The 57671-nt window shown below is 61.5% G+C and carries 49 protein-coding genes and 2 riboswitches; of the genes, 27 read left to right on the top strand and 22 right to left on the bottom strand.

Annotation, left to right across the window (positions count from 1 at the left end; genetic code table 11):
- The 6 genes from ACU688_RS24420 to cobW form a co-directional block, all read right to left on the bottom strand.
- A partial coding sequence (locus ACU688_RS24420) for a T6SS phospholipase effector Tle1-like catalytic domain-containing protein (protein WP_448186694.1) occupies positions 1-1593 on the bottom strand: 1593 nt, incomplete at its 3' end.
- Positions 1581-2042: a Tli1a family immunity protein gene (tli1a, locus tag ACU688_RS24425; RefSeq protein ID WP_448186797.1), complete on the bottom strand. Its 462-nt coding sequence runs from the start codon at positions 2040-2042 to the stop codon at positions 1581-1583. The genes ACU688_RS24420 and tli1a, both read right to left, overlap by 13 nt.
- Positions 2043-2336: 294 nt before the next feature.
- Complete coding sequence (locus ACU688_RS24430) at positions 2337-2939, bottom strand: vWA domain-containing protein (RefSeq protein ID WP_448186695.1); 603 nt, start codon at positions 2937-2939, stop codon at positions 2337-2339.
- 53 nt (positions 2940-2992) lie between these two features.
- On the bottom strand, positions 2993-3991 hold the full coding sequence (locus tag ACU688_RS24435) for a magnesium chelatase ATPase subunit I (RefSeq protein ID WP_448186696.1): 999 nt from the start codon (positions 3989-3991) through the stop codon (positions 2993-2995).
- A gap of 125 nt (positions 3992-4116) precedes the next feature.
- Positions 4117-7878 carry a cobaltochelatase subunit CobN gene (gene cobN, locus ACU688_RS24440; RefSeq protein WP_448186697.1) on the bottom strand — a complete coding sequence of 1254 codons (3762 nt, stop codon included), beginning with the start codon at positions 7876-7878 and terminating at the stop codon, positions 4117-4119.
- A gap of 3 nt (positions 7879-7881) precedes the next feature.
- Positions 7882-8943 (bottom strand): cobalamin biosynthesis protein CobW, encoded by a 1062-nt coding sequence (cobW, locus tag ACU688_RS24445; RefSeq protein ID WP_448186698.1) that lies wholly within the window; start codon positions 8941-8943, stop codon positions 7882-7884.
- Positions 8944-9036: 93 nt separating this feature from the next.
- Positions 9037-9236, bottom strand: a riboswitch (cobalamin riboswitch).
- 769 nt (positions 9237-10005) lie between these two features.
- A riboswitch (cobalamin riboswitch) is annotated at positions 10006-10208 on the top strand.
- Between the two features lie 97 nt (positions 10209-10305).
- On the opposite strand from cobW, the gene ACU688_RS24450 reads away from it, so the two are divergent.
- From ACU688_RS24450 to cobM, 4 genes are all read left to right on the top strand, one after another.
- Positions 10306-10494: a CbtB domain-containing protein gene (locus ACU688_RS24450; RefSeq protein ID WP_012723860.1), complete on the top strand. Its 189-nt coding sequence runs from the start codon at positions 10306-10308 to the stop codon at positions 10492-10494.
- Between the two features lie 11 nt (positions 10495-10505).
- Entirely contained in the window at positions 10506-11210 is a 705-nt protein-coding gene (locus tag ACU688_RS24455) for a CbtA family protein (protein ID WP_448186699.1), read from the top strand.
- Positions 11207-11599 carry a cobalamin biosynthesis protein gene (locus ACU688_RS24460; protein WP_448186700.1) on the top strand — a complete coding sequence of 131 codons (393 nt, stop codon included), beginning with the start codon at positions 11207-11209 and terminating at the stop codon, positions 11597-11599. The genes ACU688_RS24455 and ACU688_RS24460 overlap by 4 nt, the downstream gene beginning before the upstream one ends.
- 70 nt (positions 11600-11669) lie before the next feature.
- The gene (gene cobM / locus ACU688_RS24465) at positions 11670-12416 is read left to right on the top strand and encodes a precorrin-4 C(11)-methyltransferase (RefSeq protein ID WP_448186701.1); all 747 of its coding nucleotides are present in this window, start codon (positions 11670-11672) and stop codon (positions 12414-12416) included.
- Positions 12417-12636: 220 nt separating this feature from the next.
- Here the strand turns inward: cobM and nfuA are convergent, their stop codons facing one another.
- The 3 genes from nfuA to ACU688_RS24480 form a co-directional block, all read right to left on the bottom strand.
- Complete coding sequence (nfuA, locus tag ACU688_RS24470) at positions 12637-13221, bottom strand: Fe-S biogenesis protein NfuA (protein WP_003190728.1); 585 nt, start codon at positions 13219-13221, stop codon at positions 12637-12639.
- 59 nt (positions 13222-13280) lie between these two features.
- On the bottom strand, positions 13281-14306 hold the full coding sequence (locus ACU688_RS24475) for an acyltransferase family protein (RefSeq protein WP_448186798.1): 1026 nt from the start codon (positions 14304-14306) through the stop codon (positions 13281-13283).
- Positions 14307-14393: 87 nt separating this feature from the next.
- Entirely contained in the window at positions 14394-16685 is a 2292-nt protein-coding gene (locus tag ACU688_RS24480; RefSeq protein ID WP_448186702.1) for a fatty acid cis/trans isomerase, read from the bottom strand.
- Positions 16686-16852: 167 nt separating this feature from the next.
- Between ACU688_RS24480 and metH the strand changes: the two genes are divergently transcribed.
- Together metH and ACU688_RS24490 are read left to right on the top strand one after the other, a co-directional pair.
- Positions 16853-20563, top strand: coding sequence for a methionine synthase (gene metH / locus ACU688_RS24485; RefSeq protein ID WP_448186703.1), 3711 nt, complete (start codon positions 16853-16855; stop codon positions 20561-20563).
- Positions 20564-20709: 146 nt separating this feature from the next.
- Complete coding sequence (locus ACU688_RS24490) at positions 20710-20928, top strand: DUF2970 domain-containing protein (protein ID WP_257782581.1); 219 nt, start codon at positions 20710-20712, stop codon at positions 20926-20928.
- Here the strand turns inward: ACU688_RS24490 and ACU688_RS24495 are convergent.
- A complete protein-coding gene (locus tag ACU688_RS24495) occupies positions 20925-21992 on the bottom strand; it encodes an ABC transporter substrate-binding protein (protein WP_448186704.1) in 1068 nt (355 codons plus the stop codon). The genes ACU688_RS24490 and ACU688_RS24495 overlap by 4 nt on opposite strands.
- Positions 21993-22414: 422 nt before the next feature.
- Between ACU688_RS24495 and ACU688_RS24500 the strand changes: the two genes are divergently transcribed.
- Together ACU688_RS24500 and ACU688_RS24505 are read left to right on the top strand one after the other, a co-directional pair.
- Positions 22415-24073 (top strand): nitrite/sulfite reductase, encoded by a 1659-nt coding sequence (locus ACU688_RS24500; RefSeq protein WP_448186705.1) that lies wholly within the window; start codon positions 22415-22417, stop codon positions 24071-24073.
- The gene (locus ACU688_RS24505; RefSeq protein WP_448186706.1) at positions 24057-24551 is read left to right on the top strand and encodes a DUF934 domain-containing protein; all 495 of its coding nucleotides are present in this window, start codon (positions 24057-24059) and stop codon (positions 24549-24551) included. The genes ACU688_RS24500 and ACU688_RS24505 overlap by 17 nt, the downstream gene beginning before the upstream one ends.
- Positions 24552-24638: 87 nt before the next feature.
- Here ACU688_RS24505 and ACU688_RS24510 read toward each other — a convergent pair whose 3' ends face one another.
- Positions 24639-25043, bottom strand: a complete 405-nt coding sequence (locus ACU688_RS24510) for a MerR family transcriptional regulator (protein ID WP_207046014.1) — start codon at positions 25041-25043, stop codon at positions 24639-24641.
- Positions 25044-25115: 72 nt separating this feature from the next.
- Between ACU688_RS24510 and ACU688_RS24515 the strand changes: the two genes are divergently transcribed.
- Both ACU688_RS24515 and poxB read left to right on the top strand, forming a co-directional pair.
- On the top strand, positions 25116-26348 hold the full coding sequence (locus tag ACU688_RS24515; protein WP_448186707.1) for an NADH:flavin oxidoreductase/NADH oxidase family protein: 1233 nt from the start codon (positions 25116-25118) through the stop codon (positions 26346-26348).
- A gap of 77 nt (positions 26349-26425) precedes the next feature.
- The gene (gene poxB / locus ACU688_RS24520) at positions 26426-28150 is read left to right on the top strand and encodes a ubiquinone-dependent pyruvate dehydrogenase (protein WP_448186708.1); all 1725 of its coding nucleotides are present in this window, start codon (positions 26426-26428) and stop codon (positions 28148-28150) included.
- 115 nt (positions 28151-28265) lie between these two features.
- Here poxB and ACU688_RS24525 read toward each other — a convergent pair whose 3' ends face one another.
- On the bottom strand, positions 28266-28823 hold the full coding sequence (locus tag ACU688_RS24525) for an NADPH-dependent FMN reductase (RefSeq protein WP_448186709.1): 558 nt from the start codon (positions 28821-28823) through the stop codon (positions 28266-28268).
- A 217-nt stretch (positions 28824-29040) separates the two neighbouring features.
- Between ACU688_RS24525 and ACU688_RS24530 the strand changes: the two genes are divergently transcribed.
- Positions 29041-29277 (top strand): hypothetical protein, encoded by a 237-nt coding sequence (locus ACU688_RS24530; RefSeq protein ID WP_448186710.1) that lies wholly within the window; start codon positions 29041-29043, stop codon positions 29275-29277.
- Positions 29278-29338: 61 nt separating this feature from the next.
- Here the strand turns inward: ACU688_RS24530 and ACU688_RS24535 are convergent, their stop codons facing one another.
- Entirely contained in the window at positions 29339-29683 is a 345-nt protein-coding gene (locus ACU688_RS24535; protein ID WP_448186711.1) for a hypothetical protein, read from the bottom strand.
- 109 nt (positions 29684-29792) lie between these two features.
- Here ACU688_RS24535 and ACU688_RS24540 point away from each other — a divergent pair, with 109 nt between their 5' ends.
- Entirely contained in the window at positions 29793-30686 is an 894-nt protein-coding gene (locus tag ACU688_RS24540) for a LysR substrate-binding domain-containing protein (RefSeq protein ID WP_448186712.1), read from the top strand.
- On the opposite strand, the gene ACU688_RS24545 is transcribed toward ACU688_RS24540, so the two are convergent.
- The 3 genes from ACU688_RS24545 to dnaQ form a co-directional block, all read right to left on the bottom strand.
- A complete protein-coding gene (locus tag ACU688_RS24545; protein WP_448186713.1) occupies positions 30683-31264 on the bottom strand; it encodes a GNAT family N-acetyltransferase in 582 nt (193 codons plus the stop codon). The genes ACU688_RS24540 and ACU688_RS24545 overlap by 4 nt on opposite strands.
- Before the next feature lie 8 nt (positions 31265-31272).
- The gene (locus tag ACU688_RS24550; protein WP_448186714.1) at positions 31273-33528 is read right to left on the bottom strand and encodes an Orn/Lys/Arg family decarboxylase; all 2256 of its coding nucleotides are present in this window, start codon (positions 33526-33528) and stop codon (positions 31273-31275) included.
- 147 nt (positions 33529-33675) lie between these two features.
- On the bottom strand, positions 33676-34416 hold the full coding sequence (dnaQ, locus tag ACU688_RS24555; protein WP_448186799.1) for a DNA polymerase III subunit epsilon: 741 nt from the start codon (positions 34414-34416) through the stop codon (positions 33676-33678).
- 200 nt (positions 34417-34616) lie between these two features.
- Here dnaQ and ACU688_RS24560 point away from each other — a divergent pair, with 200 nt between their 5' ends.
- On the top strand, positions 34617-34925 hold the full coding sequence (locus tag ACU688_RS24560) for a DUF2388 domain-containing protein (RefSeq protein WP_448186715.1): 309 nt from the start codon (positions 34617-34619) through the stop codon (positions 34923-34925).
- A 3-nt stretch (positions 34926-34928) separates the two neighbouring features.
- On the opposite strand, the gene rnhA is transcribed toward ACU688_RS24560, so the two are convergent.
- Entirely contained in the window at positions 34929-35381 is a 453-nt protein-coding gene (gene rnhA, locus ACU688_RS24565) for a ribonuclease HI (RefSeq protein ID WP_017738572.1), read from the bottom strand.
- Positions 35382-35412: 31 nt separating this feature from the next.
- Positions 35413-36171, bottom strand: coding sequence for a class I SAM-dependent methyltransferase (locus tag ACU688_RS24570; RefSeq protein ID WP_017738571.1), 759 nt, complete (start codon positions 36169-36171; stop codon positions 35413-35415).
- A 65-nt stretch (positions 36172-36236) separates the two neighbouring features.
- Here ACU688_RS24570 and gloB point away from each other — a divergent pair, with 65 nt between their 5' ends.
- The 13 genes from gloB to ACU688_RS24635 all read left to right on the top strand — a co-directional run bounded on the left by gloB (position 36237) and on the right by ACU688_RS24635 (position 54887).
- Positions 36237-37004 (top strand): hydroxyacylglutathione hydrolase, encoded by a 768-nt coding sequence (gene gloB, locus ACU688_RS24575; protein ID WP_448186716.1) that lies wholly within the window; start codon positions 36237-36239, stop codon positions 37002-37004.
- Positions 37005-37102: 98 nt separating this feature from the next.
- Entirely contained in the window at positions 37103-38518 is a 1416-nt protein-coding gene (locus tag ACU688_RS24580) for a transglycosylase SLT domain-containing protein (RefSeq protein ID WP_124529145.1), read from the top strand.
- Between the two features lie 235 nt (positions 38519-38753).
- Entirely contained in the window at positions 38754-40583 is a 1830-nt protein-coding gene (locus ACU688_RS24585; RefSeq protein WP_448186717.1) for an extracellular solute-binding protein, read from the top strand.
- Positions 40580-42412: an extracellular solute-binding protein gene (locus ACU688_RS24590; RefSeq protein WP_448186718.1), complete on the top strand. Its 1833-nt coding sequence runs from the start codon at positions 40580-40582 to the stop codon at positions 42410-42412. The genes ACU688_RS24585 and ACU688_RS24590 overlap by 4 nt, the downstream gene beginning before the upstream one ends.
- Positions 42413-43486, top strand: a complete 1074-nt coding sequence (locus tag ACU688_RS24595) for a microcin C ABC transporter permease YejB (RefSeq protein ID WP_017738566.1) — start codon at positions 42413-42415, stop codon at positions 43484-43486.
- A 1-nt stretch (position 43487) separates the two neighbouring features.
- Positions 43488-44507 carry an ABC transporter permease gene (locus tag ACU688_RS24600; RefSeq protein ID WP_017738565.1) on the top strand — a complete coding sequence of 340 codons (1020 nt, stop codon included), beginning with the start codon at positions 43488-43490 and terminating at the stop codon, positions 44505-44507.
- Between the two features lies 1 nt (position 44508).
- Positions 44509-46110 (top strand): ABC transporter ATP-binding protein, encoded by a 1602-nt coding sequence (locus ACU688_RS24605; RefSeq protein WP_448186719.1) that lies wholly within the window; start codon positions 44509-44511, stop codon positions 46108-46110.
- Positions 46111-46351: 241 nt separating this feature from the next.
- Positions 46352-46873, top strand: a complete 522-nt coding sequence (locus ACU688_RS24610) for a sigma-70 family RNA polymerase sigma factor (protein ID WP_448186720.1) — start codon at positions 46352-46354, stop codon at positions 46871-46873.
- Positions 46870-47820, top strand: a complete 951-nt coding sequence (locus ACU688_RS24615) for a FecR domain-containing protein (protein WP_448186721.1) — start codon at positions 46870-46872, stop codon at positions 47818-47820. Before ACU688_RS24610 ends, ACU688_RS24615 begins: the two co-directional genes overlap by 4 nt.
- Positions 47821-47917: 97 nt before the next feature.
- Positions 47918-50380 carry a TonB-dependent siderophore receptor gene (locus ACU688_RS24620; RefSeq protein ID WP_448186722.1) on the top strand — a complete coding sequence of 821 codons (2463 nt, stop codon included), beginning with the start codon at positions 47918-47920 and terminating at the stop codon, positions 50378-50380.
- Between the two features lie 116 nt (positions 50381-50496).
- Positions 50497-53121 carry a hypothetical protein gene (locus ACU688_RS24625; protein ID WP_448186723.1) on the top strand — a complete coding sequence of 875 codons (2625 nt, stop codon included), beginning with the start codon at positions 50497-50499 and terminating at the stop codon, positions 53119-53121.
- A gap of 65 nt (positions 53122-53186) precedes the next feature.
- Complete coding sequence (locus ACU688_RS24630; protein WP_448186724.1) at positions 53187-53942, top strand: hypothetical protein; 756 nt, start codon at positions 53187-53189, stop codon at positions 53940-53942.
- A 60-nt stretch (positions 53943-54002) separates the two neighbouring features.
- Positions 54003-54887: an AraC family ligand binding domain-containing protein gene (locus ACU688_RS24635; protein ID WP_448186725.1), complete on the top strand. Its 885-nt coding sequence runs from the start codon at positions 54003-54005 to the stop codon at positions 54885-54887.
- On the opposite strand, the gene ACU688_RS24640 is transcribed toward ACU688_RS24635, so the two are convergent.
- Both ACU688_RS24640 and ACU688_RS24645 read right to left on the bottom strand, forming a co-directional pair.
- Positions 54829-55416: a LysE family translocator gene (locus ACU688_RS24640; protein ID WP_448186726.1), complete on the bottom strand. Its 588-nt coding sequence runs from the start codon at positions 55414-55416 to the stop codon at positions 54829-54831. The genes ACU688_RS24635 and ACU688_RS24640 overlap by 59 nt on opposite strands.
- A 91-nt stretch (positions 55417-55507) precedes the next feature.
- Entirely contained in the window at positions 55508-55948 is a 441-nt protein-coding gene (locus ACU688_RS24645; RefSeq protein WP_448186727.1) for a winged helix-turn-helix transcriptional regulator, read from the bottom strand.
- 106 nt (positions 55949-56054) lie between these two features.
- Here ACU688_RS24645 and ACU688_RS24650 point away from each other — a divergent pair, with 106 nt between their 5' ends.
- On the top strand, positions 56055-56753 hold the full coding sequence (locus tag ACU688_RS24650) for an SDR family oxidoreductase (protein WP_448186728.1): 699 nt from the start codon (positions 56055-56057) through the stop codon (positions 56751-56753).
- On the opposite strand, the gene ACU688_RS24655 is transcribed toward ACU688_RS24650, so the two are convergent.
- On the bottom strand, positions 56754-57383 hold the full coding sequence (locus tag ACU688_RS24655; RefSeq protein ID WP_448186729.1) for a ribonuclease T2 family protein: 630 nt from the start codon (positions 57381-57383) through the stop codon (positions 56754-56756). It lies immediately after the preceding gene.
- Between the two features lie 68 nt (positions 57384-57451).
- Positions 57452-57640, bottom strand: coding sequence for a hypothetical protein (locus tag ACU688_RS24660; RefSeq protein WP_448186730.1), 189 nt, complete (start codon positions 57638-57640; stop codon positions 57452-57454).
- Positions 57641-57671 lie beyond the last annotated feature (31 nt).

Consider the following 57671-nt stretch of genomic DNA (forward strand, 5'->3'; position numbering starts at 1 on the left):
ATTCGTGGCGGCTTCGGGTGTTCTCAAGCGCAGGTCGGCGAGGTCTTTTTTATGTTGTTCATAGGCCTTGAGTTGTTCACTGGCCTGGTGAGGCGTGGCTTCCACCGCCTGCTTGAAGAATGGCTGACGCTTGTAACTGTCGTTGGTGCCGTCGCGATCATTGGCGTAACGACCGATGCGCCAGCCGGTGATCCAGGCGAGTTGGTCGGCCAGCACGGCCTCGACGGGGGCGTTAAGCCGCAGGGGCTGGTAGAGCTCGGGGGAATCGGGGATGGGCTCGTCGGCGGGGATGCCGGGCAGGGTTTTGCGCCAGGTGTTGAAACGTTCGACTAGCTGCTCGCTAAGCCCAAACTCTCCATCTGTCGTGGAGCTCATTACCCGCCAGGATTTCTGCGGCTGTAGGGTTTTCGGTAACACCTCCTCCGGCACTTGCAAGGGTGCACCAATAGCAAAAGCCGACGCGTACAAATCATGCAAAACGATTTGCGACACCAATTCCTGGGTGCTACCACGCGCCTTGCCCTGATCGTTCTGCGGATAACCGCCACCGACATCAGAATGAACCCCGGGATACACCACTTCATAGGTGTTGTCGGGATATTGGCCGTCCTCGTTACGAATCGAATCCAACGGAAAGCACGAGCGTTGCTCAAAGGCCGCGACAAAGTGCCGACAACACTTGACCAGGCCCGGCAAACGCTGGGCATCCGGGAGCAGTTGAGTGTCATCAGCCCAATCCATATGCCCGGCAAAAAAAGGGGCCGCATGGGCAATGCCTACCGAAGCGACCGTATCCAGCACCCCGAGAAACTCAACACTGACGGGTAGACCAATCAGGCTCTGCGACGGCCTTTCGGCCCCCGGCGGGGTATCGAACAACTCACTCAACCACGTGACGAACGTGCGCGCCTGTGCGGCGCCACGGGAGAACCCGTAAACATACAGTTTGATACCCAGCACGCGAGGCCTGGCCCTCCCCGTGAGGTCTTGCAATGGCTTAAGCAGTTTGTCCATCGTGCGCCGGCGATTGCCCTTGCCCATAGCAATCATCAGGGGGGCTTTCCAGGTGCTCATGGACCCGACAGCATGCTTTCTTTCAGTTTTGGAAAGGTCCTGCTTTGTCAGGGCAGAGGTCAGCGCATGTACTACAGAAACTAGAGCCCAATTAATTCTGTCCTCACCTCCCGTTGCATACTTCAACCCGCCCTCGCTGTAATCCAGCTCCCCAACCTCGGGAAAAGCCGTTCCGACTCCGGGCATGTAATAAGAAAAATAGCCTCGCGCCTCTGCTTTTTTGCCTCCCAACGACGCATGAAAAAGCTTTGCTATATTGCTGGGATGATTTTTTTTGCTGTCGTTATCATCGTTATTATTGGTGCCATCGAAGAACAGACTGATATGTAAGCTATGACAGCACTCAGAATGCTGTTTGCGTCCATCGCTGTTAGTCATCTGGCGAAAGCGTTTTTCTTCAGATGTCTGCGCTTCATAATTTTCGACTACTTTCAAAGTCTCTCGTGGCAACCGCCCTGCAAGCGGAAAACTGGACGGGGCCCAAACGTTGTTTTTTGAAATCATATTTACTCCGGGCATACAGTAGGCTCCTGCATGTCGTCGGGATATTTAATAGGATAATTGGGTGAGCCATGAGCCCAGCACGACGTAGTAACCTGTACCTGATTACAGGTTAAAAAGTGAACTTTCAGGTCACATGAGTCTGTTCCTGGCCATTCTGGTATATCCACAATGGTGCTATGACGCCGGAATTTTTCTACATGTTGTCGCCATGCGTCCTCGTCAAAGCCATACCCAGTTTCTTTTCGTTTTATTTTCGCATAAGGCTCAGGATCAACCTCCCACTCAATGGCAGCCTTTAAACCAGGTCGCCACACAGCCGGCGTAACCACACAACACGACCGCCCGCCGCCTCCATGCGCCCGATAACCATTCACCGAAAACCAATTAATCCCTCCCGTCGTATGGTTAACCGCCTGTATATTACCCGCTACCATCTCAGGGCCGGCCGCAGAGCAACCAAACATTGACAGCCCCAACAGTACATATACGCCACACACTAATGATTTTCTTAAATTCGCTACTATTATGATTTTCTGCCGCGCCGCAACTTCAGCACAACGAGAAACGGACAAGCCCCAGCGCCAACAGAACACGCTTTTGCAGATATGGAATTTAGAACATGAACTCGACAACACACTGAAAGGCATCCCTTTACTCCTTATCGCGTGAAAGCCCAAAGAGTAAAGAGTTTCTATCAACGATGAATGTCAGAAGATTCGACTTTAAAAGACCGACCCTTCCCAATCTCCCCTCAAAACCTACAAACCATCGATATGCCGGTAATCAATCTTCAGCCCCGAAGCCAGCGCTTGCGCCCGCCCCAACCTGACCGGCCCACGCTCGATATCCACCAACAACCCCGGGCATTCCAACACCGGCAACCCGTCGATAGCCTTGAGTCGTCCATCGGTAATCACCAGCAACCGCTGTTGCTCGGCTGGATAGCGCTTGCGCCGTGCCACCAACCAATGCCCGGCTTCGGTCAGTGCTGCGAGCAGCGGTGTGCCGCCGCCTGCCCCGAGCTGGTCCAGCCAGCCGGTCAGGCCTTTGGCGGCTTTGAGGCCTTGCACTTGCCATTTTGGCGATTGCCCACTGGCCGTCAGCAACGCCATGCGTGCGCGCTGGCGATAGGCGTCGTCAAACAATTGGGCCAACAAGCCCTTCGCATCAGTCAATGCGTGATGGCGGCGGGTGGAGGCCGAGGCGTCGACGATCACCAGCCACAATTCGTGGGCCGAGCGACTGCGTAGGTGAAACAGCAAATCCTCCCGCGACTGCGGGCGGCCGCCCAGCAAGGTGCCGGGCCAGTTGATTGCACCTCGCTGTGCGCTGCGCGCCTTACCCTGCCTGCCGTGGTCCAATCGCCCTGCCTTGGGCCGGGCATCCGCCCCCGCGTCAGGTCGAGGGCGAATGCCTAGGGCTTTTTTGGCCAGGTGGGGACTTCCCGGCGTGCGCCCGTGGGCAAAGCGGGTGCGGGCATGTCGCCCCATTGGCCTTGGCCCGGCGAGGTGTCGCTGGGTTTGGGGGATTGTCCTTGGTGCGGCGGGCTGGTCGGTGGAGATTGCTCCTGGCGACGATGGCGCAAGGCAAACTCCGCGACGGCTTCAATATCTTCCTCGGCGATTGCATCGGCACCGCGCCAGGCCGCGTGGGCACGGGCGCCACGCAGCCAGACCAGGTCCGCACGCAAGCCGTCGACACCCGCGGCAAAACAGCGCTCGGTGATCTGTGCCAAGGCCTGATCATCCAACTCGATGGCATCGAGCCGTGCTCGCGCCTCCGTGCAACGCGCCTGTAGAAGGGCTTGCTGCCCGACCCACTGCGCGCAGAACGCCAGCGGATCGCTGTCGAAGTCCAGGCGGCGACGGATGATCTGCCCGCGCTCCGCCGGCAAGGTCTGCCCGCTCAAGGCCACGTTGAAACCGAAGCGGTCGAGCAATTGCGGGCGCAACTCGCCCTCCTCCGGGTTCATCGTGCCAATCAGTACGAAACGCGCCGAATGGCGATGGGAAATACCGTCACGTTCAATCAGATTGGTACCGCTGGCAGCCACGTCCAGCAGCAGGTCCACCAGGTGGTCGGCCAGCAGATTGACTTCATCGACATACAGCACGCCACCATCGGCCTTGGCCAAGACGCCCGGCGAAAACTGCGCCCGGCCCTCGCCCAGCGCAGCGTCCAGGTCCAAGGTGCCGACCAGGCGTTCTTCTGTCGCACCCAGCGGCAAGGTGACAAACTGGCCGCTGGCCAGCAGGTCAGCCAAACCCCGCGCCAAGGTGGACTTGGCCATGCCGCGCGGGCCTTCGATCAGCACGCCGCCGATCTTCGGATCGATGGCGGTCAGGCACAGCGCCAGTTTCAACTCATCGGCGCCGACCACGGCGGACAGCGGAAAATGGGGAATATCAGTCATGCACACTCTCTTTACGATCGTTCCCACGCTCCCGCGTGGGAACGTATCAATGGACGCTCAGCGTCCGCTCTTGTGACGCAGAGCGTCACGAACTGCATTCCCACGCAGAGCGTGGGAACGATCCATCAGCTGTCTTCTTCTATATCCAGCAACAGGTTTTCCAACGCTTCGCGATAAGCCCCAGGCTCTTGCCACATGCCGCGTTGCTGGGCTTCAAGCATGCGTTCGGTCATGTCGCGCAGGGCATCGGGGTTGTGCTGTTGCACAAAGGCGCGGGTGTCGGGGTCGAGCAAATAAGCATCGGCGAGCAAGGCGTATTGATGATCGTCGATCAGCGCGGTGGTGGCGTCGAAGGCGAACAGGTTGTCCACGGTCGCGGCCATTTCAAACGCGCCTTTATAGCCGTGGCGCTTCACGCCTTCGATCCACTTGGGGTTGGCGGCGCGGGAACGGATCACCCGGTTCAGCTCTTCCTTCAAGGTGCGGATTTTCGGCAAGTCGGGCTGGCTATGGTCGCCATGGTAACTGGCGGCCTTGTCGCCGCTTAGGGTTTCCACGGCGGCGAGCATGCCGCCCTGGAATTGGTAGTAGTCGTTGGAGTCGAGCAGGTCGTGCTCGCGGTTGTCCTGGTTCTGTAAAACGGCTTGCACCTGACTCAAGCGCTGGGCGAATTGTTCGCGGGCGGCGGTGCCTTCATCGGCGCCGCCGTAGGCATAACCGCCCCAGTTCAGGTACACCTCGGCCAGGTCCTCGCGGCTTTGCCACAGGCGACCATCGATCGCACCCTGCACGCCCGCGCCATAGGCCCCGGGCTTGGCGCCAAAGATGCGCCAGCCGGCCTGTTTTGCGGCGGCCTCTTCGTCCAGGCCGGACTGGATCAACGCGGCCCGCTCGCTGCGCACCTTGGCGGCCAGCGGGTTCATGTCGTCCGGTTCATCCAATGCGGCCACCGCCTGCACCGCCGCATCAAACAGGCGGATCAGGTTGGCAAAGGCATCTCGGAAGAAGCCCGACACCCGCAGCGTCACGTCAACCCGTGGGCGGTCCAGCAGGCTGGTCGGCAGGATTTCAAAGTCATCCACCCGCTGGCTGCCGGTCGCCCACACCGGGCGCACGCCCATCAGCGCCATGGCCTGGGCGATATCGTCGCCACCGGTGCGCATGGTGGCGGTGCCCCATACCGACAAACCGAGTTGGCGCAGATGGTCGCCGTGATCCTGCAAGTGCCGCTCAAGAATCAGGTTGGCGGATTGAAAACCGATGCGCCAGGCCGTGGTGGTCGGCAGGTTGCGCACGTCCACGGTGAAGAAGTTACGCCCGGTGGGCAACACATCCAGGCGCCCGCGACTTGGCGCACCGCTTGGCCCCGCCGGCACGAAACGGCCGCCCAGGGCGTCCAGCAAACCACGCATCTCGGCCGGGCCGCAGGCATCCAGCCGCGGCGCGACGACAATGCGCAAGCTCTCGACAACCGCCTTCACGTCCTCCCAACCGGGTTCTTCCAACTGCTCAAGCGGGCCTTCCAGTGCCTGCTCGATCAACCGCGCCGCATACAATTCCAGGCGCTCGCGGGTGTCCCCGGCGGTGCGCCACAACTGCGGATCGATGCTTTGCAACACCTGCGGACGGCGCCCGGTCCAGGGTTCGGCGAGTGCGCAATCCAACGGATCAAAGCCCAGCTCGAACGCCTTGGCCAATACCCGCAGCAAACTCGATTGCGCGCCACGCCCGTCGCCACGGGGGATGCGCAACAACGCGAGCAGCGTATCGATGCGCAAGCGGCCCTCAGGCGACTCACCAAAGATATGCAGGCCATCGCGGATCTGCGACTCCTTCAGATCACACAGGTACGTGTCGAGGCGCGGCAGCCAGATGGCGGCATCGGCATCGTTGTCTAGCTCAAGCTCCTGGTCGATACGGGTTTCACGCACCAGCTTGAGGATGTCTTTTTGCAGCTCAAGCGCGCGGCGCGGGTCAAGTAGCTGCGCTTCGTAATATTCGTCGGCCAACAGCTCCAGGTCGCGCAATGGCCCGTAGGTTTCGGCGCGGGTCAGCGGCGGCATCAGGTGGTCGATGATCACCGCCTGGGTGCGCCGCTTGGCCTGGGCGCCCTCGCCCGGATCGTTGACGATAAACGGGTAGATATTCGGCAATGGTCCCAGTAGCGCGTCGGGCCAGCAGTGTTGCGACAGGCCAACGCCCTTGCCCGGCAGCCATTCCAGGTTGCCATGCTTGCCGACGTGGATCACGCCGTGGGCGCCGTAGGTGTGGCGCAGCCAGAAATAGAACGCCAGGTAGCCGTGGGGCGGCACTAGATCCGGGTCGTGATACACCGCGCTGGCGTCCACCTGGTAACCCCGCGCCGGCTGGATGCCGACGAAGGTCAGGCCCAGGCGCAGGCCGGCGATCATCATGCGGCCGTCGCGGCACATCGGATCGTTATGGGGCGTGCCCCAGCGCTCGATAACCGCTTGGCGGTTGGCTTCGGGCAAGCGCTTGAACATCGCCTCGTAGTCTTCCAGGCCCAAGCTTTGGTGGCATGGGCGCAGGTCGAGGCTGTCGAGGTCGTTGGTCACGCCGCCGAGCAAGTCATGGATCAGCGCCGTGCCGCTCTGCGGCAAGTCGGCAGGCAGCGGATACCCTTCGGCTTGCAGGGCGCGCAGGATATTCAACGCCGCTGCCGGTGTGTCCAGGCCAACACCGTTGCCGATCCGGCCATCGCGGGTCGGGTAGTTGGCGAGGATCAGCGCGATGCGTTTTTTGCGATTGGGCACCCGCGCCAATTCGACCCAACGCCGCGCCAGCTCGGCGACAAAATCCATGCGCTCGGGCGCGGCGCGATAACACACCACATCCGACTGGCTGCGCTCACTGCGCCAGGCCAGGTCCTTGAAACTGATCGGCCGGCTGATAATGCGCCCGTCCAGCTCGGGCAAGGCGATATGCATCGCCAAGTCGCGCGGGCCGAGGCCTTGCTCGCTGGCTTGCCAGCCCGGTTCGTTGTCTTGGGCGCAAATCGCCTGGATCACCGGGATATTGCGGCGAAACGGCCGTAAATGCGGTGCTTCAGGGCTGGATTGGGCAAAACCGGTGGTGTTCAGGATCACCGCCGCGCCCACTTCATCCAGCAGGTCCTCGACCACCGTCAGGCAGCCAGGCTCTTTCAAACTGGCCACCGCCATCGGCAACGGGTTAAGGCCCGCCGCCTGCAAGCGTTGGCAGAACACATCGATAAACCCGGTATTGGCGGCCTGCAAATGGGAGCGGTAGAACAGCACCGCCGCCACCGGCCATTCGGCGTGCCAGTCCGCCTGCCAGTCACTCAGGCGAGCGTTGGCGTTATGCGGGTGATAAATCGCCGTGCGCGGCAAAGTTTGCGGCTCGGCCCAGGCGTAGTCGCGCGCCAGGTAAGTACTGGCCAAGCAGCGATAGAAATCCAGCGCATTGCCCAAGCCGCCCTGGCGCAGGAAGTGCCACAGGCGGTCGCGCTCTTGCGCACCCACGGTGCTCAGCCCGCTGAGTTCCGGGTCCGGGCGATCATCCCCCGGCACCAAAATCAGCTGCACGCCGCGCTCGGCCAATTCCACCAGCCGCTCGATACCGTAACGCCAATAACCGATGCCACCATGCAGCGAGATCAGGATGACCTTGGCATGACGCAGCACTTCATCAACGTATAAGTCGACCGAAGCGTGGTTCTGCACCTGCATCGGGTTGGCCAGGCGCAGGCTCGGGTAGTCGTCGGGCAACTGCTGGGCCGCCTCGGCCAGCAGCGCCAGGCTGGAATCACCGCTGCACAGGATCACCAGTTCAGCAGGGGTTTGGCCAAGGTCGGCAATATTGTCGTCCGAGACGAAACCACCGGGCTGGGTCCTGAGCAGGTGCATGGGTTAAACGCTGAGGGCGGCGCGCAATTGCGCTTCGAGGCCCGCTGCGTCGAGGTCTTGACCGATCAGCACCAGGCGGGTGATGCGTGCTTCTTCAGCGCCCCAAGCGCGGTCGAAATGCTTGTCGAAACGCGTGCCCACGCCCTGGATCAGCAGGCGCATCGGCTTGTTCGGGATCGCCGCGAAACCTTTGACACGCAGGATGCCGTGTTGCACCACCAGTTGGGTCAGGGCGTCGAGCAGCAGCGCTTCGTCGGCTTGCGGCAGATCGATGGAGATCGAATCGAAGGCGTCGTGATCGTGATCGTCTTCACCTTCGTGGTGGTGATCGTGATGGCTGTGGCGGCCGTCGATATGCTCCTCGGAGCCGGCGCCCAGACCGATCAGCACGTCCAACGGCAGGCGACCGCTGCTGGCTTCGATGATCTTGACCGCTGGCGGCAGTTCTTCGGCCACTTCCAGGCGCACGCGGGCCAGGTCTTCGGCGCTGATCAGGTCGGATTTGTTGAGGATCACCAGGTCGGCGCTGGCCAGTTGGTCGGCGAACAGCTCGTGCAGTGGCGATTCGTGGTCCAGGTTCGGGTCGAGTTTGCGCTGGGCATCCACTTGATCCGGGAACGCGGCGAAAGTGCCGGCGGCCACGGCCGGGCTGTCGACCACGGTGATCACTGCGTCAACGGTGCAGGCGCTTCGGATTTCCGGCCACTGGAAGGCTTGTACCAGCGGCTTTGGCAGGGCCAGGCCGGAGGTTTCGATGAGGATGTGGTCGAGGTCGCCACGACGGGCGACCAATTCGCGCATCACCGGGAAGAATTCTTCCTGCACGGTGCAGCACAGGCAGCCGTTGGCCAGCTCATACACGCGGCCGTTGGCTTCTTCCTCGGTACAACCGATGGAGCACTGCTTGAGGATTTCACCGTCAATGCCCAACTCGCCGAACTCGTTTACGATCACCGCAATACGGCGGCCCTGAGCGTTGTCGAGCATATGGCGCAGCAAGGTGGTTTTGCCCGAGCCGAGAAAGCCGGTAACGATGGTGACGGGGAGTTTGGCCAGTGTTTTCATCGGATGCCCTTGGGGGCGGGCATACGGGACGATAGGCCCTGCGACGGCGCGCAGCAGCGGTTTTCGTCACCGGATCACCCCGCCCGGTTGAATTGAAAAATCGGTTGCGAGGCAGGTCTCCTGGCTTGGGGCTTGCAGGTCTTGCGACCGGCGCTGATTGCGCCTTCCCGCCGGTTTGGCAGTGGCGTGGCAGTCAGATGAACCCTTTACAGTTGCGGGGGCAGCCGCGGCTTGGACCGCGTTCCCTTCTTAGCTTCGGCCTGGGCTGAAGAACCTCGAGGGTGCAAGGCTACGCAGTGCTTGGGGGATGGTCAATGATGGGCTGGGTCTGGTTTGGTTTGGTTTGGTTTGGTTTGTGTACATATCCGTTGCTGCGGTAACGGCCACTTAGGGTTCCGCCCTTACGGCGGGTCACTTTTGGAAAAGAGCCCCAAAAGTAACCAAAAGGGCTCTTGCCCCAACACTCGGCACCTCGCCTAGGCTCGGTGTGCCCAAGATCAAAAACACAGCGAGGCGGCCTAGTAGCCGACCTGATCGTTGAAGCGTGCGCGTTTCCCTGTGGGAGCTGGCTTGCCTGCGATGGCATCAACTCGGTTTGCCTGATGTACCGAGGTGTCTGCATCGCAGGCAAGCCAGCTCCCACATTTTTAACCGAGATCGACAGGACAAATACCGGTCGGCTCTAAGGCCGCCGCGCTCTTGCTTTTGATCTCACTTGCCCCGTCAAACACGCTGGCCGAACGCAGGCTTGAATCCGTGGGCAACCCGGCAGGACGCCGGGTTAGCCGTCCTGGGCCAGGGATGGCCCATGACGGCGGCCCACGGATTCAAGCCTTCGTTCGGGCACACCGAGCCTAGGCGAGGTGCCGAGTGTTGGGGCAAGAGCCCTTTGGTTACTTTGGGGCTTTTCCAAAGTGACCCGCCGTAAGGGCGGAACCCTAAGTGGCCGCAACCTAAATAACGGATATGTACACCACCACCACCACCACCACCACCACCAAAAACCACCAAAAACCGCCAAAACCCACATCCCAATTGACTCCCCTCCCACCCCCATGCTCTCCTACACATCTTGTTTCGGGTGCCCTGCAAAGGGTGAAACGGGAAACCGGTGCGTCATAGCGATATGACCAGTCCGGTGCTGCCCCCGCAACGGTAAGCGAGCGAAACGTCATATCCACTGTGCCAGACAGCATGGGAAGGCGACGTTTTCAGGCATTGAGCCCCTCGCAAGCCCGGAGACCGGCCCGAAAAAATCAGATAACAAACCCGCGGTGGGCGGGCGCTGTTCAGAACCCTGCGTGCCTGGCTCGCGGGGTTTTCATGCGCTCGCTTCACCCTGACACCTGAAAGGGACGCGCCATGTCGATCATCAGCAGCACCTCGCACTCCGCCAGCAGCACCTCTACCTTGAGCCAACGCCTGACCGCCGCCATCGGTGCGTCGATCCTCGGCGCGTGCCTGGTGTATTTCGCCGGTTTCTCCCATATCGAGGCCGTGCACAACGCCGCCCATGATACCCGCCACAGCGCCGCGTTCCCGTGCCACTGAGACCTGCCGACATGATCAAGCGTATTGCGCAAACCGCAGGTTTCACCGGCTTGCTGGCCGCCCTGCTGCTGACCCTGCTGCAAAGCTTCTGGGTCGCCCCGCTGATTTTGCAGGCGGAAACCTTTGAAAAAGCCCCGGCCGCCACCGAAGTGGTGCATGAGCACGCCGCTGGTGCCGCCGCCCACACCCATGACGCCGAAGCCTGGGAGCCGGAAGACGGCTGGCAGCGCGTGCTGTCCACCACCGGTGGCAACCTGGTGGTGGCCGTCGGTTTTGCACTGATGCTGGCCGGCCTGTACACCCTGCGTGCACCGACTCGCACCGCCCAAGGGCTGCTGTGGGGTTTGGCCGGTTACGCAACCTTTGTGCTGGCACCCACCCTGGGCCTGCCACCTGAGTTGCCAGGCACGGCTGCCGCCGACCTCGCACTGCGCCAGACCTGGTGGATCGGTACCGCAGCGTCCACCGCGGCCGGTATCGCGCTGATTGTATTCGGGCGCAACTGGCTGCTTAAAGCGCTGGGCGCAGCGATCCTGGTAGTGCCCCATGTAATTGGCGCACCGCAACCGGAAGTGCATTCGATGCTCGCACCCGAAGCCCTTGAAGCACAGTTCAAGATCGCTTCGCAGCTGACCAACGTCGTCTTCTGGCTGGCGTTGGGCCTGATCAGCGCCTGGTTGTTCCGCCGCAACCGTGACGATCAATACTCGGCATGACCCTGGTGGTCGGCCTGGGTTGCCAGCGGGGTTGTGAGGTTCACACCCTGCTGGGCCTGCTTGAATCCGCCCTCGCCGAGGGCGGTATCGAGCGTCACCGCATCACCGCGTTGGCGAGTATCGACCGCAAAAGCGATGAACCCGGATTGCTGGCCCTGGCCGCGCAGTTGAATCTGCCACTCCATTGCTTCAACGCTATGCAGTTGGCGGCGTATGCCGACCGCCTGAGCCACAAATCCGCGATCGCCTTCGCCCATACCGGCTGTTACGGGATTGCCGAAAGCGCTGCGCTGGCCGTGGCGGAACACCTCGCCGGCAGCCCTGCCCGCCTACTGATCACCCGTAAAAAAACCGCCCAGGCCACCTTTGCCTTGGCGTGCGCCGACTAAAAACCCGATAATCGGCCTTCTCGATCATGAGCAATCTTCATGCTCGCCCGTTTTTCAACAGGAATTCTCCATGACCGTCTACTTCATCGGCGCCGGCCCCGGCGACCCGGAATTGATCACCGTCAAAGGCCAGCGGCTGATCCGCAGTTGCCCGGTGATTATCTATGCCGGCTCGCTGGTGCCTGCGGCGGTACTGGAAGGCCATCAGGCAGAAACCCTGGTCAACAGCGCCGAACTGCACCTGGAACAGATCATCGATTTGATCAAGGCGGCCCATGCAAACGGCCAGGATGTGGCGCGCGTGCATTCCGGTGATCCGAGCCTGTACGGGGCGATTGGCGAGCAGATCCGCCATTTGCGCCAGCTGGGCATCCCGTTTCAGATCATCCCTGGCGTGACGGCGGTCGCCGCCTGCGCGGCGCTGCTGGAGGCAGAGTTGACCCTGCCGGATATCGCCCAGAGCGTGATCCTCACCCGCTATGCCGATAAAACCAGCATGCCAGCCGGTGAGGATTTCGACAGCCTGGCCCGCCACGGCACGACCATGGCGATTCACTTGGGGGTCAATCATCTGGAGAAAATCGTCGCTGAACTGCTGCCGCACTATGGCGCGGACTGCCCGATTGCGGTGGTGCATCGGGCGACGTGGCCGGACCAGGACTGGGCGGTTGGCACGCTGAGTGATATTGCCGAGAAGGTTGCAGCCAAGGGGTTTCGGCGTACGGCGTTGATCGTGGTGGGCCGGGTGTTGGCCAGTGAAAACTTTAGCGAGTCGTCGCTGTACCGGGCCGGCCACGCACACCTCTACCGCCCCTGAGCAATCCAGAGATCAATGCAACCCCCTGCGGGAGCCGGGCTTGCCCGCGATGGCGTTGTGTCAGGCAGTACATGGGTCTGCTGATGTACCGCTATCGCAGGCAAGCCAGCTCCCACAGTTGATCTGCTTTGTTAGGTAGATAGCGCAAGACACTGAAAAACAAGCATAAAAAAACGGCGCTCACGGGGCGCCGTTTTTTTCTTCGCAGTGAACGCCTTACTCAGTAGTAGGCGTTTTCTTTCTGCGTGTGGTCAGTCACGTCACGGACACCCTTGAGCTCTGGAATACGCTCCAACAGGGTGCGCTCGATGCCTTCGCGCAGGGTCACGTCCGCTTGGCCGCAACCCTGGCAGCCGCCGCCGAACTTGAGCACGGCGATGCCGTCGTCCACGACGTCGATCAGGCTGACCTGACCGCCGTGGCTGGCCAAGCCTGGGTTGATCTCGGTTTGCAGGTAGTAGTTGATGCGCTCGTTCACCGGGCTGTCGGCGTTGACGTTGGGCACCTTGGCGTTGGGCGCCTTGATGGTCAACTGGCCGCCCATGCGATCGGTGGCGTAGTCAACCACAGCGTCATCAAGGAAGGCTTCGCTGAAGGCATCGATGTAGGCGGTGAAGCTTTTCAGCCCCAGCGCAGTGTCTTCAGGTTTTTCTTCCCCAGGCTTGCAGTAGGCAATGCACGTCTCGGCGTACTGGGTGCCAGGCTGGGTGATAAAGACGCGGATACCGATACCCGGGGTGTTCTGCTTGGACAGCAGGTCAGCCAGGTAATCGTGGGCGGCGTCGGTAATGGTTATGGCAGTCATGGAAACTCCTCACAGGCTTGCCGGCAGTTTACGCCAAAATATTACGCAGGTACAAAGTCCTAGTATTTTTGTCGGGAAAGGACGACTGGGCCGTCCACGCCAAGCCAATGTTTGAGCCTGTGATAGGTGGCCCTTTCGAGCCATTGGTAGCTGCCATAAGCGCCAAATGCGGTGACCAAGAGGCAAACCGGCAACATCGTATAGGGATCTATTCCCAGGCGTTCGCCGAACCATCGCCCAGCGCACAGCACCATGGTGTGGAGCAAATACACCGAGTAGGAGCAATCCCCCAGCAGCTTCAACAAACGCGAACCGCGGAACCAAGGCTCCAGCGTCACGAAACTGATGACCAATATCGCGCTGGGCACACCCCACTCCAACGAACGTGGCAAATCCGCTCCGTGATAAATCGCCGCTGACGCTGCCACGACCCCCAGCAACGGCAGCCACGGCCTCGCCCGACAGAATCCGCGGCGGTAGAGCATGCCGATCACGATGCCCATCAAGAATTCAATGACGATGTCATTCTGATAAAACCCGCTGGCCAGGTTGGTGGCGGGAGTGATCACGTAGCACACCAGATACAGCAGTGCCGCCACCACCCACAACCGATAAGAGCTACGCACCAGCAAGGCAAAGGCGAACAGCAGATAAAACAGCATCTCGAAGTTCAGGGTCCACCCGACGTCCACCAGCGGATAGACGCCAAAGCCCCCAGGGTTTTGCGCAGGGATAAACAGCAGCGACAAGAGCAGATGACTCGGCACAAGATGGGTTTCTGCAAACATCGATGGCAACGCCACCAACAGCAAGGCCATGACAAAGGTATAGAACCAATACGCCGGAGCGATCCTGGCCACACGCATCAGCATGAAACGCCAAGGGGTCAGCGCTTTGTCGGCGGTCGCGAGGAAAATCACCAAGCCGCTGATGACAAAGAACACATCCACCCCAATGCCGCCCTTGTCGGCGAACAGGTAGGCCAGCGGATTATCTACCTCAAAATTGAAAAACACCTGGGTGAAGTGATGCCCCACCACCACCCATGCCGCCAAGGCCCGAAGCGCCTGCACTGAAATCAACATCATCGGCGTACCTTTTCCAAGTCCTGCGAGGTAGACATCCGACTGCTTCAGCGCCCGCTTGGAGAGATGACCGGATCACACTCCTAGTTATAGGTTCTCATAGCGGTTCATGTCCAACACGCCCTCTTCTACCGGGGTGGTTTCGCGGATGTACTGCGACAGATCGTGGAAGTACTGCCAAAACAACGGATGACTGCGGCGCACGCCCCAGCGATCGACGATTTTCTCAAAGCGCTTGGCATCCTTGGCCCGTTCCATTTCAGCGACGAACTCGGGCACGTCCTGTGCCGCAATGTTGAACATGAAGTTCGGATAGCTGCTGAGTACGCCAGGGTAGATGGTCACCGTATCCAAGCCGGGCTGGTAGCGATAGGCCTCACCCAACAGGAAGGCGACGTTACTGTGGGCTCGATTGCGCAGCATGCTGTAGACCACACGTTTGCCGCTGGCGGTTTCGACACGCAGCATGGTCGCTTCGGGCAGTTGGTCAATGACCTTGAGGCCCGCCGCCGGGCGTGATGTCAGGCGGCTTAGCGCTTGCTCGGCGTCTTGCAAGGCCGGGTCGATGCCATCACGCGAACAGAAGGCGCCCGCGCAACGGTTGATCGGGTCCGGGCTGGCATTCAGGTCGCCGTAGCGGGCGAGCAACTGGTTGGCGAAGTCGCGTTTCGGGTCCTTGGCGTCCAGGTGCAGGCCGGTGGGCTTGTCGTCGTCAATGGCTTCGTAGTCCAGCCACAGCTTGAGTTTGCCGCTGTTCTGGTACCAGTCATCAAGGAAGTCATCGCGGGAATTCGCCGGCATCAGGCGTAGGAAGTTCTGCTCGGCGCCGTTGCGGATCAGGTCGAAATACAGCCGCGTCTGGGCCTGGTGCGAGACATTGCCAAACACATCGAAATTCACCGCCAGCTGATAATAGGTGCGCTCCAGCAGCGGGTAGTCGAACAGCCACAGGGTTTGCGGGACTTCGCCGATCAAGCCCTTGTTCACCGAGGCGCTGTCAAAATGGCGGAAGATGCTCAGCAAGGCATTGTCATTGCCGGCCCACAGGCTCGACCAACTCGGCGGCGGCACATCGGCATAGCTGTCGCGGCGCAGGGCCTCGTATTCGTTGCGCTTGTCACGGTAGGCCAGCCACAGGCTCAGCACACTGCCCACATCATCGTTCTGCCCCGGCATGGCCAGCAAGGGCGTGGCCTGGCCGCGATAGCGCGCATCGGTGATGTACAGGTCGTGGTCGGGGTCCTGGAACAGGGTCCAGAAGTTGTCGCGGATCACATCCGTAGCGATCTGCCCACGGCACACCGGCCCGCGAATGAACGTGCGCACGAAGTATTCGGCGTTATCCAGCATGAACTGGTAACGCGCCTTGGCCGGGATCGCTTCGAAGGTTTCGAACGGGTTGGCGCGACGGCCCGGGCCATACCCCGGCAAGGCGTTGACCTGCCAGTTGCCGGCGTAGAACAGCTCCTTGATGCGCGTCATCTTCTCGGCACTGAACGGGTACGTGATGTGGGTTTTATGCACGATCACGCCCTGCACCGGCCACAGGCGGTAATACACGCGGGTGCCCGGATCATCGTTCGGCCGACGGGTGGCGATCAGGTCAATCGGCTGGCCACTGGGCGTGCGCGAACGCACCCACTGGAAGAAATGCCCCGGCTCACCATTTTCAAAGTAGATGTGCGCCAGGAACAGATGCTCGAACAACCAGCGCGCCACCAGGCTTTCCCGGGCGCCAGGCTGGTTGAGCAGGTTTTCCCACTGCTGCACTTGCAGGGCTTCCTTGGCGCTGGGCGCCAGGCCTTGTTCGTCAATCGGCGCGCCGGACGCCAGCCAGCGTTGCAACGTTTGATATTGCTGGTCGGTCAGGCCGGTGACGGCCAACGGCATGCCTTCCCTGGGATGGGCACCGGCGTAGGCGTTGAACTCGCCGGGCGTGGCGCACATGTTTTCGCGATTGAGCCCCAGCACGATCTCTTCGGGTAACTTGGCATTGGGTTGCAGCGGCGCGTTGTGGCCCAGCTCCAGCATGCGTGCCATCAGCGCCGCCTGGCTGCCCTGGGCGTCCAGCACCGAATAGAAGCCCTTCTGCTGCCAGGCTTGCTTGCCAAAGGCGTCGTAGAACAGGCGCGTGGTCGGCGTGGCCTGGCTGCGCTCGCCGTCGTACACCGGCATTTTGCTCGCACCACGGGCCGCGCCCTCGGCACTGCCCAGGTTGAGTTGGCACGCGGAGTCGTAGCAGGCGTGGCACGCCACACACTTCTCGGTGAAGATCGGCTGCACATCGCGGGTGTAGGAAATCGCCGGGGCGGGACTTGCGGCCTGGGCGGTGCTGGCGATCAAGGCCAGGACGGCGCTGACGATAAGACGAAATGACATGTACCCGGTCCCGATTCAATGCGTGCGCTGAAAATTTGCCGCTGATTCTACCGGGCCACACCCCCAAGCAACATGAACGATATTCATGCAAAACCTGCACATGCTCTAAATCGGCACAGGTTTGCTATGATTCACGCCCTCCGTAATGCCTGACCTAGAGTAGTCCCATGTCCGATCGTAGCGTTCGTCTGCAAGCCCTTCATCAAGCCCTCAAGGAACGTATCCTGATCCTCGACGGTGGTATGGGCACGATGATCCAGAGCTACAAACTGGAAGAAGAAGACTACCGTGGCAAACGCTTCGCCGACTGGCCAAGCGACGTCAAGGGTAACAACGACCTGTTGGTGCTCACCCGTCCCGACGTGATCGGCGGCATCGAAAAAGCCTACCTGGATGCTGGCGCCGACATCCTCGAAACCAACACCTTCAACGCCACGCGCATCTCCATGGCCGACTACGGCATGGAAGAACTGGCCTACGAACTCAACGTAGAAGGCGCACGGTTGGCGCGCAAGATCGCTGACGCCAAGACCGCCGAAAACCCGGATAAGCCGCGCTTCGTCGCTGGCGTGCTCGGCCCGACCAGCCGTACCTGCTCGCTGTCGCCGGATGTGAACAACCCCGGCTACCGCAACGTGACCTTCGATGAACTGGTGGAAAACTACACCGAGGCCACCAAAGGCCTGATCGAAGGCGGCGCCGACCTGATTCTGATCGAAACCATTTTCGACACCCTTAACGCCAAGGCGGCGATCTTCGCCGTGCAGGGTGTGTTCGAAGAGCTGAATATCGAATTGCCGATCATGATCTCCGGCACCATCACCGACGCCTCCGGCCGTACCCTGTCGGGCCAGACCACCGAAGCGTTCTGGAACTCCGTCGCCCACGCCAAGCCGATTTCCGTGGGCCTCAACTGCGCCCTGGGCGCCAGCGAACTGCGTCCGTACCTGGAAGAGTTGTCGAACAAGGCCAACACCCACGTATCCGCGCACCCCAACGCCGGCCTGCCCAACGAATTCGGTGAATACGATGAACTGCCGTCGGAAACTGCCAAGGTCATCGAAGAATTCGCCCAGAGCGGCTTCCTCAATATCGTCGGCGGTTGCTGCGGCACCACGCCGGGCCATATTGAAGCCATCGCCAAGGCCGTGGCCGGTTACGCACCGCGCCCGATCCCGGACATTCCCAAGGCTTGCCGCCTGTCGGGCCTGGAGCCATTCACCATTGATCGCAGCTCGTTGTTCGTCAACGTCGGCGAACGCACCAACATCACCGGCTCCGCGCGTTTCGCCCGGCTGATCCGTGAGGACAACTACACCGAAGCCCTTGAAGTCGCTCTGCAGCAGGTGGAAGCCGGCGCCCAGATCATCGACATCAACATGGACGAAGGCATGCTGGATTCGAAGAAGGCCATGGTGACCTTCCTCAATCTGATCGCCGGCGAGCCGGATATCTCCCGCGTCCCGATCATGATCGACTCATCCAAGTGGGAAGTGATCGAAGCCGGCCTGAAGTGCATCCAGGGCAAGGGCATCGTCAACTCCATCAGCATGAAAGAAGGCGTCGAGCAGTTCATTCATCACGCCAAGCTGTGCAAGCGCTATGGCGCAGCGGTGGTCGTGATGGCGTTCGACGAAGCCGGCCAGGCCGACACCGAAGCGCGCAAGAAAGAGATCTGCAAGCGCTCCTACGACATCCTGGTCAATGAAGTGGGCTTCCCGCCGGAAGACATCATCTTTGACCCGAACATCTTCGCGGTCGCCACCGGCATCGAGGAGCACAACAACTACGCCGTCGACTTCATCAACGCCTGTGCCTACATCCGCGACGAACTGCCGTACGCGCTGACCTCCGGCGGCGTGTCCAACGTGTCGTTCTCGTTCCGTGGCAACAACCCGGTGCGCGAGGCGATCCACTCGGTGTTCCTGCTGCATGCGATCCGCAACGGCCTGACCATGGGCATCGTCAACGCCGGCCAACTGGAGATCTACGATCAGATCCCGGCCGAGCTACGTGACGCCGTGGAAGACGTGGTGCTCAACCGCACCCCGGAAGGCACCGACGCCCTCCTCGCAATCGCCGACAAGTACAAGGGCGACGGCAGCGTCAAGGAAGCCGAGACCGAGGAATGGCGTGGCTGGGAAGTCAACAAGCGCCTGGAGCACGCACTGGTCAAAGGCATCACCACCCACATCGTCGAAGACACCGAGCTGTCGCGCCAGTCGTTCGCGCGGCCAATCGAAGTGATCGAAGGCCCGCTGATGTCCGGCATGAACATCGTCGGCGACCTGTTTGGCGCGGGCAAAATGTTCCTGCCACAAGTGGTGAAATCCGCCCGCGTGATGAAGCAGGCCGTGGCCCACCTGATCCCGTTCATCGAGCTGGAAAAAGGCGACAAACCGGAAGCCAAGGGCAAGATCCTGATGGCCACGGTGAAAGGCGACGTGCATGACATCGGCAAGAACATCGTCGGCGTGGTGCTGGGTTGCAACGGCTATGACATCGTCGACCTGGGCGTGATGGTGCCGGCGGAGAAAATCCTGCAGGTGGCCAAGGAGCAGAAGTGCGACATTATCGGGCTGTCCGGCCTGATCACGCCGTCCCTGGATGAAATGGTCCACGTCGCCCGCGAAATGCAGCGCCAGGGCTTCCACTTGCCGCTGATGATCGGTGGCGCGACCACCTCCAAGGCGCACACGGCGGTGAAGATCGAACCCAAGTACAGCAACGATGCCGTGATCTACGTGACCGACGCCTCCCGCGCGGTGGGCGTGGCCACGCAGTTGCTATCCAAGGAATTGAAGGCCGGTTTCGTCGAGAAAACTCGCCTGGACTACATCGACGTGCGCGAGCGCACCTCCAACCGCAGCGCCCGCACCGAGCGCCTGAGCTACCCGGCCGCCATCGCCAAGAAGCCGCAGTTCGACTGGAGCACCTACACCCCGGTGACGCCGACCTTTACCGGCGCCAAGGTGTTGGACAACATCGACCTCAAGGTACTGGCCGAGTACATCGACTGGACACCGTTCTTTATTTCCTGGGACTTGGCCGGCAAGTTCCCACGCATCCTCACCGATGAAGTCGTCGGCGAAGCCGCCACCGCGCTGTACGCCGACGCCCAGGAAATGCTCGCCAAGCTGATCGACGAAAAGCTCATCAGCGCTCGCGCGGTGTTCGGCTTCTGGCCGGCCAACCAGGTGAAGGACGATGACCTGGAAGTCTATGGCGATGATGGCCAGCCCCTGGCGACCTTGCATCACCTGCGCCAACAGATCATCAAGACCGACGGCAAGCCGAACTTCTCCCTGGCCGACTTCGTCGCGCCAAAAGACAGCGGCGTAACCGACTACGTGGGTGGTTTTATCACCACCGCCGGCATCGGCGCCGAGGAAGTGGCCAAGGCATACCAGGACGCGGGCGACGACTACAACTCGATCATGGTCAAGGCCCTGGCCGACCGCCTGGCCGAAGCCTGCGCCGAGTGGCTGCACCAGCAAGTGCGTAAAGACTACTGGGGTTACGCCAAGGACGAGCAACTGGACAACGAGGCGCTGATCAAGGAGCAGTACAGCGGCATCCGCCCTGCCCCGGGTTACCCGGCGTGCCCGGATCACACCGAGAAAGGCACCTTGTTCCAACTGCTCGATCCCGAAGCGCGCGAGATGGAAGCCGGTCGCAGCGGCGTGTTCCTCACCGAGCACTACGCGATGTTCCCGGCGGCGGCGGTCAGCGGCTGGTACTTCGCGCACCCGCAAGCGCAGTACTTTGCCGTGGGCAAGATAGACAAGGACCAGGTCGCGAGCTACACCGCGCGTAAAGGCCAGGACTTGAGCGTGACCGAGCGCTGGCTGGCGCCGAACTTGGGTTACGACAACTGACAGCAGGCTTCTTGTGGCGAGGGAGCTTGCTCCCGCTGGAGTGCGCAGCGCTCCCAAGATCGTGGGGCCGCTACGCAGCCCAGCGGGAGCAAGCTCCCTCGCCACAGCGTCTATGCTGTCCTCAGGCTCTTTGCAGCGGAGGATGTATGGACGATCCAACAGACAACAAGCCCCCAACCTTCTGGCAGATGCTCCACAGCGTCATGGCGGCAGCCTTTGGCGTACAGAGCGGCAAGAACCGCGCCCGCGACTTTACCCACGGCAAGCCCAGCCACTTTGTGATCCTGGGCATCCTGTTCACGGCGGTGTTTGCCTTGACGCTGTTCGGTATCGTCAAGCTGGTGCTGCACCTCGCCGGGATTTAGCGCAGCAGCAGTTGCAGGTTGAACGGGTAGCGGTAGGACGCCGGCTTGCCTTTGGCCGACAAAGCGCGGAAGTTCACCGCCGGCAGCGGCCCGAGCAATCGTTGCGCCTGGGCGCCATCGATCAACTGGAATAACGCAGCCTGGCGGTCACGCCCGCCGTGCGCAGCCAAATCCACACCCGCGGCATCATCGCTGATCAACACCATCGCCCAGCCACCCAGGGTGAAATGCCCGGCCACCAAGGTGCTCAACCGCCCATCGAGGCGTGCCTGCAATATCTCCGGTGAACTGTTGATCGCGCTGAACAGCACGTCCTTGCCCGGTGTGCGCCCGCTACGTTGCAGGGCCTGCATCGCGCCCAGGGCCATTTGATCGTTGGCCGACCATACCAGCGCTGTCTGCGGATAGCGCTTGAACAGTTGCGTCGCTTGCTCGAAGGCGCGCTCGCGCGTCCACTCACCGTAGACCAACTGGCGCAGGCGCACGTGCGGATGCTGCGCCAACGCTCGGCGCATGCCCTGTTCGCGCAACTGCGCAGAGGGGGTGTTCTTGACCCCGGAAAACGCCAACAGGTCGAGGAACTGGCCGGGGGCAACCGGACCGTGCTGGCGCAGCAGATCGGTGAGCATCAGGTAGCCCGCTTCGTCGTCGTTGGGCACCAGGCTGCCGATCCATTGCGCGGCGTTGCGCCCGTTGAGCATCTGCACTTGGTCGGGGGTTGGCAGGCTGTTCACAATCAACAGCTTGACCCCGCTGCCCTGGGCCATGCGCAGAATCTGCGGCGCCACGTATTGCTCGTTCACCAGCACCAGATAATCGGGCCGCGCAGTGCCTTGCAGCACGTCCCTGGCCTGGACCAAATAATTCTGGGGATCACGCTCGGAATAACGCACACGCAAATCCAGGCCGAGGTCCTTGGCCGCGGCCTGCATGAATTGCGTGTAACTGACCCAGAAGGTTTCCGTTGACAGGCCCGGGTTGATAAACACCACAGACGTCGCATGAGCCACAGCCCCGTACGCCGCCCCCAACAACCACACACACGTAATCAGAACCTTCAACATCGTCATTCAAGCCTTGAGCAATGACCGCCATGATAGTGGCAATTAGCTGCTCAATCGAGGCTCAATCAACGTCGTTTATTGGTGGCTCACCCAGAACACGGCGGTGCCCACCACTAGGATAATCAAGAACAGAATGGCCCAGGCATCAACGGTACTGTCGGGTTTACGGGCTTTTGTCGGATTGCTCATCGCATCGCCTCTTGTCGGTTTTATAGGTGACTGCACTAAGACTCGACCTCAGTAAAGTCGATGATTGTCCGCATGACAAATGTGGTTATCGCGAGAACCAGTCTCATTAGTCATTTTGGTTATTTGCATATACTCAAACATCACTTTTGCGCATAAACGCAAACTGGTATCGTGCGCCGGCTCCGTTGGGAGTGCGCGGCCGTGCGCGCAGATTTGCCGAGAACAGGACCTATATGTACGTATACGACGAATACGATCAGCGCATCATCGAGGACCGCGTCAAGCAGTTCCGTGATCAGACCCGACGCTACCTAGCAGGTGAACTGAGCGAAGAAGAGTTCCGCCCTCTGCGCCTGCAAAATGGCCTTTATGTTCAGCGCTTTGCGCCGATGCTGCGGGTAGCCGTGCCGTATGGCCAACTGACCTCGCGTCAGATGCGCATGATGGGCAAGATTGCCCGCGACTTCGACAAAGGCTACGCGCACATCAGCACCCGCCAGAACGTACAGTTCAACTGGCCGGCGCTGGAAGACGTGCCGGATATCCTGGCTGAACTGGCGACTGTGCAGATGCACGCCATTCAGACCAGCGGTAACTGCCTGCGCAACGTGACCACCGACCAATTCGCCGGCGTTGCCGCTGACGAACTGATCGACCCGCGCCCCTGGTGTGAAATCGTCCGCCAATGGACCACCTTCCACCCGGAATTCGCCTACCTGCCGCGCAAGTTCAAGATCGCCATCAATGGCTCGACCTCGGACCGCGCCGCCATCGAAGTACACGATATCGGCCTGGAGCCGGTGTACAACGCAGCGGGCGAGTTGGGTTTCCGCGTACTGGTGGGTGGCGGCCTGGGCCGTACGCCGGTAGTCGGCGCGTTCATCAACGAGTTCCTGCCATGGCAGGACCTGCTGAGCTACCTCGACGCCATCCTGCGGGTCTACAACCGCTACGGCCGTCGTGACAACAAGTACAAGGCCCGGATCAAGATCTTGGTTAAAGCGCTGACGCCTGAGGTGTTCGCCCAGAAAGTCGACGCCGAGATGGAACACCTGCGCGGCGGCCAGACCACCCTGACCGAAGCCGAAGTGCATCGCGTTGCCAAGCATTTTGTCGACCCTGAATACAAGGCCCTGAGCAACCAGGGCGCCGAGCTCGCAGCCCTCGACCTGGAACATCCAGGTTTCGCCCGCTGGCGTGGCCGCAACACCCTGGCGCACAAGAAGCCAGGCTACGTGGCCGTGACCCTGTCGCTGAAACCGACCGGCGTTGCCCCGGGCGACATCACCGACAAGCAGCTGGACGCCGTTGCCGACCTGGCCGACCGCTACAGCTATGGCCAACTGCGTACCTCCCACGAGCAGAACATCATTCTCGCGGACGTTGAGCAGAGCCAATTGTTCACCCTGTGGGGCGAGCTGCGCGAAGGCGGTTTCGCCACGCCGAACATCGGCCTGCTGACCGACATCATCTGCTGCCCGGGTGGCGATTTCTGCTCCCTGGCCAACGCCAAGTCGATCCCGATTGCCGAATCGATCCAGCGCCGTTTCGACGACCTGGACTACCTGTTCGACATCGGCGAGCTGGACCTGAACATCTCCGGTTGCATGAACGCCTGTGGTCACCACCACGTTGGCCACATCGGCATCCTGGGCGTGGACAAGAAAGGCGAAGAATTCTACCAAGTGTCCCTGGGTGGCAGCGCCAGCCGTGATGCGAGCCTGGGCAAGATCCTGGGCCCATCGTTCGCCCAGGAAGCCATGCCCGAGGTGATCGGCAAGCTGATCGACGTGTACATCGAACAGCGCACCGAAGATGAGCGTTTCATCGACACCTACCAGCGCATCGGCATCGACCTGTTCAAGGAGCGCGTCTATGCAGCGAATCATTAAGAACAACGAAGTCCTCGACGAAACCTGGCACCTGCTGCCCAAGGACGCGAGCTTCGATGGCATTTCCAACTGCGACGACCTGATCGTGCCGCTGGCCCTGTGGCGCGAGCATGGGCACGCCCTCAAGGCCCGCGATGGCGGCCTGGGTGTGTGGCTGGACGCCGACGAAGAAGCCGAAGAGATCGGCGCTGACGTGGAGCACTTCCAGGTCATCGCGCTGAATTTTCCGGCCTTCACCGATGGGCGCAACTACTCCAACGCGCGCCTGCTGCGTGACCGTTATGGTTACAAAGGCGAACTGCGCGCGATTGGCGATATCTTGCGTGACCAACTGTTCTACCTGCACCGCTGCGGGTTCGATGCCTTCGCCTTGCGCGCCGACAAAGACCCGTATGAAGCACTGGAAAGCCTCAAGGACTTCTCCGTGACGTACCAGGCCGCAACGGATGAACCGCTGCCGCTGTTCCGCCGCCGCTAATGATCGTTCCCACGCTCTGCGTGGGAACGCCGCCCCGGACGCTCCGCGTCCTGGCACATGAAAAGCCCTGGCATGCCAGGGCTTTTTTTATCCATTGAGTTTGATCGACGCCAGCACCTGCTTCTGCCCCATGGAACACGGCACACCTTCCGGCTGCGCCCGCACCGCCTCGATCACGCCCAACAACTGCGCCTTGCTGTGGGCCAATTGCGCCTGCATCTCCTCGATCTGCACCACCTTGCGCTCCAGCGCCTCGATCAGCTCCTCACGCTTGTGCTCGCCTGGCGCTGGCATCAACGCCTTGAGTTCCTGCAAGGTAAAGCCGGCCTGTTGTGCGCTCTGGATCAGTTGCAGCGTCTGCAACGCCTCCGCCGAGTAGCGCCGATAACCATTGGACTGGCGCCCCACCTGGCTGATCAGCCCCTCAGCTTCATAAAAACGGATGCGTGACGCCGCCAATCCACTCTGTTTTGCCAACTCACCTATATTCATCGCCAACGCCTGCTTGACATTAAAGTTAACTTTAAGCTTAGCCTGAGGCCTCCCCCGCTCAGGAGTCAACCCATGTCACCCTTTGAAGCCTTGCAACTGCCCAATGGCCAAGTCATCTCCAACCGCATCGCCAAAGCCGCGATGGAGGAAAACATGGCCGATGGTAATCAGGCGCCGTCCCGCGAATTGAAGCAACTCTACAAGGCATGGGCCGAGGGTGAGCCGGGCCTGCTGATTACCGGCAACGTGATGATTGACCGTCGCGCCATGACCGGCCCCGGTGGTGTCGCACTGGAAGACGAGCAACAGCTGGACAGTTTTCGCGAATGGGCCGATGTCGCACGGGGCAAAGGCGTGCACTTCTGGGTGCAACTCAGCCATCCGGGGCGCCAGACCCCGGCCAATCTGCGTCAGCAAGCCGTGGCGCCTTCCGCCGTAGCCCTCGACCTGGGCGGCTTTTCAAAGATGTTCGCCAAGCCCAAGGCCATGACCGAGGCCGAGATCCAGGAGGTGATCCAGCGCTTTGCCACCAGCGCCCGCCTGGCCGAGAAAGCCGGGTTTACCGGCGTGCAAATCCACGGCGCCCACGGCTATCTGCTGAGCCAGTTTCTTTCGCCACTGAGCAACCAACGCACCGACCGCTGGGGTGGCCCGCTGGAAAACCGTGCGCGCCTGCTGCTGGAGGTGATCCACGCTGTGCGTGCCAGCGTCAGCCCGTCCTTTTGCGTGGCGGTCAAACTCAACTCGGCAGACTTCCAGCGCGGCGGTTTTGCCGAGGCTGATGCCCGCGCGGTGGTCGAGATGCTCAACCCGCTGCCCATCGACCTGTTGGAGCTGTCCGGCGGCAGCTACGAAGCACCGGCCATGCAGGGCGAAGCGCGGGACGGGCGCACTTTGGCTCGCGAGGCGTACTTCCTGGACATGGCCACGGAGCTGGCCAGCATTGCCCAGATGCCGGTGATGGTCACCGGCGGCATCCGCCGCCTGCCGATCGTGCAGCAGGTGCTCGACAGCGGCATCGCCATGGCCGGGATCGCCACCGCCCTGACCCTGGAACCGCAACTGATCAAGCACTGGCGTGAGGGGCGCGATCCCAACCCGCAACTCAAGCCGATTGACTGGAAGCGCAAGCCCCTGGCATCCCTGGCGATCCTCGCTGTGGTGCGTTACCAGATGCATCGCCTCAGCCGTGGCCACCGGCCCAAGGCCAACGTTGCGCCGTGCATGGCGCTGGTGCGCGACCAGTGGTTTATCGCACGGCGTACGCGCCAATACCGCGCCGCCATGACGCAATCTTCACAATAAAGGCTGAGCATTCGCCATGATCGAACTGTCCCCTATTGATCAGCAGTTTTTAACCTCACTGACGATTGGAGTTCTTCATGGCGAAAATCAACCTGGCCCAGCAGTTGGCGACCACCCTTGAACAGGCGGGCATCAAGCGCATCTGGGGCCTGACCGGCGACAGCCTCAACGGCCTCACCGACGCCTTGCGCACCATGGACAGCATCGAATGGATGCATGTGCGCCACGAGGAAGTCGCCGCATTCGCCGCCGGTGCCGAAGCCGCTGCCACCGGTGAGTTGACGGTGTGCGCCGGCAGTTGCGGGCCAGGCAACCTGCATTTGATCAACGGCCTGTTCGACTGCCATCGCAACCATGTACCGGTGCTGGCGATTGCGGCGCAGATTCCGTCCACTGAGATCGGCCTTAATTACTTTCAGGAAACCCATCCCCAGGAACTGTTCAAGGAGTGCAGCCACTTTGTCGAACTGGTTACCAACCCTGAGCAGATGCCCCACGTGCTGCACCGCGCCATGCGCGCAGCGATCCTCAATCGCGGCGTGGCGGTGGTGGTGATTCCAGGGGATGTGTCGTTGCTGGAAGTGGAGAGCAAACTCAAGCCCTGGCCTGCCCTGCACACCCCGCGCACCTTGCCGGCGGAACAGGATCTGCAACGCCTCACCGACATCCTTGAACACAGCCAAAAAGTCACCCTGCTCTGCGGCAGCGGTTGCGCCGGTGCTCATGACCAGGTCGTTGCCCTGGCCGATGCCTTGGGCGCGCCCGTGGTGCACGCCTTGCGCGGCAAGGAACACGTGGAATGGGACAACCCGTTCGATGTGGGCATGACCGGCTTGATCGGCTTCAGCTCTGGGTACCACGCCATGCTCGACTGCGACACGTTGATCATGCTCGGCACTGACTTTCCCTACCGCCAGTTCTACCCCACCGACGCACGGATCATCCAGATCGACCGCAACCCGCAAGCATTGGGGCGTCGCGCCACGCTGGACCTGGGCATTTGCGCCGACGTGAGTGAAACCATCGCCGCCCTGCTGCCGCGCCTGACGCGCAAAACAGATCGCAGCTTTCTTGACACCTCGCTAAAGCACTATGAGAAAGCCCGCCAGGGCTTGGATGACCTTGCGCAGCCCTCAAAGGCCAACCGACCGATCCACCCACAATACGTGGCGCGCCTACTCAGTGAATTGGCGGACGATGATGCGATCTTCACCGCCGATGTGGGCTCGCCCACCGTATGGGCGGCGCGCTACCTGAAGATGAATGGCAAGCGCCGGCTGATCGGCTCGTTCAACCACGGCTCCATGGCCAACGCCATGCCCCAGGCCATCGGTGCACAGGCGGCATTTCCCGGCCGGCAGGTGATCTCGATGTCTGGCGACGGCGGTTTTGCCATGCTGATGGGGGATTTCATCTCGTTGGCGCAGTTGAAATTGCCGGTAAAAGTCATCGTCTTCGACAACTCCTCACTGGGGTTCGTGGCCATGGAGATGAAAGCCGCAGGCTACCTGGACGCCGGCACCGAGCTGAAAAATCCGGACTTTGCGGCCATGTCGAACGCCATGGGCATCCTGGGGATTCGCGTGGAGCAGTCCGAAGATCTGGAGCCTGCATTGCGCCGCGCCCTGGAACATGATGGGCCGGTGTTGGTGGATGTGGTGACGGCGACTCAGGAATTGGTGATGCCGCCGAGCATCAAGCTGGAACAGGCGAAAGGCTTCAGCCTGTACATGCTCAAGGCGGTGATGAGTGGGCGTGGCGACGAGGTCATTGAGCTGGCGCGGACCAACTGGCTTCGCTAAACCTAATGTGGGAGCGGGCTTGCTCGCGAATGCGGTGTGTCAGTCGGTGTATTTATCAACTGACAGATTGAATTCGCGAGCAAGCCCGCTCCCACATTTTGATCTCATTACCAAGTCAGGCTTTTTGCTTGGCTACCCACTGGCCATAGGCATCGATAAACGCCTGCAAGAACGGCCGGGTCTTTTCCGATAGCTTGCCGGCCTCATCAAACACACTCCCCGCACCGCCCAGGTAGGCTTCCGGCTGCTGCATGCACGGCACATCGAGAAACACCAGCGACTGGCGCAGATGATGATTGGCACCAAAGCCACCGATGGCGCCCGGCGACACGCTGATGATCGCGCCGGGCTTGCCGCTCCAGGCGCTTTTGCCATACGGGCGCGAGCCCACATCAATCGCATTCTTCAACGGTGCCGGCACGGAGCGGTTGTATTCCGGGGTCACGAACAACACCGCGTCGGATGAACTCACCTGCTGACGGAAACTACTGTAGGCTGCCGGCGGTGTCGCGCCGTCAATGTCTTCGTTGTAGAGCGGCAAATCGCCAATTTCGACGATGTTCAACTTGAGGTTGGCAGGGGCCAGTGCGGCCAAGGCCAGGGCGACCTTGCGGTTGATCGACTCTTTTCTCAAGCTGCCAACCAGGACGGCAATCGTGTAGACCTTGCTCATGGAGGTTTTCCCGACGTCTGACTAAAGGAGTGTGTAGTTATAGAGTCTTCGCGGCACGTTCACCAGAAGGTTTTGAGAATCCCCCAAGTGCCTTACCTTGTAGGAATAGTCTCAAAACGACAGCGAATAGTATTTTTTTCACGTAGGTAAACTACACCGCTCCATGACGGTCTACAGAACCGCAAATCGAGTGATTATCTCCAGAGGTTCTAAACAGATGGCAGCAGTACTAGTCGGACAGTTTCATGCCAGAGACGCAGAGGGACGCGTGTATTCGGTGCATGAGTTCCAGGAATCCAACCCGGTGCAAGGCGATGTGACTGGCTCTGCGCCTACCACCACCTACAAGCTGGCCATTGGCGACCGTGTAGAAAAGCTGGAAGGCGATGAATTCAAATTGATTCAGTCGGGCATCATCATTGTGCGCGAATCGGAAACGACCCTCGCTTCATAAGACCACGCCCTGTCCACCCGCTCAGTCCTGGCCATGCACGGCGTTGACTGGGTCGGGGTGATCAAGGGCGGCGGATCTGCGTGACCTCTATCCCCTGCTCACCTTCGACTTCCTTCAGCGCCACCAACACCTTCCCCCGCTCGCCCTCTACGGCATACAACGAACGCTTGTAGCCCGCGGCATCATTGCTGGGGTGCGCAACCACCTGCCGGACCAGTGCAATCTCCAGCACAGCGCCCACCTGCTCGGTCACCTGCTCCTGCGAGCGGACAAACGCTTCAAGTGCCAGATTGTCCGGCGTGGTGTTGTCATGAAGGTCGAAGAGATAAGCAGCCACACACCCCACGGTCACCAGGACCAGGAGTTGCTTGGCCGTTACCCCGAAGAATGTCGAGGGTAGAGGCATATGGGACCAGACCTGTTTTTGTTGTAAGTGCCGGGAGCCGGCTTTGGTCGTTGTTGATCAGCGCAGCCATTCTATTGAATCCCCGGCGCGCTGCACATAGACTCCGCCGATGCGTTTACGTCATATCGAAGTGATTCAGGCCATCTTGCAGACCGGACACCTCGGCACGGCCGCCGAATGGTTGCAACTCCCCGTGGGCGATGTGGATGCCGCGCTCAAGGACGCCGAGCAGCAACTGGGCTTCATGCTGTTCGCCAGCGTGCGCGGGCGCCTGCAGGCCACGCGCGAAACCCTGGAGCTGCAAGCCACCATCGCTCAGGTGTACGAAGCGCTGGAGCCGGTACAACGCCTGGCCAGTCGCTTGAAACACCATCACGCCCCGCCCCTGCGCGCCTTGTGCACCCCGCCGCTGGCCAATCAATTGCTGCCGCAAAGCATTGCGGTACTGCGCCGACGCTTCCAGGACACGCCGTGCAACCTGTCTAGCCAGCCGACCCGAGAGATTGTCAGGAGCCTGCTGCTGCACGAGGCCGAGGTCGGCCTGAGCCTGCATGACCCGGAACACCCACAAATCCACAGCACCGTGCTGGCCCAGGGCAAACTGCAATTGCTCGCGCCCCACGGCTGGCTCAAGCCCAAGCAAAAGTACATTGCGCTGGCCGACCTGGCCGGGCAGTCGATGATCGGCCTGGAGGGCCAAGACCCGCTGAGCCGCCTGCTCGACGCCAAGCTGCAAGCCTTGCGCCCACTGCCGGTGGTGCAGACCCGCGTGCAGACCTACCAGATGATGCGCAGCATGGTAGAAGCCGGCGAAGGCCTGGCGATTGTCGATCCGTTCACGGCCTTTGGCGCACGGGACGCCGGGCTGGATGCGTGCCCGCTGTCACCGCCGATCCTGGTCAACCTCTATGCGCTGACCCTCAAGGACGGCGCAACCTCCCCGGCACTGAATGCATTGCTGGAGATTGTCACGCAGAAGGCGCAAGACCTGTTGGCGGGTTAAGGCTTGGCGCCTTCGCTCTTGAACAGCCGATACCAGAAGATCGCCACCTCACGGGTTTGCGGATCGATACCGCGATAGCGCAAGTGGTCGATGCCGCCCATCACGTAGCCGCAACGCTCGTACAGGCGGCAGGCGCCGAGGTTGTTGTTCTGGGTTTCGAGCATCATGCCCGGCAGGTTTTTCTTGCGGCTCCAGAATTGCGCCACATCCAGCAGCGCCTTCGCCACCCCATGACGCCGTGCGGGCAACGCCACCGCCAATTCATCGACATGGGCAAAACCATTCCAGTTGGTGCTGACCACGATGTGGCCCACCGCTTGATCGTCGAGGTAGGCCATGAAGATCGCGCTGTCGGGCGCATCACGGAAACTGGCGAACTCTTCCGGGTCGATGCCATAACACTTGCGGTACGGCAGGATGCGTTCCACCGCCCATTGATCGACTCGCACGTCCATCTCCGGCACGCCATAGGCGCTGACCTCAAAGCTGAAGTCATTGCCCCACACGTAGGCATCGAAGCCCTCGTCGGCGACCCGCACACTGAGCCCTGGATACTTCGGGTTCATTACAGCTTGCATAAACATTCTTAACCCTTGATGCAATCGACGGTGTAACAACGACCACTGCCGTCGTCTTCGTGTTGCAACCCGTGAACATCTGCGACAAAACCCGGGAAGCTGCTATCGAACGTACGGGCAAACGCCAGGTAGTCGATGATCGACCGCGTCGACTCGGTAAACCGCTCCCCAGGCATGATCAGCGGAATGCCCGGCGGGTAAGGCACCAGCATTACCGCTGCGATGCGTCCTGGCAAGGCATCAATGGAAACCGCCTCCACTTCGCCCCTCACCAATTGGTCATAGGCGTCCGCCGGTTTCATCGCGATTTCCGGCAACACGGTGTACATGCGCTTGAGGTGTTTGGCCGTGGCGTTGCTGCGATAGCAGCTGTGCAATTGGTTGCACAGGTCGCGCAGCCCCAGACCCTGATAGCGCACCACGCCTTGGGCATAGACCGAGGGCAAGCAACTGGCGAGGCTGACATTGGCGTCGTAGCTGCGTTTGAATTCCAGCAACTCGGTGAGCAAGGTGCTCCATTTGCCTTTGGTGATGCCCATGGAAAACAGGACGAGGAAGGAATACAGCCCGGTCTTCTCCACCACCAGTCCACGCTCCCAGAGGAACTTGCTGACCACCGCCGCCGGAATCCCGCAATCGCTCAGCGCTCCGCCAGCATTGAGACCGGGCATCACCAGCGTAACTTTGATCGGGTCAAGCAGGACGTAATCCTCGGCAACGTCACCAAAGCCGTGCCAATCGTCTTCGGGATGCAACAACCAATCCGCCGTCGCCACTCGGTCGATGCCGGCGACCGAGGGCGGCTGCCAGATGGAGAACCACCAGTCTTCGGCAGCGATATGCTGACGCAGGTTGGCCAGGGCGCGACGAAAACTCAGGGCCTCGTCGAACATTTCCTGCAACAGCGAGCGACCGGCCGGGCCTTCCATCATGGCCGAGGCCACGTCGAGCGAGGCGATGATGCTGTACTGCGGCGAGGTGGAGATATGCATCATGAACGCTTCGTTGAAACGGTCGCGGTCCAGTTGGCGCGCACCACCGTCCTGCACATGGATCATCGAGGCCTGGCTGAAGGCCGCGAGCAGTTTGTGCGTGGAGTGCGTGGTAAACACCAGAGGGCTGTCCGGCGTGCGCGAGGTGCCCATGCCGTAGCGCCCGGCGAAGAACTCGTGAAACGCCGCGTAGGCGTACCAGGCTTCGTCAAAGTGCAGCACTTCGACACTGTTGCCCAATTGCTGCTTGATCAGTTCGGCGTTGTAGCACAGCCCGTCGTAGGTGGAGTTGGTGACCACCGCCATCTTCACCTTCGGCGGCCGACCACGGGTCAGCGGGCTGGCGTCGATCTTGGCGCGGATCGATTCCGGGCTGAACTCACTCAATGGAATCGGGCCGATGATCCCCAGTTCGTTGCGCTCCGGGCACAGGTACAGGGGGATCGCGCCGGTCATGATGATCGAATGCAGCACCGACTTGTGGCAGTTGCGGTCCACCAGCACCAAGTCGTCGCGGCCGACCATGGAATGCCAGACGATCTTGTTCGCGGTGGACGTGCCGTTAATGACGAAGAACGTGTGGTCGGCGCCAAAGTTGCGTGCGGCGCGCGCCTCCGCTTCGGCCAGCGGGCCGGTGTGATCCAGCAGCGAGCCCAGCTCCGGCACAGACACCGACAAGTCCGAGCGCAAGGTGTTTTCCCCGAAGAACTGATGAAACGCCTGCCCCACCGGGCTTTTGCGGTAGGCCACGCCACCGCCATGGCCGGGGGTGTGCCAGGAATAGTTGGAGTCGGCGGTGTGTTGCACCAGCGCCTTGAAGAATGGCGGCAGCAGGCCGTCCAGGTAAGCGCGGGCAGCGCGGGCCACTTGTCGGGCGAGAAACGGCACGGTGTCTTCGAACAGATAGAGAATGCCGCGCAGCTGGTTGAGCTCGCTCATGGCATCAGCCGGCGCGTTTTCCAGGGTGACTTGCTCGCCCAGGGCGAAGATCGGCAGGTTGGGCGCCCGCAGCCGCGCCAGGCGAATCAGCTCGACCATATTTTGCAGCAGGTGGGTATTCTCGCCGGCGCCTTCGGCGGCGATTAGCATGCACGCCAGGCCATGATGGGTGGACGCCACCAGCCGGCCTTCGGCGTAGTCCACTGCGGAAAAAATACTGAAGCCTTCCTGCTCCAACTCTCGGGCGATGCCGCGAACCCGGTCACCGGCAACGGTGTCGGCCTTGATGTCGCGATGCACGATAAGCACAGGGAACTTCAGGTCTTTGTACATGAGTGCGCGGAGTCCTGAGGGCTATGCACTCAAGGGTAGAAGCTGGGAGCGGATGTAGCGAATGAAGATTTTGAAAGCACTGCTGCTCAATGGTGGGAGCTGGCTTGTGTGGGAGCTCCCACATTTTGGATGACATTCAGCCCGGGCTTACTGTTCGGTCAGTTGAGTCCACAGTGCCGGCGCGCCCGCCGACTTGGCAATCGCTTCCAACCGCTGCGCATGCTCGACCAGATCCTTCTCGCTGGCACGGATGATGGTGATGGGCTTGCGATCCGCAGACAGGCGACTGATCTCCGAAGGCCGGTTGCCCGAGCCTTCCGCCGAGCCGCTGCCATCCGAGGCGTTACCGGCCAGGGACAGGCTGGTCTGCCCGCCGGTCATGGTCAGGTAGACGTCAGCAAGAATCTCGGAGTCGAGCAAGGCGCCGTGAAGTTCACGGCCGGAGTTGTCGACGCCATAACGTTTGCACAACGCATCGAGGCTGTTGCGCTGACCCGGGTGGCGCTCACGGGCCATCATCAAGGTATCGAGGATCGAGCAGTGCTTGGAAATGTCCGCGCGATCCGTCGCCCCCATCAGGGAGAATTCGTTATTGATGAAGCCGACGTCGAACGCCGCGTTATGGATGATCAGCTGGGCGCCGTTGATGAACTCGAAAAACTCATCGGCCACTTCGGCAAAGCGTGGCTTGCCTTTGAGGAACTCGTCGGTGATGCCGTGGACGCCGATTGCGCCTTCGTCACTGTCGCGATCAGGTTGCAGGTAGACGTGGAAGTGACGACCGGTGAGGCGTCGCCCCATCAGTTCGACACAGCCGATTTCAATGATCCGGTGGCCATCGGTCACCGGCATGCCGGTGGTTTCGGTATCGAGTACAACGGATCGGATGGCCATCAGGGTTCAGCTCTCAACGGGTGGTGTATTTCAAAGGCCGGGATATTAGCACGTCATGCCCCAAGCAGCCCAAGGCTGGCCCAAGGCCTTAACGTTTCCACAGTTTCTTACACTCTTTCGCAAAGCCGCCGCAGTTTGCCCGAGGCCCTCTTGCTAGCCTGCACGCCCCAGCCAACCACGGATTGCGCAACACCATGAACCTCTCAAAAGCCCTGTGTACCCTGCTGCTGATGGGCGGCGCCTGCACGGCGCACGCCACCAGTTTTGTGATGACCACCGACTTTATGGTCAGCCTGTCCATGAGCGCCACCAAGGGCACCAGCTCTTCATTCAAGGATGACAAGATTGTCCAGGCCGCCAGGGATGACGCCGAAGCCTTCGTCGCCAGCGACGGCGAGATCCGTGGTGTGCGCCTGGAGTCGGCGCTGGCGCATGTGCGCGAACGCCTGCCCGGGCAAACCTACAGTGATATGCAACTGGCCCAGGCCATCGCTGCGCTGTAGGCGTCAGCTCTGCTTGTAACCGCGCACTTCGTCCACACCCCGGTTGGCCAACTGGTCGGCGCGTTCGTTGCCAGGATGGCCGATGTGCCCGCGCACCCATTTCCAGGTGATGTCATGGCGATTGCACTGCTCGTCGAGCAGTTGCCACAGGTCGGCATTTTTTACCGGTTCCTTGGCGGCAGTCTTCCAGCCACGCTTCTTCCAGTTGACCATCCACTCATTGATGCCCTTCATCACGTACTGCGAGTCGGTCACCAGCAGCACGTTGCAGCGGCGCTTGAGCTCTTCCAGGCCGCGAATGGCGCCCATCAGCTCCATGCGGTTGTTGGTGGTGTTGGCTTCGCCGCCCCACAGCTCCTTCTCCACGCCCTTGCACACCAGCAACGCGCCCCAGCCGCCAGGGCCCGGGTTGCCCTTGCAGGCGCCGTCGGTGAAGAGTTCTACGGTATCGGTCATCGGTTACTCGGTTCGAAATCAAAAAGAAGTTTTACGGTTCGCTTTGCTTGCGGTTGACCTTGGCCATCGGCATCGGCACGAGCTTGCCCATGGGTTCGCGCCGTAACTGGCGCACGGGCCGCAGGCCCACCACGATCTTGCGCGCCACCAATAAATAGAAGCCGCCACCCGACAGCTGCCAGGCGCCCGCGCGGCGTTCCCAGCCGGCCAGCCGGGCCTGCCACTTGGTCGAGGCAAGCGGCGGACGATAGCACCCGAAGCGGCGTTTCTCCAGCGCGAAGCCCAGCAGGTTCAGCCAGTCGCCCACCCGCGAAGGCGAGATACAGCGCGCCTGGCGCAGGCCGTCGTGGGCGAACACATGGCGCAGGCCCCAACTGCTCCAGGGGTTGATGCCGACAATCAGCAAATGGCCACCCGGGCGCACGCTGCTCGCCGCTTCACGCAGCAGGCCGTGGGGCGACAGGCAAAAATCCAGGCCATGCTGCAACACCACCACATCGGCGGCGTGCTCGCTCAGCGGCCAGGCCTGTTCCTCGCAGACAATCTCCACCCCCGGCAGCGGTGCGCCGAGGCGCACATTGCGTTGCACCTGCGGTGCGGACGGCGGGGTCTGGGCCGAGGGGCCGTAATGCACGAGGTAACCACCAAAAAACCGGCCCAGCTCGTCTTCGAGCATGCGCCGCTCTTCATCCAACAGGAATTGCCCGATCGGCCCCGACAGCCATTCGCGGGCGGCGCTGATCAGGGCCAGCCACTCAGGATCGGCCTGGGCGAACGCTTTATCAGTCATTGCATTCTCCAACTCGCCTAGACGTTCTAAGATGCACCAATGTGTTCAGCTTGGCGAATCGAAGAATGATACAGATCAGTGCCCTGCCCGCCTTCACCGATAACTACATCTGGTTGTTACAAGACCCCAAGACCCACCGCTGCGCCGTGGTCGATCCCGGCGATGCCGCGCCCGTAATGGCCTGGCTCGAACAGCACCCCGGCTGGACCCTCAGCGACATCCTGATCACCCACCATCACCATGATCATGTCGGCGGTGTCGAGCAACTGAAAAGTGTTACAGGCGCCAAGGTCTACGGCCCGGCGAACGAAAAAATCCCGGCGCGAGACGTGGCCCTGAACGACAACGACCGCATCAGCGTACTGGGCTGGGACTTCGACGTTTATAGCGTGCCCGGCCATACCCTCGGCCACATCGCCTTTTATCACCAGGGCGTGCTGTTCTGTGGCGACACCCTGTTCGCCGCCGGCTGCGGGCGTCTGTTCGAAGGGACACCGGAGCAGATGCACGCGTCTCTCGAACACCTGGCCGCCCTGCCTGCCGACACCTTGGTGTACTGCACCCACGAATACACACAAAGCAACCTCAAGTTTGCCCAGGCGGTGGAACCGCACAACGCCGATATAACCGAACGGGTGGAAAACGTCCGCCAGCTAAGGGCCCGCGGTGAGATGACGCTGCCGTCCAACCTGGCCCTGGAGAAGCGTACCAACCCCTTCCTGCGTACCGCTGAAACATCCGTTAAACAAAAAGCGGACGAACGGAATGGACGTGACAACCGCTCTGGGGCCGAGGTGTTTGCTAGCTTAAGGGCTTGGAAAGATAAGTTCTAAGGCAACGCAATCTGATACGTAATTTCTGAATGGTTGACCGGAACCAAAGCGCTTTCTAGAATCGCCCGACATTTTTGCCCGGAACTTACTTCCAGCCAATGTCGTCATCTATTCGTAAATCCATCTCTTCAGACGCATTGACCCGCCTGGCTCAAGCCGTGGCGGTGGCTGTGTCCGCGACTCTGGCGGGCTGCCAATCGACAAATTACGCTGCACAATCCACCGTGCAACCCAAACCGAATCTTGCTGCCAAGATCAAGCAGAAACCCGTTATCTGGCTCTCAGAGAAGCCTGCCCCGGAAGTGCCCCAGGATGTATGGGAACGCATGCGCCGGGGCTTTCAATTGCAGGACGGCGTTGGCGTCAACCCGCGCATCGAGCAACAGCGCCTGTGGTTCGCCAGCAACCCGTCCTTCCTGGAGAACGCCGGCGAACGCGGCAGCCTCTACATTCATTACATCGTCGAACGCCTCGAAGAACGCAACATGCCCCTGGAGCTGGCGCTACTGCCAGTGATTGAAAGTGCCTACAACCCAATGGCCTATTCGCGCAGCGATGCGGTCGGCTTGTGGCAGTTCATCCCCTCCACCGGGCGCTACTTCAACCTGCGTCAGACCCGCGCCTACGACGGCCGCCGCGACATCACCGCGTCCACCACCGCCGCCCTCGACTACCTGACCCGTCTGCACGATATGTTCAACGGCGACTGGCTACTGGCCCTTGCCGCGTACAACGCTGGCGAAGGCACCGTGAGCCGGGCCATCGAGCGCAACGAAAAGCTCGGCCTGCCCACCGACTACTGGAACCTGCCACTGCCCCAGGAAACCAAGGACTACGTGCCCAAGTTCCTGGCGCTGTCCCAGGTGGTGCTGGCGCCCGAAGCCTACGGCGTGAACCTCAACCCGATTGCCAACCAGCCGTACTTCGAAGTGGTTGAAGTCAAGCAAAGCATGGACCTGTCCCGGGTTGCCGCGCTGGCCGAGATCGACGAAGACGAACTGTTCCAGCTCAACCCCGCCCTGAAGCAACGCACCACCCTGGACGGCCCCCAGCATCTGCTGGTGCCAACCTCCAAGGCGCAACTGTTGACCAGCACCCTTTCGACGATGAAGCCGGAAGAATTGCTGAGCATGCGTCCGAAAAAGCCGGTGTTCGACGAAGTTGAAACCAAGGCCGTTGCCGGGCGCAGCCGCAGCTACAAGGTGCGCAGTGGCGACAACCTCACGTTGATCGCCAAAGCCAACAAGGTCGATGTGCATGACCTGCAACGCTGGAACAAGCTCAATGGCCAGCAGCTCAAAGTCGGCCAGACCCTGGTGATGCAGGACACGCGCAAGCTGGTGGCCAAGGCCGGCAGCAAGAAGCCCGTGCAATACAAGGTACAGAAAGGCGACTCGCTGTACATCGTCGCCAAGCGTTTCAACGTCGAGATGCAACATCTCAAGCGCTGGAACCCGCGCACTGGCCAGGCCTTGAAGCCGGGGCAGATGCTGGTGGTTTCCGGGCCGCGCTGATAACTCAGCGTCCGGGGCAAGGCTTGCCTGTGGCGAGGGAGCTTGCTCCCGCTGGAGTGCGAAGCGCTCCCAAGATTTTGGGGCCGCTACGCAGCCCAGCGGGAGCAAGCTCCCTCGCCACAACAAGCCCGCTCCCACATTGGCTTGTTGCCATTTTCAAGATGCTTTTTCCAACCGGAACAAGCTGTTACTGTACCGATCATAAAGCCCAAGCCGCCTGGATCGGATCTCTGACTTGAAGCGTCCCCTCCTTCTACTAATAAGTCTGGCCTTGAGCTTTACCGCGAACGCGACCATTACCGAGAGCCACGGTTATACGCAGTTCGGCGTGCTCAAGTACCCGGCCAAATTCACCCACTTCGATTGGGTAAACCCTGCAGCGCCGAAAGGCGGGACCTTGCGGGTCATGGCATTTGGCACCTTCGACACGCTCAACCCCTACACCTTCAAGGGCTCCAGCCCGGTTTCCACCCCCAATTTCCTGCAATACGGCGTCAATGAGCTGAACGAGCCGTTGGTGGTCGGTACTGGCCAGTACGCGCCATCCGGTGATGAACCCACGTCCAGCTATGGCCTGATCGCGCAGTCGGTGGAGTACAGCGAGGACCGCAGCTGGGTGGTGTTCAACCTGCGCCCGGAAGCGCGCTTCCATGATGGCAAGCCGATCACCGCCTATGACGTGGCCTTCTCCTATCGCACCCTGCTGACCGAAGGCCACCCGCAGTACCGCACCAACCTGCAAGAGGTGGCGCGGGTCGATGTGCTCAACCGTCACCGCATCCGCTTTGTCTTCAAGCGTGCCGGCAACCCGTTGCTGATCCTGCGCCTGGGCGAGTTGCCGGTGCTGCCCCAGCACTACTGGAAAGACCGCGACTTCAAGGCCACCACCTTCGAACCGCCGCTGGGCAGTGGGCCGTACCGTGTGACCAAGGTCACCCCAGGCCGGCAATTGGTGTTCGAACGGGTTAAGGACTATTGGGGCAAGGACCTGCCGGTCAACCAGGGTTTCTATAACTACGACAAGGTCGAGGTGGAGTTCTACCGCGACAGCGACGTGGCCTTCGAAGCCTTCAAGGCCGGCGAATTCGACATCTATATCGAACATCAGGCGAAGAACTGGGCGACCGGCTACAACTTCCCGGCGGTCAACCGTGGCGACGTGATCAAGGCGCAAATCGCCCACCAGATCCCGACCCAGAGCCAGGGCCTGTTCATGAACACGCGCCGGCCCACGTTCAGTCAGACCAAGGTGCGCGAAGCCCTGGGGCTGATGTTCGATTTTGAATGGACCAACCGCACCCTGTTCAGCAGCGCCTATAAACGAACCCTGAGCTATTACCCCAACAGCGAATTCGCGGCCACCGGCGTGCCGCTGGGCCATGAATGGCTGCTGCTCTCGCCGTACCGCGACCAGTTGCCGGTGAACCTGTTCACCCAGCCGTTCAGCCTGCCGCAGACCGACGGCCGTGGCATCCCGCGCGACACGATGCGCCGCGCCCTGGCCCTGCTCGGCGAGGCCGGCTGGAAGCTGTCCGGCCAGCGCCTGCTCAACAGTGATGGGCAACCGCTGCGCTTCGAAATCCTGCTGGTCAACCCGAACCTGGAGCGCATCCTGCAGCCCTATGTCGAGAACCTGATCAGTATCGGCATCGACGCACGCCTGCGCACGGTTGACCGCGCCCAGTACAAGCAGCGCCTGGATCAATTCGACTACGACATGATCCTGATCACCCTCAACCAGACCCTGAGCCCCGGCCTTGAGCAGTGGCAGTACTTCCACTCCAGCCAGGCGGCGATCAAGGGCAGCAAGAACTACGCAGGCATCGCCAACCCGATTGTCGATCACCTGCTGGAACAACTGCTCGCGGCGCAGACCCGTGACGCACAACTGGCCGCCGGCCGCGCGCTGGACCGGGTGCTGCTGTGGCAGCACTACAGCATTCCCAACTGGTATCTCAACTATCATCGCTTGGCGTACCGCAACCGGTTCGCCTTTGTCACCACGCCGCCCTACAGCCTGGGCCTGAGCGCATGGTGGCTGAAAGCTTCGGAGAAAGCCCAATGACGTATGTGCGCAACGCATTGATCGCCGGCCTGTTGCTGTGCAACCTGGCCCACGCCGCCCCACAACATGCGCTAACGCTGTACAACGAACCGCCCAAATACCCCGCCGACTTCAAGCACACCGACTACGTCAACCCCGACGCGCCCAAGGGCGGCACCTTCCGCGAATCCAGCCTGACCGGCTTTGACAGCTTCAACCCGTTTATCAGCAAAGGCGTGCCCGCCGACAATATCGGCCTGATCTACGACACCCTCGCCACCCAAAGCCTCGACGAACCCTTCACCGAATACGGCCTGGTGGCCGGCAAGATCGAAAAGGCCCCGGACAACAGCTGGGTGCGCTTCTACCTGCGCCCCGAAGCGCGCTTCCACGACGGCCACCCGATGCGCGCCGACGATGTGGTGTTCAGCTTCGAGACCCTGATCAAGGACGGCACCCCGCTCTATCGCACCTACTACGCCGATGTGGACGAAGTGGTCGCCGAAGACCCGTTGCGCGTGCTGTTCAAGTTCAAGCGCACCAACAACCGCGAATTGCCACTGATCCTCGGCCAATTGCCGGTATTGCCGAAACACTGGTGGGCCACCCGCGACTTCAACAAGGGCAACCTGGAATTTCCGCTGGGCAGCGGCCCTTACCAGGTGGCCGAGGTCAAGGCCGGGCGTTCGGTGCGTTACGAGCGGGTCAAGGACTATTGGGGCAAAGACCTGCCGATCAACAAGGGCCTGTACAACTTCGACCAGCGCATCACCGACTACTACCGTGACGCCACCGTGGCGCTGGAGGCGCTCAAGGCCGGGCAGTTTGACTACTGGGCCGAGTTCAGCGCGAAGAATTGGGCCAATGCCTACAACGTGCCGGCGGTGGCCGAAGGGCGTTTGGTCAAGGAAGAGATCCCGAACGGCAACCCCACGGGGATGCAGGGCTTTGTGTTCAACGTGCGCAAGCCGATGTTCGAAGACGTGCGCGTGCGCAAGGCCATCAGCCTGTTGCTGGATTTCGAATGGAGCAACAAGCAACTGTTCAACGGCGCCTACACCCGCACCCGCAGCTACTTTGAAAACTCCGACATGGCCGCCACCGGCCTGCCCGGCCCGGACGAGCTGGCGATCCTCGAACCGCTGCGCGACAAGATCCCGCCGCAAGTCTTCACTGAAGCCTTCGCACCGGCCAAGACCGACGGCAGCGGCATGATCCGCGCCCAGCAGCGCGAGGCCTACCAGTTGTTGCAGGAAGCCGGCTGGAAGATCGTCGACGACAAGATGGTCGATACCACCGGCAAACCGGTGACCATCGAGTTCCTGCTGGCCCAGACCGAGTTCGAACGCATCCTGCTGCCGTTCAAGCGCAACCTCGCCGACTTGGGGATTGATCTGGTGATTCGCCGGGTCGATGTGTCCCAGTTCATCAACCGCCTGCGCTCGCGGGACTTCGACATGGTGGTGGGCAGCTTCCCGCAATCGTCGTCGCCGGGTAACGAACAGCGCGAGTTCTGGAAGTCCACCAGCGCCGACAAGCCCGGCAGCCGCAACTATATGGGCCTGAAAGACCCGGCTGTCGATCAACTGGTGGAGCAACTGATCGATTCCGACACCCGGGTCAGCCTGATCGCCCACGCCAAGGCCCTGGACCGCGTACTACAGTTTGGCTACTACGTGATCCCCAACTGGCACATCAAGACTTTCCGCGTGGCCTATTGGAACAACCTCGGTCATCCAAAGGTTTCGCCGCTGTACGACGTCGGCATCTCCACCTGGTGGAGCAAGCCGAATGTGCAACCGCCGGTTCCCCCCCAGACGAGCGCCGACCCGGCGAGCGGAGGCGATTAAATGCTGGCCTATATCTTTCGCCGCCTGTTGCTGATCATCCCCACGCTGTTCGGGATCTTGCTGATCAACTTCATCATCATCCAGGCCGCCCCCGGTGGCCCGGTGGAGCAAATGATCGCCAAGCTCGAAGGCTTTGACGGCGCCACCAGCCGTATCGCCGGTGGCGGTGCCGAAGTCGCGGTGGCCGGTTCCAGCTACCGTGGCGCCCAGGGGCTGGACCCGGCGCTGATCAAGGAAATCGAGAAGATGTACGGCTTCGACAAGTCGGCGCCGGAACGCTTGTGGATCATGGTCAAGAACTACGCCCGCCTGGATTTTGGCGACAGCTTCTTCCGTGACGCCAAGGTCATCGACCTGATCAAGGAAAAGATGCCGGTGTCCATCTCCCTCGGGTTATGGAGCACGCTGATCATGTACCTGGTGTCGATCCCATTGGGGATCGCCAAAGCCACGCGCCATGGCAGCCACTTTGATGTGTGGACCAGCTCGGCAATCATCGTCGGCTACGCGATCCCGGCGTTCCTGTTTGCGATCCTGCTGATCGTAGTGTTTGCCGGCGGCAGTTATTTCGACTGGTTCCCGTTGCGCGGACTCACCTCCAACAACTTCGACGAGCTGAGCTGGGGTGGCAAGATCCTCGATTACTTCTGGCACCTGGCGCTGCCCATCACGGCCTTGGTGATCGGCAACTTCGCCACCATGACCCTGCTGACCAAGAACAGCTTTCTCGACGAGATCAACAAGCAATACGTGGTCACCGCCAAGGCCAAGGGCCTGACCAACCACCGCGTGCTCTACGGCCATGTGTTCCGCAACGCGATGCTGCTGGTGATCGCCGGGTTCCCATCGGCCTTTATCGGCATCTTCTTCACCGGCTCGCTGCTGGTGGAAGTGATCTTCTCCCTCGACGGCCTGGGCCTGATGAGCTTTGAAGCGGCGATCAACCGCGACTACCCGGTGGTGTTCGGTACGCTGTTTATCTTCACCTTGCTGGGGCTGATCGTGAAGCTGATCGGCGACCTCACCTACACCCTGGTCGATCCGCGCATCGACTTCGCCAGCCGGGAGCATTGAGATGAATCTGTCCCCCCTCAATCGCCGCCGGTTCGAGCGGTTCAAGGCCAACAAGCGTGGCTGGTGGTCGCTGTGGTTGTTCCTGATCCTGTTCGTGCTCAGCCTGGGCGCGGAATTGATCGCCAACGACAAGCCACTGGCCGTGCACTTCGACGGCGACTGGTATTTCCCCGCGCTCAAGCGTTACCCGGAGACCACTTTTGGCGGCGAGTTCCCCCTGGAAGCCAACTACAAGAGCCCGTATATCCAGGAGCTGCTCAAGGCCAAGGACGCCTGGACCTTGTGGGCGCCCATCCCGTTCAGCTACCAGAGCATCAACTACGACCTGAAAGTGCCGGCCCCCGCGCCGCCGTCCAGCGTCAACCTGCTGGGCACCGATGACCAGGGCCGCGACGTGCTCGCGCGGGTGATCTACGGCTTTCGCGTGTCGGTGCTGTTTGCCCTGACGCTCACCGTGCTCAGCTCCATCATCGGGGTTATCGCCGGGGCCTTGCAGGGCTTCTATGGCGGCTGGGTCGACCTGGCCGGGCAGCGTTTCCTGGAAATCTGGTCCGGCTTGCCGGTGCTGTACCTGCTGATCATCCTCGCCAGCTTCGTGCAGCCCAACTTCTGGTGGCTGCTGGGGATCATGCTGCTGTTCTCCTGGATGAGCCTGGTGGACGTGGTGCGCGCCGAGTTCCTGCGCGGGCGCAACCTTGAATACGTGCGCGCGGCACGGGCGCTGGGCATGCAGAACGGCGCGATCATGTTCCGCCATATCCTGCCCAACGCGATGGTCTCGACCATGACCTTCATGCCTTTCATCCTCACCGGCGCCATCGGCACCCTCACCGCCCTGGATTTCCTCGGCTTCGGGTTGCCAGCCGGCTCGCCGTCCCTGGGCGAATTGGTGGCCCAGGGCAAATCCAACCTGCAAGCGCCGTGGCTGGGCATGAGTGCCTTTGCCGTGCTGGCGATCATGTTGAGTTTGCTGGTGTTTATCGGCGAGTCCGCTCGCGATGCCTTCGACCCGAGGAAATGAGATGAATCAGGACAATCTGATCGAAATCCGCGACCTCAGCGTCGAGTTTGTCACCGGCGAGCATTCCCACCGCGTGGTGAGCAACGTCAGTTTCGACATCAAGCGCGGCGAAACCATCGCGCTGGTAGGCGAAAGCGGCTCGGGCAAATCGGTGACCGCCCACTCGATCCTGCGCCTGCTGCCCTACCCATTGGCACGCCACCCGTCCGGCACCATCGAGTACGCCGGGCAAGACCTGCTGACCCTGAAAGAAAAGTCCCTGCGCCATATTCGCGGCAACCGCATTGCGATGATCTTCCAGGAGCCGATGACCTCGTTGAACCCGCTGCACTCCATCGAGAAGCAGATCAACGAAGTGCTCGGCTTGCACAAGGGCTTGCAAGGCAAGGTCGCCACCCAGCGCACCCTGGAATTGCTCGATCTGGTGGGCATCCCCGAACCGCACAAGCGCCTCAAGGCGTTGCCACACGAATTGTCCGGCGGCCAGCGCCAGCGGGTGATGATCGCCATGGCCCTGGCCAATGAGCCGGAATTGTTGATTGCGGATGAGCCGACCACGGCCCTTGACGTCACCGTGCAGTTGAAGATCCTCGAGCTGCTCAAGGAATTACAGGCCCGCCTGGGCATGGCCTTGCTGCTGATCAGCCATGACCTCAACCTGGTGCGGCGCATTGCCCATCGGGTGTGCGTGATGCAGAAGGGCTGCATCGTTGAGCAGGCGGAATGCGAAACCCTGTTCCAATCGCCCCAGCATCCCTACACCCAGGAGCTGCTGGCGGCCGAGCCCAGCGGTGGCCCGGCGACCAATGTGGTGGGCCCGCCGTTGCTGGAAGTCGATGACCTGAAGGTCTGGTTCCCGATCAAGAAAGGCTTCCTGCGCAGCACCGTGGATTACGTAAAGGCGGTGGACGGCATCAACTTCAGCCTGCCCCAGGGGCAAACCCTGGGGATTGTCGGCGAGAGCGGTTCGGGCAAATCCACCCTGGGCCTGGCGATCCTGCGGCTGATCGGCAGCCAGGGCGGCATTCGTTTTGAAGGCCAGCAACTGGACCAACTCACCCAGCAGCAGGTGCGCCCGCTGCGTCGGGAAATGCAGGTGGTGTTCCAGGACCCGTTTGGCAGCCTGAGCCCGCGCATGTGCGTCAGCGAGATCGTCGGCGAGGGCTTGCGCATTCACAAGATGGGCACGCCAGCGGAGCAGGAAGCGGCGATTATCGCGGCGCTCAAGGAAGTCGGCCTGGACCCGGAGTCCCGCCACCGCTACCCCCACGAGTTCTCCGGCGGCCAGCGCCAACGCATCGCCATCGCCCGTGCCCTGGTGCTCAAGCCACGGCTGATCCTGCTGGATGAACCCACCTCGGCGCTGGACCGCACGGTGCAACGCCAGGTGGTGGAGTTGCTGCGTAGTTTGCAGGCCAAGTACAACCTGACCTACCTGTTTATCAGCCATGATCTGGCGGTGGTGAAGGCGCTGAGTCATCAGTTGATGGTGGTGAAGCAGGGCCAGGTGGTGGAGCAAGGGGATGCCAAGGCGATTTTCGCCGACCCGCAGCACCCTTACACCCAACAGCTGCTAGAAGCCGCCTTCCTCGTACCGGCCTGACACAACACAGTTCAACATGTGGGGCTTGTTGTGGCGAGGGAGCTTGCTCCCGCTGGAGTGCGAAGCGCTCCCAGAATCTTGGGGCCGCTACGCAGCCCAGCGGGAGCAAGCTCCCTCGCCACAGGAGCCCGCTCCCACATTTGGACGTGCCCACCCCAGCCTTCCAATACCATTTGCGCCCACCTCCTCCCTTTGCTTTAATCGCGACCAATTCTTATTTACGCCAATCCTTTTGCGCTGGATGGATATTGTGTCGACCTCTTTCACCCACCTCTACGGCACCCACCACAGCTGGCTGCTCGGCCTGTTGCGCCGCCGCCTGAATGACCGCTGGGATGCCGCCGACCTGGCTCACGACACCTTCATCCGCATCCTCAACCGCCCACCCAACGAGACCGATCACCTGCGCCAGCGCTCCTACCTGGCGACCATCGCCCGGGGTTTGTGCATCGATCACTGGCGCCGTCGCCAACTGGAAAAAGCCTGGCTCGACAGCCTGGCCTTGCGCCCGCAAGACACACAGCCGTCGCCGGAACAGCGCGCAATCATCGTCGAGACCCTCTACGAAGTAGACGCCATGCTCGCCCGCTTGCCGCGAAAGGTCAGCGAAGCCTTCCTGCTCGCCCAACTCCACGGCCTGGGCTACAAGCAGATCGGCGAACAGCTGGGCGTGGGCGAGCGCATGGTCAAGAAATACATGGCCCAGGCCCTGCTGCACTGCGCGATCCTCGAAGCCGAACTGGACGGGATGCTGGTGCAATGAACAGCCCCGGCACGCTCAGCCATGCCAGCCTGGAGCAGGCGGCGCAATGGTACGTGCGCTTGCAGGCCCCCGGCAGCGCCCAGGAGCAACAGCGCTGGCAGGCCTGGGTTGTGCAGAACCCCGAGCACTTGGCCGCCTGGCAGTATGTGGAGCGCGTCAGCCAACGCTTTGCGCCGCTGCTGGAACAACCGCAAAGCGCCGGCCGGGCCTTGCGCAGTTCCCGGCGCCAAACCCTCAAGACCCTGCTCGTGCTGTGCGGCGGTTCGACACTGGCCTGGGGCGCCTGGCGCAACACCGCCCTGCCCCGGCTGGTGGGCGGTTGGCGCGCGGATTACGCCACCACCCGTGGCGAAACCCGCGATGCGTTGCTGGCCGACGGCAGCCATGTGTGGCTCAACGCCTTGACCGCGCTGGATGTGCGCTTCGATACGGCGCAACGCCTGTTGCGCCTGCGTTTTGGCGAGGTGCTGATCGACACCGCCAAGGACGCCCACCGGCCGTTCCTGGTGGACACCGAACACGGCCGCCTACAAGCGCTGGGCACGCGCTTCAGCGTGTTGCATGACGAACAGCGCACCCAACTGAACGTCTTCGACGGCCGCGTGCAGGTCAGCACGCTCAACGGGCAAGTGCGCATTATCGAAGCCGGCCAGCAAGTCTGGTTTACCCGCGAACACGTCGACAGCAGCGCCGCCGCGTCCCCCGCCCGTGAAGCCTGGAGCCACGGCGTACTGCTGGCCGACAACCTGCCGCTGGGCCAACTGATCGCCGAGCTCAACCGCTACAGCCCCGGCCACCTCGGCTGTGACCCGGCGGTGGCGCAGTTGCCGGTGATGGGTTCGTTCCCGCTCAAGGACAGCGCCCACGCCTTGCACCTGCTGCAAGCCGCGCTGCCGATTCGCCTCGACAGCCCGCTCCCTTGGTGGGTCACCGTCGTCCCCCGATAAAAATCTGCACGCGCCAGTTCCCCTTTTGAACACTCGTCCGGTTAACCCTGCAGACGCTTTCAATTCGCCGTTCGATCTGATTCAAAGGGAACTCTTCATGTCGCAACCTGCTCGTTTCGCGCTGCGCCCATTGGCGCTGGCCACTTCACTGTTTTGCCTCGGCGTACCCACGGCGTATGCCGCCGAGCCGGACTCGACCCAGCAAGCCACGCGCAACTACCGTATCGCGGGCGGCTCCCTGGTCAGTGTGCTGAACAGTTTCGCCGCGCAATCGGGCATTTTCATCGCTGGCCATAACAGCCTTGCCGCCGGTAAATCCAGCCCCGGGCTCAATGGCAACTACACGCCGGCCAGTGGCTTGCAGCGCCTGTTGCAGGACAGCGGCTTGCAGGCACAACCCCAAGGCAACAACGGCTACGTGCTCGAACTGATCCCGGCCAACACTGGCGCCCTGGAGCTGGGCGCCACGACGATTTCCGGCGAGCAACTGGGCGCCATCACCGAAGACAGCCATTCCTACACCACCGGGTCCATGGCCTCGGCTACCGGCCTGCCGCTGTCGATGCGCGAAACCCCGCAATCGGTCACCGTGATCACCCGCCAACAAATGGACGACCAAGGCTCCAACAGCATTGCCGACACCCTGCGCCGCGCCCCCGGCATCAGCGTGCAGAACTACGACAGCGAGCGCTGGGAGTTTTCCGGGCGCGGCCTGCCGATCACCAACTTCCAGTACGACGGCGTCAACTCGACCTACGACGGCGTGTATGACTACGGCACCACCAGCACCGACATGGCGGTGTATGACCACCTGGAAATCATCAAGGGTTCGGCGGGCTTGCTCAGCGGCTCCGGCGACCCGTCGGCGACGGTCAACCTGATCCGTAAAAAACCCACCGCCGCCTTTAAGGCTTCGGTGACGCAGACCTTTGGTTCGTGGGACAACTACCGCACCGAAGGTGATATCTCCGGCCCGCTGACCGAGTCCGGCAATGTGCGCGGGCGTTTTGTCGGCGTGTATCAGGATCGCCAGTCCTACCTGGACCACTACCAGAACACCAAGGACATCGCCTACGGCATCCTCGAAGCCGATCTTACGCCCGACACCCTGCTGACCTTCGGCATCGACCAGCAAAACACCCGTTCCCGTGGCGCGACCTGGACCGGTTTCCCGATGTTCTTCAGCGACGGTTCGCGCACGAATTTCTCGCGCTCATTCAACCCGGCGGCAGACTGGAGCCGCCGCGACTTCACCAACCAGACAATCTTTGCCTCCGTGCAACAGAAACTGGCCAACGACTGGTCGCTCAAAGTCAGCCTCGACCGCAAGCGCAGCCAGCACGACACCCTGCTCGCCTCCGCCAGCGGCGGCAACCCGGACCCGGCGACGGGCGATGGTATGTACATGTTCATGGGCAAGTACAAAGGCGACCAGGTGCAAAACACCCTGGACATCAACGTCAGCGGCCCCTTCAGCCTGCTGGGGCGCGAGCATGAGTTGATCATGGGCTTCATGGCCACCCGCTCGAAACAGGATGTGCCGGTGTACGGCTCGGTCTACCCACCGGTCGGCGGCAGCATCTTTGATTGGCACGGCGAGTACGCCAAGCCGGACATCCCCCGCAGCGGCCAGAACGACATCGTGCAACGCCAGACCGGCGCGTACCTGGCCACACGCCTGAAGCCCACCGACGACCTGTCGGTGATCCTCGGCGCACGGGTCAACAATTTCAGCGGCACCGACACCACCGACTTCTACGACCCGACCAAAGCCGACAACCGCACCACCTATCAGCAGAGCGGCGTGGTCACGCCGTACGCCGGACTGGTCTACGACCTCAACGACACCTGGTCGGCCTACACCAGCTACACCCAGATCTACCGCCCGCAAACCAGCAAGGACGCCGACCGCAAACTGCTCGACCCGGTGGAAGGCAACACCTACGAAGCCGGCCTCAAGGCGGCGTTCTACGACGGCCGCCTGAACGCCAGCTTTGCCGTGTTCCGCATCGAGCAGGACAACGTCGCCCAATACGTTTCCGGTTTTGATACCGACTCGGTGTACCGGGCAATTGCCGGTGCCACCACCAAGGGCTTCGAGGCTGAATTGTCCGGCGAAGTGCTGGACGGCTGGAACGTCTCGGCCGGCTACACCTACCAGCACACCCGCGATGCGGATGACGGCTACGTGTACAGCTCGGTGCTGCAAACCACTACACCGCAGCAGGTAGTGCGCCTGTTCAGCACCTATCGCCTGCCCGGCGCCCTGGAAAAAGTCACCGTCGGCGGCGGCGTGAACTGGCAGAGCGAGTTCTTTGGCAACGTGTTCCAGCCCAATCCGAATGATGCCGTCAACGGCGGCGACTACGCGCGCATCACCCAGGACAGCTACTACCTGGTGGACCTGATGGCCCGCTACCGCTTCAACGACCACCTGAGCACCACGCTCAACGTGAAGAACCTGTTCGATAAAAAGTACTACACCGGCCTGGGCAACTTCGGCACCGGGTTCTATGGCGAACCGCGCAGCCTGCAATTGGCCACGCGCTGGGACTTCTGACGGACGCCTACGATCCTGGCTGAGGTGAACCACGGAGTTGAACGAACGGCCTGCTGTCGATCTGCGCTGCGATTGACCAATGATGTGCACTTACGTCATTACAGAAGGCCGTTCCCATGGACGAACTGCATGCGCTTGCCCTCTCTCCCGAGGAGTTGTCCGGCGAAGAACTGCCGATTGTCAGCTACAGCACCTCCCACAGCGACTTCGGTCATCGCGAACACCTGCGCCAACAAGGTGACCGGGAGCTGATCCATGAACTGATAAACGCCCTGCAAACCAACCCTGGACAGGCACTGCCCAACGCCAGCCAATCCATCACCGTGGCGCAGTATTCATTGTTGGGCCAATGGGGTGAGGTGTTTTGCAAAGCCGTCAATCGGTTCGACTTTATCGACTGGGCCAATCGCCTTGAACTGGATTTCGCGACCCTGCACATACGCAATGGCACATTATCGGCCGACGCGGGCGCGGCGAAGACGCCAAGCACCTTCACCCTGGCGGACACGTCAGGGTGGTGGAGCGTGGCCAGCCCGGTTGTGTACATTGCCCAACTGCTGGACCCCGCCGACTTGGGCATGCCCTACCTGGGCGACCGGGTGATCAACGTGGCGCGCCACCTGTCCCTGGATCGGGTGCTGGCCTTCTACGGTTACCCCATGCCTGCCAACCGGCTGCAGGCCCAGGTGATGATTGAGGAACTGGGCACCGCTCAGGCGTTCCCCACCGTTGATGAAGTGGGCCAGAACCGCTCGTTGATTCACGCCGAACGGGTCAATCAGCTGCGCGACTACCAGCAATTGGCCGATGCCCTGCAAACGCTTGACCTGTTCGACGGCCCGGCGCTGTCCAGGCTGCGCCTGCAACTGACCTCGGATTCGCTGTTGGCCAGAAGCCTGCGCGAAGCGGCGCCGTTACTCCAGGCCGTCATGGCGGACAACATCCCTGAAGACCACCAGACCCTGCCGTCCACCTACTATTTTGACCGGGTGAAACAGGCCGTTTGCGTGCTGCCGCGCCTGGAACGGCAAGAGCTCGGTGTGCGCGAGCTGCGCCCCACAACACCAAACCCGCGCTGGAACCGGCTGGTGCGACTGGCCGCTCAATTGGGCAGCGACATCTACCCCGACCACAGCCTGAGCGCTGTATCCATGCTGAACGCTTACGGCATCGCGCCCATTTCAACCCAAGGCCAGCGCGACGCCTTGGTCGAACGCCTGCGGCAATGGTCGATAGCGCCCGCACCCACCCTGTACGCAGCCGCACGCAACCTGGATGAACACTCCACCTACAGCCGCTACATCGGTTTGCTCAATGACCGATACGCCATACGCAAGGCGCTCTACCGCGCGATCGAGGCTGGCACGCTGGACGGGCTCCAGGGTCTTGATGCGGCGATTGTGGCCGACGCCGATACGTTGCTCGCCACACTGGAACCCGGGCGCCAGCAGCTAGAGGCGCTGGTGGCGCTACCGGAGTTTGTCGCGATCCGCACCCGGGAAGGCATCGACCCTGCCAGCCATGTCCTGCTCGGCGACGACGCCAGCGTCGGCGCGCACAACCTGCAAGGGCAGTGGACGATGCTGACGGAGCCCGTGATGGCCAACGCAGTCCTCGCGCGGCAGGTGGAAAGACTGGCAGCGCTGGCCAAACGCCTGGGTGGCCAGTTGCGCACCAGTGCAACCGTCAGCCTTCGCCAGGCACTCAAGCTATACAGGATCGAGGTCCCCACCACACTTGAGCAGGCACGGCTGATAGCACAACGCAAGCGGGTCAACGCGCCCCTGGCCATGTACGAAAACGATTACTGGCGCGCACTCAAACCCACTCTTGCCTCGCAACCCCTCGCCTGGACGTTGTCGACAGCCGACCATGTGCGGGTGGCAACACTCAGTCGCCAGTTTGTGTCCGAATTTGATGTGCCACTGTTTACCTACCTCAGCGACCCCGTGCTGGCGCACAAATCGGTGGCGGATGTGCGTGCCGAAGCGGACCTGCTGATGATTCGCCTGATCGCCTCGCCCCGCGCCCAACAATTGGCCAAGCGGTTGGCCGAGGCCCTGCATTGGCACGGCAGCCATGCCAGTGACCTCAGCGCCCAGGCCAGCCGCAGCGCGCTGGTGTGGGCCGCGCTGATTCTGAACCTGGACCCTGAAGCCGGCGAACGCCAGGCACAGTTCAATAAGCTAGACCTTTCGCAAGACGACTTCTGGGGCGAACCCGTCAGCTTTGTCCGCCTGCAGGTAGAGAACAGCTTCAGAGGGCTGACCCCGCAGGCCGCCGCCCTTGCCGCACATCTGATGTTGTGCGGCCAGGCCCCTCATTTGCTGGTGCGCGACATTCCAGATTCGATGCCCTTTCTGTGCACCCAGGCCTGGGTGCTCTTTGAGCAATACGCCACCTATCTGGAGCAACGCACACCCGGCGCAGCGCGGCAAATGAGCCATGACGAACTGATGTACCTTGCCTACCTGCCGCCCAGCGCGGCTGGAACCGGTTCCTCGAAAGCTCCCGGGCGACACCACCGATCCGGGCCTGGGCAATCACCAACGGCGTGCTCGCCCAACAGCAGCGTTTCAGCGTGGTTGATACCAATGTTGCAATCCGCGAGCTCAATGCACTGCGCGCACGCTTGCGCGTTGCCTATGATGCGTTTGCGAGCCCCATCGTCGGCCAGCGCAGCGTCGCGCACCAGGAGTTGGTTCGTGTATATCCGAACCAGGCCACACTGGAAGATTTGATATGGACCTGGCAATCCAAAGACAGCCCAGGGGATGGGAAACAGTATTCGTTCGTCGACTTGTACATGGCCAATCGCCTGGATGCCCGCTCGCAACACTGGCATTGCGTGGACGGAAGAGCGGATTACGCGGAGCTGGCAACCCGTTTTGACCGGCTCCGAGACTTCAACTATCTGTTTACCGAAGCCTTTTCCGCGCAACTTCGCCAGCTACAGGACGCCTATGTGGAGTGCCTGCGCAACTGCTTGCCACCACTGTCGCTACCACGCCGCGAAGCGTTGGAGTTCGGCAGGGTCGAGTTTTTTGCCTTGAACAACCCCTCCCAAGGCATTGGCCGCTTTGGCTTGATCCTGTGCGCGCGCCATTACAGCGACATCCACCTTTATGAGTGCTTCCCCACCCACTTGTTGCTCATTCCCCGCCGTGACCTGGACTACAAAACCCTGATAAACGCCGCAACCACTAAAGGCCAGGATGTCTCGGCCCTTGGCTTTGACTGGCCCGCCTACGCCCGGGGCAGTGAACCCGGCAGCAGCACCAGGCCCGCCGGCGGGCAACGCCTGGGCATTATCCAGCTCCCCGATGTGCTGCATGCCGTCGACCCCGTGCCAGAACCGGACGTGCACGGACGCCGCGTACCGCGCCACGTGGACTCACCTCGCACGCACGAGCTGATGAGCCTGGTGGTCGGGCGGCATTTCTTGCTGGGGGCCACACCGCTGCTGGTGCAAGCCAGGGTGACGCGGCCGCTGGAGCAGATCAGCAGCGGCCAGGACCCTTGGGCCGACTATATGCACAGCGTGTCACTCGCCTCCATGTAAGGCCTTGAACATCTGGCGCCGACGTATAAGGTAAGCACTCGTTATTCTGGAGTCGCTGCCATGTCCTCATCTGCACACACGCCAGCCCCACAATTCTGGCGCGATCCCGCACTGGGGTTTATCGAGGCGCGGATGATCGCCGACGGGCGCAAGGTCACCTACAGCCGTCACGCCCATGAGCACTTCTCCATCGGCGCGGTCACCCGCGGGCGCAGCTATTACCACTACGGCGCGGATACGTTCCAGATCGACGCCGGTACGGTGGTCTTGATGAACCCCGGCGATGTGCACGCCTGCAACCCGATCGAGAATGAGCCCTGGTCCTACCAGATGCTGTACCTCGACACGCCGTGGATGACCGACCTGCAACACCAATTGGGCTTCAGCACCGATCAGGGTTATCGCCCGTTCACCACGCCCTATACGCGGGATGCCGCGCTGTACCATGGCCTGCTGGAACTCTACCGCACACTGGTGGATGAGCACGCGGAACACTTGCAAAAACAGAGCGCGCTGGTGAGCTTCTTCACTGAAGTGCAGCAGCGCCTGAACCCCTGCGACGCCCCTGTGCGGGAGCTGAACCACAAGCTGGAACGGGCGGGCGAATACATCCGCGAACACTGCACCCAAGGGCTGAAACTGGAAGATATCTGCGCTGCCGCCGAGCTGTCGCCGTCCTATCTGATTCGCGCGTTCAAGCAGTATTACGGCCTGACGCCCCATGCCTTCCTGCTGAACCAGCGCATCCAGTTTGCCCGTGGGCAATTGCGCCAGGGCGAGCTGATCGCCGATGTGGCACTGGCCGCCGGCTTTGCCGACCAGGCGCACTTCCAGCGCACCTTCAAACAGCATTTCGCCGCCACGCCAGGGCAATACCGCGAGATCCTCAAGCCATCAGCAGATAACCCACACTGGCCACCAGCAACGCGGCCATTGAGCGGTTGAACAGCCGCATGCCCTGAGCATTGCTCAGATAGCGCCGCAAGAACGTACCGGCATACGCCCAGCAAGCCACCGACAGATAGCAGATCACCAGGTAAAGGCTGGCAAACAGCCAAACCTGCCGCGCGTCGCCATCGGCCACAAACAGGCCCATCCCGGCCACGCAGGCCAGCCAGGCTTTTGGGTTGAGCCATTGCATGATTGCGCCGTAGAGCATGGACGGCGCGGTGGCCGCGTTGTCGGCTTGCAGGCGGCCATCGTCGGAGGCCAGTTTCCAGGCCATCCACAACAAAAACACCACGCCGCCCCACTGGATCAATTGGGTCAGCAACGGCCAGCGCACCAACACTTCATGCAGGCCCAGGCCGATCAATACCAACAGCAGGGTAAAACCGGCCGCGGCGCCAAACACGTGCTTCTGGCTGGCGGCAAAGCCAAAGCGGGCGCCGGAACTAAGGGCAACCACGTTGACCGGACCCGGCGTGATAGAGGTGGCCAGGGCGAAGGCGGCCATGGAAATGATCAAGCTCATTGCGATTCCCTTTTTTGTCGTGACGCTGAAGATGGCGTCACGGTAAAGGGCAAATTCCACGCGGTATTGAACAAAATCACCCTGCGGGCTTTCACTGCTCCAGCGCGGGGGCCTGGGTCACGATATCGTCCAGGCCCAACACCCGGCCGTCCTCGGACACGATCTCGACCTTGCGCAACGGCTTGAGCGCGCGAGCGTCCAGCAAGCGGGTACCGACCTGCTCCGGTTCGGTATGGGCCTCACCCCACTGCGCCAACGTCACCAGCACCGGCATCAGCGCGCGGCCCTTGTCGGTCAGTTGGTATTCACTGCGTGCGCCCACTTCGCTGAGCTGCAACAGGCCTTGCTCGACCATCTCCTTGAGGCGCGCGGCAAGAATATTCTTGGCCACGCCCAGGTGCTTCTGGAAGTCGCCGAAACGCGTCACGCCGGCAAAGGCATCGCGAATAATCAGTAGCGTCCACCAGTCACCCACAACGTCCAGGGCGCGGGCCACCGGGCAACAGTCACCTTCCAGGCATTTGCGTTTCATGGTCAGGCCTCCAGCCAGCCGAAAAATTTGGTTGCATTATAGGACTGATACGCCCAGGATAAAAACGGTTTCATCATTAAACCTAATTCGCAGCCTGGAGCTCAGCATGGACATACGTGGAAAAGTGGTATTGGTCACCGGCGCCAATCGTGGCCTGGGCAAGGCATTCGTCACCGCCCTGCTCGAAGCCGGTGCTGCCAAGGTCTACGCCGGCGCGCGCAACCCCGCCAGCGTGGACATTCCAGGCAGCACGCCGATCGCCCTGGACATCACCGACACCGCCAGCGTGCAGAACGCCGCGCAGCAGTGCAGCGACGTCAGCGTGGTGATCAACAACGCGGGCTTTCTCAAGTACGGTTCGCTGCTGGCCGCAGACAGCGTCGAGAACCTGCAGCAGCACTTTGACGTGAACACCTTCGGCACCCTGCGCGTGAGCCGCGCATTCGCACCAATCCTCGCCCACAACGGCGGCGGCGCGCTGATCAATGTGCTCTCGGTACTGAGCTGGCTGAGCCCGCCGGGCGCCGGCGGCTACAGCACCTCCAAGTCTGCCCAGTGGGGCTTGACCAACGGCCTGCGCGGCGAGTTGCGCGAACAAGGCACCCTGGTCATCGGCGTGCACCCCGCCTACATCGACACCGACATGGTCGCCGATGTGCAAGCGCCGAAAAGCACGCCCCAGGAAGTGGTCGCCCTCACCCTGCAAGCCCTGGCCGAGGGCCGCGAAGAAGTGCTGGTCAGCGACACCAGTCATGGGGTGAAGGCGTCACTGTCCAGTGATAGCCCGGTCTACCTCAACCATTGATCAACGCTGCGTGGGAATCTGGATGTCGCCGTCGCGGCACTGGGTTTTCACGCTGCGTGGGCAACCGGCGAACGCCAGGTCCTTGGTCAGGCACACCCGCACTTCCGACAGCACCTTGCCCTTGCAGATGACTGCCAGCCCATGGTTGCCCATGCGTGGGTTGCTCTCACGAAACAACGCCTCGATCTCACGGGCCGGCAACGCCGGCGAGGTGTTGAACGGCTGCAGTTGTTCCGGGATGACGACCACGCCTAGCGCCTCATCGGTCTTTTGCAGATAATCCAGGGGCTCAAGCCCGGAACAGGTGCCATGCTTGGCCCACTCATGCTTGAGCAGCGCACGGGTAGGGAACAACGCGGCGCCCTTGTCCATTTCCTCACGGCTCAGCCGCGACTGCGGCGCACACGACGCCGGCCACCCACCCCGCGCATACTGCGGCCACAAACCGTGCAGCACAAAGCCGTAGCCTTTGCCCGAACACTGCTCGTTGTCCGGGTGCGTCAGGCAAAACGTCGGTGACCACGACAACGACAACACATAAAAATCAAACTCTCCCGGCGTCCCTTGGCTACGCGGGGCGGCTGCTGCACTTGTGGCCATGACCAGCCACAACACCATCCAGTACTTCATTTATTCGCTTCCTTAAAATTCACGGCCGTCAGCTCACGCCTGACGCTCAATCAATAATGCCTGGCGAACTATTGGTAACCACTTTCCAGCCGTTCCTTGTCCGCGTTCTGCTCGTGCTCCCTTGCCTGTTTCTCCTCGCGTTTTTTATCACACTCTTTCTTGCCCTGTTCGACAGTGCCCACATAGGTGCAATCGGACAGCACCTGGCCGCCCGTCATGATCACGACCGCGACCACCACCGGAATCGCGACCGCCAAGAGGGCAATGTCCAAGGCCAACGAATGATGC

It is taken from the genome of Pseudomonas acericola (SeqCode), from assembly GCF_053456465.1.

Excerpts from the sequence above, each read along its gene's own strand:
- ACU688_RS24545 (WP_448186713.1), bottom strand. The coding sequence starts at position 31,264 with ATGCAAGCTGTAATGAACCCGAAGTATCCAGGGCTCAGTGTGCGGGTC.
- ACU688_RS24590 (WP_448186718.1), top strand. The coding sequence starts at position 40,580 with ATGACGTATGTGCGCAACGCATTGATCGCCGGCCTGTTGCTGTGCAAC.
- ACU688_RS24615 (WP_448186721.1), top strand. The coding sequence starts at position 46,870 with ATGAACAGCCCCGGCACGCTCAGCCATGCCAGCCTGGAGCAGGCGGCG.
- ACU688_RS24540 (WP_448186712.1), top strand. The coding sequence starts at position 29,793 with ATGCGTTTACGTCATATCGAAGTGATTCAGGCCATCTTGCAGACCGGA.
- ACU688_RS24535 (WP_448186711.1), bottom strand. The coding sequence starts at position 29,683 with ATGCCTCTACCCTCGACATTCTTCGGGGTAACGGCCAAGCAACTCCTG.
- rnhA (WP_017738572.1), bottom strand. The coding sequence starts at position 35,381 with ATGACCGATACCGTAGAACTCTTCACCGACGGCGCCTGCAAGGGCAAC.
- ACU688_RS24640 (WP_448186726.1), bottom strand. The coding sequence starts at position 55,416 with ATGAGCTTGATCATTTCCATGGCCGCCTTCGCCCTGGCCACCTCTATC.
- ACU688_RS24610 (WP_448186720.1), top strand. The coding sequence starts at position 46,352 with ATGGATATTGTGTCGACCTCTTTCACCCACCTCTACGGCACCCACCAC.
- ACU688_RS24435 (WP_448186696.1), bottom strand. The coding sequence starts at position 3,991 with ATGACTGATATTCCCCATTTTCCGCTGTCCGCCGTGGTCGGCGCCGAT.
- ACU688_RS24475 (WP_448186798.1), bottom strand. The coding sequence starts at position 14,306 with ATGTTGATTTCAGTGCAGGCGCTTCGGGCCTTGGCGGCATGGGTGGTG.
- ACU688_RS24455 (WP_448186699.1), top strand. The coding sequence starts at position 10,506 with ATGATCAAGCGTATTGCGCAAACCGCAGGTTTCACCGGCTTGCTGGCC.
- ACU688_RS24560 (WP_448186715.1), top strand. The coding sequence starts at position 34,617 with ATGAACCTCTCAAAAGCCCTGTGTACCCTGCTGCTGATGGGCGGCGCC.
- ACU688_RS24500 (WP_448186705.1), top strand. The coding sequence starts at position 22,415 with ATGTACGTATACGACGAATACGATCAGCGCATCATCGAGGACCGCGTC.
- ACU688_RS24495 (WP_448186704.1), bottom strand. The coding sequence starts at position 21,992 with ATGTTGAAGGTTCTGATTACGTGTGTGTGGTTGTTGGGGGCGGCGTAC.
- ACU688_RS24525 (WP_448186709.1), bottom strand. The coding sequence starts at position 28,823 with ATGAGCAAGGTCTACACGATTGCCGTCCTGGTTGGCAGCTTGAGAAAA.
- ACU688_RS24580 (WP_124529145.1), top strand. The coding sequence starts at position 37,103 with ATGTCGTCATCTATTCGTAAATCCATCTCTTCAGACGCATTGACCCGC.
- ACU688_RS24490 (WP_257782581.1), top strand. The coding sequence starts at position 20,710 with ATGGACGATCCAACAGACAACAAGCCCCCAACCTTCTGGCAGATGCTC.
- ACU688_RS24480 (WP_448186702.1), bottom strand. The coding sequence starts at position 16,685 with ATGTCATTTCGTCTTATCGTCAGCGCCGTCCTGGCCTTGATCGCCAGC.
- ACU688_RS24595 (WP_017738566.1), top strand. The coding sequence starts at position 42,413 with ATGCTGGCCTATATCTTTCGCCGCCTGTTGCTGATCATCCCCACGCTG.
- gloB (WP_448186716.1), top strand. The coding sequence starts at position 36,237 with ATGATACAGATCAGTGCCCTGCCCGCCTTCACCGATAACTACATCTGG.
- ACU688_RS24570 (WP_017738571.1), bottom strand. The coding sequence starts at position 36,171 with ATGACTGATAAAGCGTTCGCCCAGGCCGATCCTGAGTGGCTGGCCCTG.
- ACU688_RS24625 (WP_448186723.1), top strand. The coding sequence starts at position 50,497 with ATGGACGAACTGCATGCGCTTGCCCTCTCTCCCGAGGAGTTGTCCGGC.
- nfuA (WP_003190728.1), bottom strand. The coding sequence starts at position 13,221 with ATGACTGCCATAACCATTACCGACGCCGCCCACGATTACCTGGCTGAC.
- ACU688_RS24460 (WP_448186700.1), top strand. The coding sequence starts at position 11,207 with ATGACCCTGGTGGTCGGCCTGGGTTGCCAGCGGGGTTGTGAGGTTCAC.
- ACU688_RS24515 (WP_448186707.1), top strand. The coding sequence starts at position 25,116 with ATGTCACCCTTTGAAGCCTTGCAACTGCCCAATGGCCAAGTCATCTCC.
- ACU688_RS24450 (WP_012723860.1), top strand. The coding sequence starts at position 10,306 with ATGTCGATCATCAGCAGCACCTCGCACTCCGCCAGCAGCACCTCTACC.
- ACU688_RS24630 (WP_448186724.1), top strand. The coding sequence starts at position 53,187 with ATGGCCAATCGCCTGGATGCCCGCTCGCAACACTGGCATTGCGTGGAC.
- ACU688_RS24655 (WP_448186729.1), bottom strand. The coding sequence starts at position 57,383 with ATGAAGTACTGGATGGTGTTGTGGCTGGTCATGGCCACAAGTGCAGCA.
- ACU688_RS24510 (WP_207046014.1), bottom strand. The coding sequence starts at position 25,043 with ATGAATATAGGTGAGTTGGCAAAACAGAGTGGATTGGCGGCGTCACGC.
- metH (WP_448186703.1), top strand. The coding sequence starts at position 16,853 with ATGTCCGATCGTAGCGTTCGTCTGCAAGCCCTTCATCAAGCCCTCAAG.
- ACU688_RS24550 (WP_448186714.1), bottom strand. The coding sequence starts at position 33,528 with ATGTACAAAGACCTGAAGTTCCCTGTGCTTATCGTGCATCGCGACATC.
- ACU688_RS24645 (WP_448186727.1), bottom strand. The coding sequence starts at position 55,948 with ATGAAACGCAAATGCCTGGAAGGTGACTGTTGCCCGGTGGCCCGCGCC.
- cobM (WP_448186701.1), top strand. The coding sequence starts at position 11,670 with ATGACCGTCTACTTCATCGGCGCCGGCCCCGGCGACCCGGAATTGATC.
- poxB (WP_448186708.1), top strand. The coding sequence starts at position 26,426 with ATGGCGAAAATCAACCTGGCCCAGCAGTTGGCGACCACCCTTGAACAG.
- ACU688_RS24530 (WP_448186710.1), top strand. The coding sequence starts at position 29,041 with ATGGCAGCAGTACTAGTCGGACAGTTTCATGCCAGAGACGCAGAGGGA.
- ACU688_RS24650 (WP_448186728.1), top strand. The coding sequence starts at position 56,055 with ATGGACATACGTGGAAAAGTGGTATTGGTCACCGGCGCCAATCGTGGC.
- ACU688_RS24605 (WP_448186719.1), top strand. The coding sequence starts at position 44,509 with ATGAATCAGGACAATCTGATCGAAATCCGCGACCTCAGCGTCGAGTTT.
- ACU688_RS24600 (WP_017738565.1), top strand. The coding sequence starts at position 43,488 with ATGAATCTGTCCCCCCTCAATCGCCGCCGGTTCGAGCGGTTCAAGGCC.
- cobN (WP_448186697.1), bottom strand. The coding sequence starts at position 7,878 with ATGCACCTGCTCAGGACCCAGCCCGGTGGTTTCGTCTCGGACGACAAT.
- ACU688_RS24635 (WP_448186725.1), top strand. The coding sequence starts at position 54,003 with ATGTCCTCATCTGCACACACGCCAGCCCCACAATTCTGGCGCGATCCC.
- ACU688_RS24505 (WP_448186706.1), top strand. The coding sequence starts at position 24,057 with ATGCAGCGAATCATTAAGAACAACGAAGTCCTCGACGAAACCTGGCAC.
- cobW (WP_448186698.1), bottom strand. The coding sequence starts at position 8,943 with ATGAAAACACTGGCCAAACTCCCCGTCACCATCGTTACCGGCTTTCTC.
- tli1a (WP_448186797.1), bottom strand. The coding sequence starts at position 2,042 with ATGTTTGGTTGCTCTGCGGCCGGCCCTGAGATGGTAGCGGGTAATATA.
- ACU688_RS24620 (WP_448186722.1), top strand. The coding sequence starts at position 47,918 with ATGTCGCAACCTGCTCGTTTCGCGCTGCGCCCATTGGCGCTGGCCACT.